Genomic DNA, 57,671 nt, shown 5'->3' with positions numbered 1-57,671 from the left:
AAGTCTCTCAGGAATCTTCGTCCTATAGCGGGTTGGAATCAGTTCGGTTGCAGAGGGCGCAACCATCATGCCACCGGATGCCGATACGTCGCCGAGTACCTTCCCGTGACGTGGTGTTCGAGCTGGCGTTCGATGTCGCCGAGCATGGAGCTTGCGCCGTAGCGGAAGAGGGTGGGTTCGAGCCAGGGGCGGCCGAGTTCGTCCTTCATCAGCGCCATCCAGTCGAGGGCCTGCTTGGCGGTCTTGATGCCTCCTGCGGGCTTGTAGCCGACGCTCATGCCGGTGCGCTCGGCGTACTCGCGGATGGCGCGGACCATGACCAGGGAGACTGGCAGTGTGGCGTTGACGGCTTCCTTGCCAGTCGACGTCTTGATGAAGTCCGAGCCAGCCATCATGGCGACCCAGGAGGCGCGTGCGACGTTGCGCAGCGTCAGCAGATCGCCGGTGCCGAGGATGGCCTTCATGTGCGCGGGGCCGCAGGCCTCCTTGAAGGCAGCGACCTCGTCGTAGAGGGCGTTCCATTCGCCGTTGAAGACATGCGCGCGGGTGATGACGATGTCGATCTCGCTGGCGCCGGCTTCGACGCTGCGGCGAATCTCCTCGACGCGAGTCTCGAGCGGCGAGAGCCCCGCAGGGAAGCCGGTGGAGACTGCGGCGACGCGGATGCCTGAGCCTTCGAGCGCCTTCACGGCGGTCTCGACGAAGGCGTGGTAGACGCAGACGGCGCCCGTGGTCAGGTGCAGGTCCTCGATGCCGAGCGCCTGCACGAGATGATCTTGTAAGGGTCTCCGTGCTTTCGCGCAGAGACGTTTTACGCGCTCGGCGGAGTCGTCGCCGGAGAGCGTGGTGAGGTCCATGCAGGAGATGGCGCGGAGCAGCCATGCGGCCTGGTAGTCCTTCTTCACGCTGCGGCGGGCGGGGATGGAGGCGGCGCGGCGCTCGACCGCGGAGGTGTTCACGCGGATGTCCTCGACCCAGCTGACGTCGAGCGGGATGCGGCGGTTGGGGATGAGCTCGCGGCCGTGCAGCGTGACGGGGATGGAGCCGGAAGGGGTGTGCGCGGGAACCGGCGAGTGTGCCGAATTTTCCTGTTGGAGCGCCATGACTCTGTGTCTCCTGAGACGCAGGACGCGGCCCGAGGTGCTGGGCCGCGCGCGGTCTAAGACACTGAGTTTATACCTGCCGGATAGCGATTGCACGGGGCACGGAGCTAGCGGCCAGTTCTGCGCGCAGGTGTCAGTCCAGCATCGGCACGCGGAGGTTGAGAACTTCGGCAACGGCACTCACGACGAGTCCATGATCGTCACGCTGGGGCAAGCCGCTGACGATGGCGGAGCCGACCGCGCCTGTGCCTTCGAGGACGATCGGGAAGCCCCCTCCATGCGCCGCGAAGTCGGCCAGCTGAAGACCGTGGCGGCCCTCCATCGTCTGGCCGTCACGCTCCAGGATGCGCCCGACGGCGTAGGAGCTGCGCGCGAAGCGGCGAACGGTATTGCGCTTGCGGCGGATCCAGTCGGCCTGTCCGGGCGTTGCGCCGGGAGTGGTGCAGGCAAAGAGAAGCTGGCCCGCGACCTCGATCTCGATCGTGCCGCCTGCCTCGCTGGCGATGAGCCGTGCACGCATCGCGTTGCCGAGGCGCCAGGCGGTCTCGCTGTTGAAGCTGCGGAAGCGCAGTGCAGCTTCCTGTTGGTCGATGATCGTAAGATCTTCTGCTGCACCCATGATCGAGGTTCCCCTTCGCGGCCGGTCGCCGGAACTCTTCTATCATCATGCATGCACCCGGGGCAGCCGCCGGGTTGAATGCCATGGATTGGAACGATTGTATGAACAGCAAGATCCCCACGCCCGCGCAGCGATTTGCGGCAGGAGTCCAGGCGCGAAAGCAGCTCGCTCGCAGCGAGCATGCGAAGCTTGATCGCGCAGTATGCCCCAAACCGCCACTACCACTGCTGTTCGAAGCGGAAGAGGGACGGCTTCCGGAGTTGCTCAAGCTGAAGCACGAGCGCATGTGCGAGTCACCGTTTGGATTCTTCCGTGGCGCCGTGCCCATCATCGCCGCAGATCTTTCCTGCCACCCGCATACGGGGATATTCACCCAGCTCTGTGGCGATGCTCATGTTCTGAACCTTGGTGCGTTTGCGTCCGCCGAGGGAGAGCTGGTCTTCGACATCAATGACTTCGATGAATCGATGCGTGGTCCATTTGAGTGGGACCTGAAGCGGCTCGCCACAAGCCTGATTCTTGCCGGACGTGCAGCAGAGATTGCCAGGCCGGACCGCAATGCCGCGGTACGCGCCTTTGTAGAGAGCTATCGCCGGATGATGAGAGAATTCGCAGCCATGCCGGTACTCGATATGGCACGGTTCCAGATCCATCGGATCGGAAGGATTCAGCCGATGAAGGGCATCTTCGCCGCGGCCAAGGCTGCGACGGCGGAGCGCACGCTGGACAAACTCACGGAGGCCGTACCGGGCGGCAAGGGAGAGCGTCGCTTTCGTGACTCGCCCCCGTTGCTGAGGCGTGTGACCGGGAAAGAGGCGAAGGACGTGCTTGCATCGTTGGAAGAGTATGCGCAATGCTTGCTGCCAGAGCGGCGTCACTTTCTCGAACAATATCGGCCGGTCGACGTAGCCTTCAAGGTGGTAGGTACAGGGTCGATCGGCCTGCGCGATTACTGTGTCTACTGCGAAGCAGCGCATCTCGCCAAGAATGGTGATCGAAAGCTATCAGGGGACTTCAGCGCACCGGGTTTTGACCCGCTGTTTCTGCAGATCAAAGAAGAGCCGAGGAGCGCATACGCTGGGTATCTGCCCGCCGATCCACATGCTCCTCTGAACCAGGGACATCGCGTTGCCAATGGTCAGCGCGCGATGCAGTTCACCTCGGACCCGTTCCTCGGCTACACCACGATCGACGGTCGAGACTACCTGGTGCGGCAACTCAACGATCACAAGGCCGGGCTCGATCTCACGAAGCTGAACGCCTCGGGACTGACGGCCTATGCGGATCTGTGCGGCGAAATCTTCGCCCGAGGCCATGCGCGCTCGGGAGATCCCATCATGATCGCGGCCTACCTGGGCGACAGCGATAAATTCGATCGCGCCATCTATGAGTTCGCTCACGCGTATGCGAACAAGACCGAAGAGGACTGGGCTGCGATGAAGCGGGCGATAGCCGGCTCCGGTGCTGGTGACGGTACCGAGAGGGGCGGAAAGATAGTTGTCGAAGCTGCTGCGAAGCGAGCTGCATCTAAGAAGACGAAGACCTCAACCAAGCGAAAAGGAAACACAAAGCGATGAGTGGATGGGTAGAGTTGACGGCTGCGGACGGGCACAAACTTTCGGCCTACGTAGCGAAACCGGAAGGTGAAGCCAAGGGTGCGGTGATTGTGGTGCAGGAGATCTTCGGCGTGAATCCGTCGATCCAGGGCGTGGCCGACCACTATGCAAGGCACGGCTACGTGGGGATTGCGCCTGCACTGTTCGACCGCTTTGGCAAGAACATTCAACTGGGATATGGTCCCGAGGACATGAAGAAGGCCTTTGAACTTTATCCTCAGCTCGACAAGGATGCCGCGCTCAACGACATCGTTGCGGCATTCGAATATGTGAAGGACACCGGCAAGGGTGCCGCAGTATTAGGCTTTTGCTACGGAGGCCTGATGGCGTGGCTGTCGAATACGGGAGGGCCAGCGTTGGGTATGACACCGGTATGCACCGTGAGCTACTACGGCGGTGGTGTGGGAGGTTTCGCCTCGGAGGCGACCTCGTGCCCGGCGCTGTTGCACTTCGGTGCTGACGATGACCACATCGGTAAGGACCAGAGCGATGCCGTGGCTGCGGCTCATCCCGATGCCGAGATCTTCCGCTATGAGGGGGCTGGGCACGCTTTCGCAAACCCCGATCGCCCGAGCTATGTCGCTTCAGCCGCGAAGCTGGCAGACGAGCGATCTCTGGAATTTCTTGAGCAGAACTTCAGCTAGTTGGGCCTGGGCGGCCATTCGCCACTTGCGGGTGAGCGGAGCCCACGATATGCCCGGGGATCCGGCATATCGTGGGCTCACTGCTTTGCGGGAAGCTTGCTGAGATTGCTCTTTGTCTGCATGCTCGTGGGATCGAGGAGCAATGCGTGTTCGAGATCGCGGCGGGCCTGCTCAAGTAATCCTGATCGGGCTTCCATGACACCCAGGTCGTTCCAGTCCGCGGCGTTCTTCGGCTCCAGCTCCACAACGCGCCGTTGTTCGAGGAGGGCAGCCTGGTCGTCACCCATGGCTCCGAGGACCTGTGCGAGCGCCCGGTGGGGCTCGGCATCTGACGGTGCGAGCTTGACCCACGCACGGATCTGCTCCAGGGCTCCCATCCCATCGCCTTCAGCGACCAGGGTCATCGCCATCGACTTGTGCAGGGGAGCTGTAACACGGGTTGCGAGAGCCTTCGTCAACGCCGCTCTCGCAACACCGCTCTGGTTCAACGAGAGGGATGCCTGGGCGAAACCAGTCACCGCCTCATCGTTCTCCGGAGCGAGATCCATGGCAGCTTTGTAGGACCGCTGGGAACCTGCAGCATCTCCATCTGCAAGCTGTGCTTCACCCAGCGAGACGAGAGCACCGGAGTCGTTTGGATGCGATTCCAGCAAAGCGCGAAGATCGCGAATCGCAGAGGCCGTGTCGCCTTGGTGGAGCTCAAATATAGCGAGATCGTAGCGGGCATCGACTGTATCGGGATCGATTGCAATGGCAGTGCGGAATTCGGCCGATGCACCTTGCGTATCTCCAAGGACTTCGAGCGCCGAACCCAATGCTGTGTGTGCGCGCGCATCGCGAGGAGCCATCGCGACCAGTGTACGGAAGCTGCGCACGGCCTCTGCCGTGTTGCCTCCCGCCATCGCGGCGGATGCGACGTTGTAAAGGGCGATGGTGTCGTGTGGATTCTTCTGCAGGCGCTGTTCCATCCACGCTTGTTCGAGCACAAGTCGCGGATCACCGGGAGTATGTGGCTCGAGCAAACTGTCACGTTCGGGATGCGGCAATACCTGCAGCCACAGGTGGGCCATCTCATCTGCTGCGTTGTTGCCGGCATGAACCCGGACGGGTGGTGAGTTGGGATTTCTGATGTTGGCCGCGGAGTTGTCGTAGACGTAGCGCATGTGGAGCACCGAGCCACGGGGGATCGGCACTGGCCTGGCATAGCGATAGACAGACTGTCGATCAATATCCCAGTCTTCGATAAGAATGAGGTCACGGCGGGTCCCATTGGGGAGCGTGGCCCACGCCTCCATACGCTTGCCAAGATAATGCGCGTGCGGATAGATGGCCAGCACATCGACGGACAACGGGAGCCTCAGTTCATCGCTCACGACGAAGTTGCTGGCACCCGCAGGAATATCGAGTGCGTTGTCGTTCTCAAGCTGCAGCAGCATGGGCAACGACGTCGCCGGCCGGTCAGTGAAGTAGAGCCCGATGCGGGCCTGCACCTGTTCAGGCTTGCCGGTTGGCTTCAGATGCATGTTGAGGACCAGATCGCTGCCGGGGTCCAGCCTCCACGGCATTCCCTGAGGCTCGACAAGTGCTGTGGAGTCCGGCTTCCAGAAGAGGAAGTGAGAGTCGGGATCGAACGTGTCTCCGGCGTCGATGGACAGATCCATTCCGGGGACACCTTGTTCCCAGGTGGATGGATGCTGTCGACGCAGGGAATCTGTTCGGTCAACGATCACGTTCGCGTGGTGAGTCAAGGCCGGTGGCCCGGGCTTGATCTCCATCGCACGCACCCACCTTGTGTTCTTGAGCCCTGTGGGCAGAACGAAGTTGATGAAGATGTCCTGCCCGGACGAAGCGACGTTCACAGCCTGGGGCATGGTGAGCACCAGATCTGGCTGCCCCATCGACCACTCGGATGAGTACGACGGCGGCGACGGCGCGGGACCGTCCCCCTCGGGAGCGCCTTGCCGCACCCATGCGGCGATGAGGGCGATGTCGCTCTGCGCGAGATGGCGATCACCTTCGAAGTCACCGTGGCCTGCGACGGGGAGCCAGGGAGGCATGTAGTGCGAGGTCGTCACGATCGCCATCTGCCGCGACCAGCGCTTGGCCTCAGCGTAGGTGAGGAGCTCGAAGGGAGCTCCGCCGCCAACGTGATGGCATTGCGTGCAGTGGCCGTAGACGATGGGTGCAATGTCGCGATTCCATGTGACTGGGGCGGGCTCGGCGGCGTGCACAAGCACTGAGCCAGGATGCAATGTTGCAACGGCCCATAGCAGGAGTGCCGCCGCGGCGATCATCGATGCAATGCGGGTTGGTTTGCGCGAACTCAGCGGCGGGCTCCGGGTGACATGATTGAGCAGCCTACGATGTTTCCAGTGGCCGGCGCGGGTTTGCGTCCCGCGAGGACCGCGGTGATCGCGTCATCGGCAAAGTGCTCCGTGGCCTTCGGGCGCTCGAGGCCAAACTTTACATAGCGATTGTCGATGCGGCCAGCATAGTCGTTAAGCCAGGGAGAAGATCCGCTCCGATGCAGCACAGCAACCTCCGGTGTGGCAAGAGCATGGCCAAGTCGCACGATCTCGGGTGAGTGAGTCAACAGGGCATGTCCGTTGCGGTCGTAGCTGGCTTGATGTTCGGCGATGGTCGTCATTGTTTCGCCATCGTTGGGGTAGACGTACCAGAACGTGACGCCCTTCAACTCGTACTTCTCGCGCAGGCGCTGCATCTCGGGGAAGGTGCGATTGGAGATGGGGCAATCACTTGCGACGAAGAAGAGTACCAGGACGTGAGTCCCGGACGGCGCAAGTTCGGTCACCTTCGTTCCGTCGAGGCCTTCGCCCCAGATCGGCTGAGTCTGAGCCGGAAGATGAGAAATACATGCCATCATCAGGACAAGAAGAGTTGTGCCAGGTCCAAGCCGGGACGCGCGCCATCCTGTGATGGCCTTGCGTGTCGCGTTGATGAGTTGATCGATCATCATCTCAGTTCTTCCCGCTCGCCTCGTTTGGCAGCGTGCAGTGTTGGCCAGCATAGTTGCCGTGGCCAAGGAACTCTCTTAGCTGTGGATCGTCGGGGTTCAGGTGCTTTAGCGCAAGCAGGACGGCGAGCGCGTCGTGGGTTCGCCCTGTGGTGCAATCGATCCAGGCGAGGTTCATCCCCGGGACTGTTTGGCTCCGGTCGTCCATAACCAGGCGCTCTAGCAGCCGAATGGCCTCCTGGACGTGCCGGTTTGAAGCGTCGAGCACTGCGAGATTCGCAAGCGCCGCAGCCCCATGCGGGTTCTGCTGCAGCGCGGATGCGTAGAGCGAACGCGCGATGTCGTTATGACCGGCGAGCTGATCCAGGTAGGCGAGGCGTACCTCGGTCTCCTCGTCGTTCGCCCCATTGGCTATCGCAGCAGTCAGCCTACGGCGTGCCTCGTCTGCGGCACCAGGAAAGCCGTGCGTTGCCAGTTGGGCATAGGCGAGACCGTAATCGCGGTCGGAGGCTGCGAACCCGGCCACTGGCACCATGTCTTCGCGCCCCGTCGCGGTGGGGCGTTCGACCCGCTTTGCAGGCAGGCGTTCGATGTCGTGGTCGGTGACCTGTTCGTGCGAGATGTCGATTGTCTTGCGACTGGGCATGTGGCACGCGGCGCAGCTTGGTTGTTCAGCATGATGCGTGGCCATGGCGGGCGTGTTGTGGCAGGAGAGGCACCGTGCGCGGAAGTAAGCGACTCTCGCCTCCCTTGGCGGATCGTAGTGGGGATCGTGGCAGGTGGTGCACGTGAGAGCGTCGCCAGCTGCGCGTTTGCAGGCGCTGTGTAGCAGGGCTTCGAACTGGCTTGTAGCGCGGGCTCCGCCGGTCTGCTGACTGGCGCGAACAAAGTACACGGCATAGTCCGAGAGGTTGTCCCCAGGCTTGAACTGTGAGAGCGAACGGTCAGGACGATAGACGACCGCATCGCCCTCAAGATGGCACTGTACGCAGACGCTGTCGAGCCTCGTGGCATCGAGCTTTGCCGGATTCACGATGGCGCCGTGGCCATGCTGCGCGAGATGTGCGGCGGGATCTCCATGGCAAGCGCCGCAACCAACGCCCCCTTGCTGGAAGGGAACGGTGGCATAGCTGTTCCGCGCCGTTGCAAGTGTCGGCTGCGTTAGCGACGTGTGGCAGTGCAGGCAGTTGGGATCGACGGGCAAGGGGGCAGGCATGTGTTGCGCATCGTCGTAAGCCGGGGCCATCGCCCAGGTCTGACGCCCCGTGTAGTAGTTGATGGGAAGCTCGAACCACTGGCGGCCTGATCTGTACAGATACGTGCGTCCGCGATGTCCGGAGCCGATGTAGAAGAGTAGCTGCTCTTCGCCGTGAAGTTCGCCCTTGTCGCTCGAAGCTGGGCGTGAGTAGGACATCCATGCCGCGCCGCCACGTGCGAATACCCTGTAGTCGATCTCCGAAGGAGCATGACGAAAGCCGCCTTCGATGAGGTTTGCGCTGGCGATGCCACTGCCGCGCGCCATTGAGGACTGCTCGTAGCTCTCATAGATGGCGCGATGGCAACTCGCGCAGACCTTGTCGGGTTCTTGCAGTGGAGACGTGGCCTGCTCTGCAGCGAGCAGCTGCTGAGAGTGCATTGTGGAGAACGCCGACAAGGTGATCGCCAGCAAGACCAACGCAAGGCCTACGATCCACACGAAGTGGCGTGGATGCGAGATGCGGGTTTGCGGCTCGTCAGAGTTCATGGATGAGCGAGTGCGCTGGCCCGCTGTCGTTCCAGTGCTGCATCGGCGAGCTTACCCTGGCGAGAGTACGCCTGCGCGAGAAGGTCGTGCGGTTCGGCAGCCTTGGGATCAGCCTGTACCGCCGTGTTGAGTTGGAGGATCGCTTCGGGAAGCTTGTTGTCCTTGAGCAGCGCTCGGCCGCTGCGCAGCGCAAAGCTGGCACGTTGCTGGCTGATCGCCGCGCGGCTTAGCTCGGCTGCGATCCTGCGGTCGTTCGTTGCGGCGGCACGATCTCCTGCCTGCTGCTCAAGTGTGGCGAGCTGGATATGCAGGCTTGGCTGGTCGGGCTGGAGTTCGATGGCCTTTTTCAGTGCATCTACGGCGCCGCTCGGATCATCGGCATCCTTCAGGACGCTGCCCAGGAGCGCCCATGCATCACCGTTCGATGGACTGAGGGTGACAGCGCGCTTTAACTGCGTCGCTGCGTCTGCGAATTGCCCTTGCTGCATGAAGATCACTCCGAGCGTGAACGGTGGGTCCGGCAAGGATGGATCAAGCTCTGCGGCGCGCTGAAACTCAGGCACCGAAGCGGGGAGATCATCCTTCAGCTTCAGCGCGAGACCCAGGTCGTAGTGGAGGTGCGCGCTGTCCGGCTCGAGTGCGAGACCCGCGCGGAACTGCGTCATCGCATCGTTCAAGTCCGCCTGCTGCAGATACGCGGCCCCGAAGTCTTCACGCAGGGTTGCATTGTCGGGTCCCAGTGACAACGCACGTTGGTACAGTGCGATCGCTCCGGGTGCATCGCCGGTCTGCATGTGGGAGAGGGCCGCGTTCGTCAACGACGAACTGTCTGCGACCTGCAGAGACATAACGGCCTCGTCGAAGAGAGGTCTAGCTGCAACTGCGTCCCCGCTGGCCTGGAGCGAGAGCGCCAAGGCGTAGATCGCCTGGGGTGGAGCGTCCTGCGAGCGCAGCGTTATGGCGCGATGCAGATGACTGATGGCGTTGGTGTCGTCATGAGCCATGGAGAGCACGCGGCCGAGTTGCAGCTGCGCTTCGAAATCATTCGGTGACAGAGCGACTGCCTGTTCCAGTACTGGCTGTGCCGCGGCGATGTCGTTCATTGCGAGAAGCGCCGTGCCTAGATGAAAGACCGCGTGGGCATTGCGGGAATCCGCCTGAACGGCCGCGCGAAAGTAGGGGAGAGCATGCTCGAGGTCGCCCGTCCCCGCAAGCAGCGTTCCCTCAGCGTCGTTGAGCTCCGACGAATGTGGTGAGCGCTCCAGAGCCTTGGATACCTGTAGCTGAGCCGAAGCCGCATCCCCGGTGGCGACCAGAGCGGACGCGTAGCTCACCACATCGGCGGCCGGGAGTGACGCAGCATGGGGCAAAGCAACGGCGCGCGCGTATAGATCGCGAGCCTCAGCGAAGTGCTGCAACTGCATCTGATGCCGGGCCTGCTGCAGGAGAGATACGGGTGCTGTACTACTGTGCGTCTGTTGAGCACACGAGGCCTGCGCGAACAGTGCCGCAAGCAACGTGGCCTCGCTGAGCCCGGAAACTCGCATTACTCACCTGCCGCGATCGTCACGAAGGTTCGGCCGAGGTAGAGACGGTACTGATGGGTTGCCGAGTCTTCGACGATCTGAAGAGGGACGGGCCGCTTCATCGCTTCATCGTGAAGCGTGGGCGCGTGCAGCAATGTGGCCCCGCCGATGTCCATCACCACGGCTTGGTCGCCTGTGACGAAGCCAAAACCATACGCACCTGGGCCGAGGTGCTGGCCACCAAACAGCACCGGCTGCTCCACGATGAGGTATGCCTGGTACATCTCCTGGACTGTGCTTGCATAGCCTGAGGTGTCTACAAGGGTGGCCAGGAACAGCTTGCCACCCGGGAACTTGATCCCCGCAGAGTTGCGTGCCTGAATCGGAGCTGTCTGGCCGCGGAAGAATACGGTCGCGGGGAGTGCCGCTCCGGCCTGTTCGCGATGCAAGACACCGATCGGCAGAGAGGCTGACGTTGCTGTCGAAGGAGGCGCCGGCATTTGCGCAGGACCGGGGAAAGCTGCAAGGCAAACAGTCAAAGCGAGCATGGCCAACAAGCGGTTCATATGGGACGAGATCGTACAGAACAGTACGGACAGCTTGCAAGGTAGAATGGGGCCGCTTTGGAGGACTCTTTCGATGAGTCGCGGGACCCTATGGATATTGCTTTGCCTGCCCTGGACATGTGTCGGGCAGGCCCCACCGCTGCACCCGGTGGACGACATCGCGATGGACGTTTCAGGACCGAAGATCGTGCAGGCAGTCCGGACAGGTGAACCTTTCACCGTGGCGGGCCCCCACGGCATCATTGTAGGCGAGCAACAGGGAGGCTTCGAGTCCTGGCTGTTGCCCGTGAAGCTGCTCAGCCACTGGACGATCGAGGCCAACGTGCAGGGCTACCCGGTGCCCATCGAACTGAACACCATGGCTCGAGAGCTTGAGGTGAGGCCCGACCGAACGACGATCACCTATGCGCACATCGCTCTCACCGTGCGGCAGATCATGTTCGCTCCAGAGGAGACCCTCTCTGGGACGGGCGCCGTCGTGCTCTTCGAAGTGGATGCACTGAAACCGGTCGACCTGGTATTCCGGTTTACGCCGGAGATGCGTCGCATGTGGCCGGCGCTCAACAGCGGTCCTCCCGATGCGGAGTGGGTGACACAAGGGGCGAGCGGCTACTATCTGCTGCACACCGCTTACCCGGACTTTACGGGAGCTGTTGCGATTCCAGGTGCGACTCCGGGCATCATGGCGCCCTACCAGGAGCGGCCACAGGAGCACCCTCTGGAGTTCCACCTGCACGTGGAGCCGTCGGCGGGGCACAAGGTGATGTATCCGCTGCTGATGGCCGTCGGCCGCAGCGCGCAGGCGGCGACCGGCGCGGCGCTTGACGCGACGCTTACAACGCTGAATGACTCGTTGTCAAAGATGTACGCGAAACATGCGGAGGTCGTACGCGAGCGCGCAACCTCACTGACGCACCTTGAGACGCCCGATACGAAGCTCGACGAGGCATTTGACTGGGCGGAGGCGTCGATTGAGCAGTTGCGTGCCACAGCACCCGATGGAGAGCAGGCGCTCGTCGCCGGCTACTATGCTTCGGGAGATTCAGCGCGGCCGGGCTTTGGCTGGTTCTTCGGGCGCGATGCCCTTTACACGCTCTATGCCGTGAATGGATTTGGCGACTTTGCCTTGACCCGCGAAGAGCTCGAGTTCCTGATGAAACGTCAGCGCGCAGACGGAAAGATGATGCACGAGTACTCGCAGACGGCTGGCGAACTGGACTGGTCGCAGTTTCCGTATGAGTATGCGGCGGCCGATGCGACCCCGCTCTTCCTGATGGCGATGGCGGACTATCTTCGCGCCAGTGGAGATGTTGCATTCCTGAGTAAGCATCAGGACGCGGTTCGCAAGGCGTGGCAGTTTGAGACGACGCACGATGCGGATGGCGACGGAATCTACGACAATTCGCAGGGAACCGGCTGGGTAGAAAGTTGGCCCCCGGGCATGCCGAAGCAGGAGATCTACATGGCCCTGCTCGACGCCCAGGCTTCGGATGCAATGCGTGAAATAGCTGCCGCGCTTGGAGATCAAGCTGGAGCCGAAGCTGCCCACGTTCGTGCCAGCAAAGTGCGCGCCACGCTGGAGCGTGAGTACTTCGAACCGGAGAGCGGGAACTATGCCTTCAGCTTCAACGCGGGTAGCGCGGACGGAACGCGGACGGTCTATCCGGCGCTCGCGTGGTGGAGCGATGAGGTTGGATTGGCGCATCCCGAGGCAAGCCTGCGGGCCTTTGCGTCGCACGACTTTGACACGGACTGGGGCGCCCGAGACATCGCCGCGAGCGACCCCATGTTCGATGGCATGAGCTACCACCAGGGCTCCGTGTGGCCTTTGTTTACGGGCTGGGGAGCCATGGCGGAGTATCGTGCCGGCCATTCGCTTGCGGGGCGCCAGATGTTGATGCAGAACGTGGACCTGACCTGGGCGCAGGATCCAGGTGCAGTCACCGAGTTGCTGTCCGGCGACTTCTTTGAGCCGTTCGGTCGCAGCACCAGCCATCAGCTCTGGTCTTCAGCGATGGTCGTCACTCCAATTCTGAGAGGGATGTTCGGGATCACGCTGGACGCCTCTTCACATTCGATTATGGTGAAGCCCAGATTACCTGCATCATGGATGGGCGCGGCGGTGCGTTCGCTCCATCTGGGGGACTCGGTCGCAGACATTGTCTATCGTCGGGAAGGGACGACGATGGTGGTCTCGGTGAAGCCGGTCAGCGGACCCGTGGTCAGGATTGCCGGGGCGGATATGCGTGGAGAACTACGCGTTCCGCTGCCTGCAGTGACCTTCGAGTTGCCGCATGGACTGCCCCTGCGAGGTGCACGAACGGCACAGCCGAAGGTACTCTCAGAGCAGTATTCCGACCATCGCTATGACGTCGAGTTCGAGGGGCTTGCCGGGACGGAGATGACGCTCCGTATCGTTCGAAATGATCCCGGCGTGAAGCTTTCGGTCGATGGAGCAGCGTTAGATGGCGACACACTGACCGTACGATTCCCGGCGGGCGGCGGCTATGTCAGTCGAAAGGTCTCACTTCGCTGGTAGCAAGAAAATCCCCCGCGATGTTGCTTGCGGGGGATAGAACGGTACCGGTTCTTTGTACTGGTTCAGGGCTGCCGCGTTACTCGATCTCAGCAACGTAGCTTGCGAACGGGGCAAGCGTGATGCTCTTGAGCGAATGCGTGCCCTCGAGTTTGCTATCGTCGGTGGCCAGCGTCCTGGCACCGGATCCCATTGCTCCAGCCTTGCTGACATCCAACGTGACAGTCTGTGGTTCCGCGGAGAAGTTCATCGCCAAGACCACAGATTTCGATCCCGGCGCGGAACGAACCCACGAGAGGACATGTTCATTGCCGGAGTCGAGCATGGTCTCCGAACCCGCATGAAGAGAGGCGTTCTCGCGACGGAGCATCGAGAGCTTTTCGAACCATGTCAGCTGCGAATTGGGCTCCTTCGACTCGACCTCAACGTTGACCGTCTTGTAGTTGGGCGCGAGAGGCAGCCAGGTGTGCGGATTGGTGCTGAACCCAGCCTGCGGCCCTGGAGTCCACTGCATCGGTGTGCGCTCACCGTCGCGACCCTTCTCCTTGGGCCAGCCGGTAATGCCGATCGGGTCCTTCACATCTTCCTTGCGTGTGGGCGTCTCCGTGGTCATTCCCAGCTCTTCGCCGTAGTACATGAGTGCCGTGGCGCGAGTCGTGAGCAGAGTGGTAGCGATGATCTTCGCAATCGCAGCGTTATGCACACCATCGCCAAAGCGATTCCAGCTCCGTTCGTTGTCGTGATTGTCGAAGACCAAGAGGGGCCAGTTGGGGCCGAGCTGGGTCTCCATCTCGGTCAGGTACTTCCTGAAGTGGTTGATATCGAGCTTGACGTTTGGTGAGCTAGGGCCGCCGCCTTCAGTATGGAAGCCCACCAGCATATCCATCGGGAGCTGAAGCTCATCCTGACTGGCACCGTACCACTTCATCAGCTCCTGCGTATCGGGCAGATAGGTCTCTCCGATGAGTACGCGATTTCCCGGATAGGAGTCCACCAGTTTGCGCATTCTGCGCTGCACGTCGTGAACCTCGGGGAGCATGTTGGTATACATGTCGTTGAGGTTCGGGTCGCCCTGAGCATTGGTGCCGCCAAGCTCGGGTTCGTTACGTAGCTGAGGATCTTCAAAGAGAGTCGGGATGGCATCCAGGCGAAAGCCCGCTACTCCTCTATCCAGCCAGAACTTCATCGCGCCGAAGCAGGCTTTCTCGACAGCAGGGTTGCGCCAATTCAGGTCGGGCTGCTGCTTGTAGAACTTGTGATAGTAGAACTGCTTTCGGGCCGGCACCCACTCCCAGGCCGAACCGCCGAACAGAGAGGTCCAGTTGTTGGGCGGTACCATGCCCTCGTGTTCGTAGCGCTTCTGGTAGGCCGTTACGCCTGGGGAATCAGCCTTGATGCCGTCGCTCCACACATACCAGTCCTGCTTGGGGTTGGTGCGGGATGCCGCGCTTTCGATAAACCACTTGTGCTTGTCAGAAGTGTGGTTGAGCACCATGTCGAGCAGCACATGGATGTGGTGCTTCTGGGCATCGTCGATGAGCCGCTGCATGTCGGCGAGGGACCCGTATTGCGGATCAACATTCTCGTAATCCGAGATGTCATAGCCGAAGTCGACCTGGGGCGAAGGGTACATCGGAGCGATCCAGATAGCGTCCACGCCGAGCTTCTGCAGGTAGTCCAGTCGCTGGGTGATGCCGTTCAGGTCGCCGACGCCGTCGCCGTTTGAGTCCTGGAAGGAACGCGGATAGAGCTCATCGACGAGCGCGTGCTTCCACCATGGATCGGCGCTCGCCTGGGCTGATGCGGGGCTCGGGGCAGCCAGGGCAAGGGTGACAACGGTGAAACCGGCGAACACATAGGGCAATGCAGCCCTGTGAAAACGGCTAAGACGAATCAAAACAAAACCTCCGGACTCCGGCGAACACTATACCAAGATCGGTGCAGTGTGGTCGCCGCCAAAATGACATGACAAAGTTAGCAAGAAGAAGGTGCGATATTCGCTTCACGACAAACTTTGAGCTGCTGAATTGAGGTGTTTGACAGCATTTGCGGGTGGTCTATCCGCGCCGCCGAACAGGCCGTGTCCCAATACGGCTCGGGAATAACCTTTAGGCAAACCGTTGTGTGGGAAACCTGGGAAAGAAATCAAGAATGCACATTGACATCGAAAGTCCCCTGCACTTATCGTTGCGGTCGCTTCGAAATCTGTCTTATAGCTGTCTCTTCCACTGCTATGGCCGACACGTCGGTACACGCAGGGCCCGGTATCCGGGAGCCATTCACAGGAGGCAGGACAGGGCTGATGCATGAAGCGTTTTTCAGGAGGAGTGGCATGGCAAAGAATTGGGTACGGAATCTCTGCGTACCTGCAGCGATGGCGTTTTCGACGATCACCGGGGCTACCGGTTCGTACGCACACGCACAAGCCGTCTATGGTCAGATCCAGGGAACAGTGACCGACGCGACCGGGGCAGCAGTCCCGAACGCGTCGATTACTGTTACGGACGAAGCCAAGGGAACCACCGTGACGATGACGACCAACGCGTCCGGTGAGTTCGTGGTATCTCACCTTATCCCCGACACGTACGACGTCAAAGTCGGAGCAGCTGGCTTCAAAGGCTACGAACAAAAGGGTCTGCAGATCTTTGCTGACGGAACCAACACCGTTTCCGCGATCCTTCCTGTCGGTACGACGAACGAAACCGTAACGGTGGAGGCCGATGCGGTACCCCAGTTGAAGACCGATCGTGCGGATGTAGCGACGAACTTCAACGCACAAGAACTGACTGAGCTGCCAATTCCAGATCACAACTTCGCCAACCTGCAGCTTCTGCTTCCGGGTGCGGTGCAGTTGGGATGGGCTCATGCGGCGTCTGAGAATCCGCAAGGCTCCAAGCAGATCCAGATCGACGGTCAGGCGTTCGGCGGTGTGAACTACACGCTGGACGGCACTGATAACCAGGATGCAATCCTGGGAATCATCGTCATCAACCCAAACTCGGAGTCCATGTCAGAAGCGAAGCTGGCTACCCAGAACTTCGACGCTGAGTTTGGCAAGGCCGTCGCCTCGGTAGAAACGGTGCAGACGAAGTCGGGCACCAATGTGTTTCATGGAACGCTCTTCGATAATCGCGAGTCGAATGCCAACCTGGCGCGCGACCCGTTCACGGGTTACAACACTTCCACGAACCAGAAGATTCCGTACGGGACCGGTCTTAAGAACCAGTTTGGTGGTTCAATCGGTGGTCCGATCCTGCGGGACAAGATCTTCTTCTTCGGTGACTACCAGGGCGTGCGACAGAAGTCTGCCGGTACAGGTATCGGCACCGTTCCGACGTTGCTCGCACTCCAGAGCTGCACAGGCGCATCCAATGCGTCGAACGGCCAACCGGGATGCGACTTCAGCCAGTACCTGAACGCCACCAACGCTGAGGGCAACCACCAGCTGTACAACAATGCCAGTGGCACGCCGGTGGCGTACACGAACAACATCATTCCTCTCAGCCAGCTTTCGCCGCAGGCTGTGAACCTCTTCAAGCTGCTTCTCGCGAACGGGAAGACTCCGAACTCGACGGGCATCAACGGTGCTGGGCTGCGAAACAACTACGTAGGCAGCGGAACCGGCATCTTCAACAGCAACCAGTGGGATGTTCGTGGGGACGCAACGCTGAACCAGAGAGTTCATATCTTTGGTCGCTTCAGCCGCTTCACGGATACTCTCAGCGGCGCTAGCCTCTTCGGCGCGGCCGGTGGTCCTGGCCTGGGTATCGCCGGCTTCGGTGGTGTCTCTAACGGCGCGAACGATTCACTGGCGCTGGGCACGGACGTCGTCATCAACTCCAAGCTGGTTACTGATATCCGACTTGGATATTTCCGCTACAACATCATCACGCACAAGAATGATCCGGGTAACACCAACCTCCCCTTCCTGGGTGAGAACGTCAGCGGAACCGGCTCGAGCCTCGCGATCGGAACGGACTTCGGCACGCCGGATATTCAGATTGCAGACACGAACCAGACGAACCTGAGCAGCGCTGCGTCCACGACCCAGAACCAGGGGCCGCAGTTCGGTTCGGGCCTCAACATGAATCACTGCAACTGCCCTCTGAAGGAGAAAGAGGATCAGTTCCAGATCGTCAATAACTGGACGAAGACGATTGGCAACCACTCGGTGAAGTTTGGTGTCGATCTCCGCTATGCCCGCAACCTGCGCGTACCGAGCGATTCGGATCGTACCGGTGTGAACAACTTCGGCAACGGTCCAACATCCAACGGTTCTGTTGGCGGCCTCGGCTTCGCCAGCTTCATCACTGGCGACGTCACGTCCTTTAACCGCTACACCAGCACCTCGACCAATGCGAAGGAATTCCAGCCACGAGACTTCTTCTACGGGCAGGATACGTGGCGCGTTACACCCAAGCTGACGTTGAATCTCGGAACGCGTTATGAGTACTACGCTGCGGAGCGCGTGAATGGTGCAGGGAATGGCGCGCTGCTCAACCTGCAGACTGGCTTCATCAACGTCGCCGGTGTAGGCGGAGTTCCGCTGAACATGGGCGTAGCTTCGGCCAAGAACACCTGGAACCCGCGTCTCGGTGCGGCGTACCAGCTCGATTCAAAGACGGTGATCCGCGCCGGCTATGGACGAAGCTTCGATCTCGGAGTCTTCGGTTCAGAGTTCGGACACGTTGTGACGCAGAACATCCCGGTGCTGGCCAATCAGTCGCTGAATGCCGTGGGTGGTAACACCAGCTATGCCTTCAACCTGAGCAGCCCTGGCGTTGGTGGAACAGGTACAGCGTATCCCAATGCCAGCAGCCCGCTTTCCAACTTCACTCCGCCCGCAGCAAACTCGAGCGGTCAGATCGCAATTACAGCATCGATTCCTGGAGCGAATCCCGCAACGACCATCGGTCAATCGGTGAGTGTCAAGGCTCGCCCCTTCACGGAACGGCTTCCGACGCTGGATGCGTGGAACTTCGCCGTGCAGCGTTCGCTCACTCCGAGCCTTTCGATCGAGGTGGCGTACGTCGGCAACAAGGGCTCGCATACATTGAGCGACGGGGATGGCAACAATACAAACCCGAACGAAGCTGCCATAGCTCTTCCGGCATCCTTCAACGTGACTACCAACCAGGCGCTTCATTACGATCCTGCGGGCGGAAGCTGCCTGGCGGGTACCTCAGGTTGCCTCACTGCGAACGCAGTAGGCTCGACGGGCGCAACCTCCAACACGACCCTGCTGCAGCGCTACACCAACGGCAACCTGCCCGCCTGCGGTTCCGGCGCCTGCAACTGGACCCAGGGCATCAGCTACTACGGTGATGATCAGGACACCCACTACAACGCACTCCAGCTCAAGGTGACCAAGAATTACACCAAGGGCCTGAGTATCAATGGCAACTATGCGTACCAGGTCGGCACCGATAACGCGAGCGGCTTCGCAACCTGGAACAAGCAAGCCATCATCGGCAACGATCAAGCTATCCGCCGTAACGCCTTCACGGGCTACGGCCTTTGGCACCTGCCGTTTGGCAAGAACCAGATGCTTCTCAACCAGGGCGGTGTGGTGAACTACATCGTTGGCGGTTGGGAGATCAGCCCGGTGTTTGTCTATCAAAGCGGTTTGCCATTCACGTTGAGCTATGACTCGTGTGCTAACCAGGTTCCTGGTGACGCACCTTGCCAGGTCAACGGAAATGCGGGAAGTCTGAAGACCGGACTCACCGGATTTGGCAACGGAGCAAAGTACTTTACTGCTCCGGGGCTGGGTGGTGCGTTCACGGCGCCGGGTCTGGATACCATCGGCAACGTCGGCCGCAATACTGCCTGGGGACCGCACTTCTTCAACTCCGATATGTCGCTGATGAAGAACGTGACCTTCCACGAGCGTTACACGGCGCAATTCCGTATGGATGCTTTCAACGCATTCAACCACATCAACTATGGCACCCCGGCCGGCTCGGTACAGAGCGGAGGAGGCATCGGCAGCGGTTCCTATCCGTCCAGCTTGAGCGGTACAACCAATCCACGTCAGTTGCAGTTCACCCTGCACCTGGCGTTCTAACTCACTAGCATTTACCTCCCTTCGGTGGGCGGGGATGACATCCCCTCCCGCCGCATTTTTCTTCAGGCCAAATTGGCCATTGCATCGCCCTTGCGATTGAGTTGATGATCGGGTTCATGAAGAGGCACTCTTTGATCGGCACCGCGAGCCTATGCGCGGCCGGAATTTTGTTCTTAGGGACGTTGGCAACAAATCTGACCGCGCAGTCCCCATCGACCGCCGAGGCTGCTTCGGCGCCATCGGCAGCAGCGCTCAGGAAGATGATCGACAATGGGCGCGCAGCTGAGGCGCTGGCGCAGATTGACGCGCTTCGTGCTGATGGCAAGCCTCACGATGGGCTCGCGCTGCTTGCGGGGCTCGCTGACTTCGCCAAGGCCGATCTTCCGTCTGCTGACAAAGAGTTCGCGACTGCGCTGAAAGAGCAGCCCGGCAACCAGGAAGCCACCGAGATGCGGGGGCTGGTGCTGGTGAAACTCGGGCGTCCTGCGGATGCGATTCCTTTGCTGGAAGCCGCAGCAAAGAACAATCAAGGTGGGAATCTTCGTAAGGCAGATCCCAACTACGCATTGGCCCTCTGCTATGTGGATACGCGTCGCTATGACGATGCACGCCACGCCTTCGCCACGCAGTTTGGATTTGCGCCTGACGGCCCGCAAGCTTATCTTCTTGCCGCGCGCATGTTGCTTCGCCGCGAGTTTGTTCCGGTGGCCCTGGAGTTCGCACAGAAGGCTGTAAGCCTCGACGCGGCGCTTCCCGGAGCGCATGGGCTGATCGGGGAGATCGCCCTCGCGCAGGGACGCATCGATGACGCCATTCGCGAGTTCGAGCTGGAACGTCAGCGGAGTCCGTTGGAGGGAAGTACCTATGATCGCCTTGGGGACGCTTACAATCGTGCTGGCCGGTATGACGAAGCACAACGCAGCCTGCAGGAGGCTGTACTGCTGGAGCCGAATGCCACCGGGCCGTTCATCCTGCTGGGCAAGACGATGTTGAAGAAGAACGATGCTGCGAGTGCGGCGTCCTATCTCCAGCATGCTGCGCAGATGGATCCTGCGAACTACATGACGCATAACCTGCTGGGACAAGCGTACCGTGCCCTGGGCCGTACGGAGCAGGCGCGCAGCGAGACGGCACTCGGCGAGAAGCTACAGCGGGCTACTGAACCGCAGCTTCAAACTGCGCACTAAGGCACGGGGATGGTTCGAGCACGCACCTGGTCTCTAGTCGTTGCACACATCGTCCTTGGCGGCGCGTCTGCCTTGTCGCAAGACCCAGGGATGAAGATGACGCATGGGGCCGGTGTGATGCCGTCGTCTCCTGCGATCGGCAGCGTCTCGAGCCCGGCTCCGGGAGCGGATAGCGAGCCCATCTACCAGGCGGAGAGCACGAAGCGAATGGCCGAGAGGCTACGCGCAGATTTTGCGGCTACCGACTGGAAGGTCGACCCCAATAAGCCCGATGTTCGTGTTCGCTATTACTCGCAAGTACTCGCGACGCAGAAACTATCTCTTCACGACGACACGACGGTGCGGGAGCAGCTTGCTCGCGAGATGCTCTATGCCGGGGATAGCGAGGGCGCTGTGCGTCAACTGGAAGAGGTGCGGCGGCGTTGGCAACGCGCAGGGGCGTCGATGCCCCCTTCGGACGTTAAGGAACATGGGCGCTGGCTGGCCCTCGCGTATCTCCGGCTCGGAGAGCAGGAGAACTGCGCGATGAGCTCAACCTCTCGAGCTTGCCTCTTTCCCCTGCGCTCGGACGCGGTCCACCAGAACACGCGGGGTGCAGAAGGAGCTGTTCGCGAGCTTTCGCTGCTTCTCGAGCGAGACCCTGCCGACACGGAGTCGCGGTGGTTGTTGAACGTGGCCTACATGCAGCTCGGCCACTATCCCAGTAGCGTTCCGGCGCAGTGGTTGATCCCCGAGAGTCTGTTTGCGCCTGAAGCCAAGCTGCCAGAGTTCCCACAGCTCGCCGCGTCGGAGGGGCTCGATGTGACAGGGCACGCAGGCGGTGTACTGGTGGAGGACTTCGATGGAGACGGCCTGCTGGATGTGATGATCTCGTCGTCCGGGCCCAACGATCAGATGCGGTTGTTTCACAACAATGGCGATGGAACGTTTCGAGACGTCACGCGGCGCTCTGGCCTTATGGGAGAGACCGGCGGCCTGAACCTTGTGCTGACCGACTACAACAACGATGGGCATCCGGACGTTCTCGTGTTGCGGGGTGGTTGGTGGGGTAGGCAGGGCGCGTATCCGATGTCGCTGTTGCGCAACAACGGCAATGGCACCTTCGATGACGTGACCGAGCGGGCTGGCCTTCTGGTCGAGGGCCCCACACAGACGGCAGCTTGGGCCGACTACGACGGCGACGGCTGGCTGGACATCATGGTCGGTTATGAGTCGAGCGAAGGCGACCGCCACCGATCTCTACTATTCCACAATAATCACGACGGCACGTTCACCGAGTGCGCACAACAGAGTGGCCTTGGCGACCTCGGATTTGTCAAAGGCGTGGCGTGGGGCGACTATAACAACGATGGGCGGCCGGATCTGTACGTGTCGGTGATGAATGGGCACAACCACCTTTTCCGCAATGATGGGCCGCGCGATCCCGGGGACCCTGGCAAGGGATGGCGCTTTACCGATGTGGCTCACGAGGCCGGTGTGGACAAACAGTCCAACAGCTTTGCGACGTGGTTCTTCGACTTCGACAATGATGGCTGGCCCGACATCTTTGTGGCGGGATATTCGCTTAACGCCTCGGGAGACGTCGGTGCGTTCGAGATGGGTAAGCCCGTCAAGGCAGAGAAGCCCAGGTTGTATAGCAACATGCATGACGGTACCTTCCAGGACGTTACGGCAGACGTCCATCTCGATCGAGCCATCCTGACGATGGGTGCGAACTTTGGGGACCTGGACAATGATGGCTGGCTGGATATCTACCTCGGCACCGGCGACTCCACATACCAGGCGCTTCTGCCGAACCGCATGTTCCGCAACTCTCTCGGTCGTAGCTTTCAGGATGTAACGACGGCCGGCGACTTTGGGCACCTGCAAAAGGGACACGGCATCGCGTTCGCGGATCTTCACCGGTCCGGCTTTGAGGACGTCTTTGAAGAGATGGGTGGGGCACAGCCGGGAGACACTTTCCAAAGCGCGCTCTACAAGAACCCCGGCAATGGAAACCACTGGATCACGCTGCGGCTCTCCGGCGTGAGGAGCAATCGTGCAGCGTTTGGGGCGAGAATCGACGTCGCCGTAACGGGCTCCGATGGCAAGACGCGGCACATCTTCAGGACAGTAGGCTTTGGTTCCAGCTTCGGTGGAAACCCGCTGGAACAGCACATCGGTGTAGGCAAAGCTACACGCGTTACTTCAGTGCGCGTGACGTGGCCCACCTCGGGTATTGTGGATGCGATACGCAGCGTCGCGGTGGACCGTCGCTACACGCTGCGTGAAGGTGCAGGACGGCTCGTGGAGGATACGCGGAGATGAACGAGAAGATTTGGACGAGGCGTGGCTTCATTACCTCGCTATCCCGCACCGCGCTGGTGTTATCGATGGAAGACGTGCTCAAGCTGGCGGCTCACGCGCAGCAACCCGCAACTCAACCGGTGCCGCAGATTGGAGCACGGCCGGAATATACCGCGAAGGCGCGCGGTGCGAAGATGCTGCCATCACCCGTCACGGGAACTCCGCTTGGGTTCAGCTTCATCGACGTCGCGAAGGAGAGCGGACTGAATGCGAAGACGATCTATGGCGGACAGCACAAGAATCGTTACCTGCTGGAGACCACGGGTTGCGGCGTTGCATTTTATGACTTTGATCACGATGACTGGCTTGACCTGTTCCTCGTAAATGGCACGACCCTGGAAGGCTTCCCCAAGGGGCAGGAGCCGATCAGCCGCCTCTTCAAGAACAATCGTGATGGCACGTTTACGGACATTACGGCGAAGAGCGGGATGACCCGGAGCGGCTGGGGACAGGGCTGCTGTGTCGGGGACTATGACAATGACGGTCTTGATGACCTCTTCGTCAGCTACTACGGGCAGAACATCCTCTACAAGAACCACGGCGATGGTACGTTCACTGACGTGACTGCCAAAGCTGGCCTGACGCAGTCGCGCTTGCGCTGGAACTCAGGATGCGCCTTTCTTGACTACGACAAGGATGGTCATCTTGATCTGTTCGTGGCGAACTACATTGACTTCGACATCAAGACCGCTCCGCTGCCCGAGGCCGCTGGTTGTGCCTACAAGGGCATGCAGGTTGCGTGCGGCCCTCCAGGCCTCGATGGCGGAAAGAACATCCTGTACCACAACAATGGCGACGGAACCTTTACCGACGTCAGCCAGAAGTCGGGAATGTGGGAGACCATCGGCACCTACGGTCTGAGTGTGACGGTGGCCGACCTGGACAACGATGGTTGGCCCGACATTTATGTTGCGAATGACTCGACGGCCGCAACCTACTATCAAAATCAGAAAGACGGCACGTTCAAAGACGTGGCGGTTGAATCCGGCATTGCTTACTCTCCTGATGGAAAGCCGCAGGCCGGTATGGGCGTTTCTGTGGGTGACTTCAATCGCGATGGCCTGCTCGACATTGTGAAGACGAACTTCGCGGGCGATACAGATTCGCTCTATCTGAACCTTGGGGACGGGACGTTTGAGGATCACACGTATCTCTCAGGACTCGGCATCAATACTCGATATCTTGGGTGGGGCGTGGGCTTCCTCGATGTGGACAACGATGGCTGGCTGGACATCTTTATCTCCAATGGCCATGTGTACCCGGAGGTCGATGGCTCCCATCTCGACGCTCCCTATGCCGAGCACAAGTATCTCTATCGCAACCTGCGCAACGGCCAGTTTGAAGAGGTGACGGACCAGGCCGGGTCTGGAATCACTACAGCTGTACCGGCGCGAGGATGCGCGTTTGGCGACTACAACAACGATGGCACGATGGATGCCGTAGTGAACTGCGTAAACGCTCCGCCACAACTGCTGCGCAACGAAGCGACGATCCAACGGAACTGGATCAAGGTGCGGCTTGTCGGAACCAAGTCGAATCGGACTGCAGTGGGAGCTCGCATCACCGTCACCGCGCAGACCACATCCCAGGAGAAGAGCGGCGTCGGAAAGCAGCCATTGAGGCAGATCGAGGAGGTGCGAAGCGGGGGGAGCTACTACTCGCAGAATGATCTGCGGATTCACTTCGGGCTAGATCAAGCAGTGAAGGCTGATCTGGTGGAGATCGTGTGGCCCTCCGGCAGCAGAGACGCTCTTAAAGATCTCGCGGCAAATCATCTCTACGTGATCGAAGAGGGTGGAAAGATCCTCAAGTCGATGCCGATGGGCGCGGCCGTCGCGGTTGAGAAGAAGGTTTGATGGGTCCGCGCTACTTGCTGAAGGCCATCACGACCGCTGCGGTCATGGCGCTCGCAATGGTTCTCGCTGCGCAGCAACCGTACCCGCCGAGTGCCGAGCATCCGACGCCAGCCTGGTTTGTTGATGTAGCGACGAAGGCTGGCATCACAGTCCGCAACGTGAACGGCGATGCGGAGAACAAGAAGTACATCGTCGAGGCAACGGGCTCGGGCGTCGCCATTCTCGACTATGACCGCGATGGTTGGATGGATATCTTCCTGGTGAATGGGCAGGAGTTGCACCCCGAACAGCGCAGAGGCGAAGCCCCTACGAGCCATCTCTTCCACAACAATCACGACGGCACCTTTACGGATGTCACATCGAAAGCTGGATTGGTGTCTACTGCATGGGGGCAGGGAGCCTGTGTGGGGGACTATGACAATGATGGCTTCGACGACATCTATGTGACGGATTACGGAAAGAACCGGCTCTTTCACAACGAAGGCAATGGCACCTTCAAAGAGGTCGCCGAGCAGGCTGGCGCGGCGGGCACCGGTAAGGAATGGGGCACGGGTTGCGCCTTTATCGACTACGACCGTGACGGCAAGCTCGATATCTTCGTTGCGAATTACTTGCACTTCGACCTTGCGAAGACACCAGCGCCGGGGTCGGAGGCGGGTTGTACCTGGAAGGGTGCTCCTGTCATGTGCGGGCCGCGCGGCCTGCCTCATGCACCGAACATCCTGTATCACAACGAAGGTGGCGGGAAGTTCAAGGACGTTAGCGCGGCTGCAGGAATCGAGAAGACCGAAGGTCACTACTGCTTCTCTGTAACCACGCTGGATTACAACGAAGACGGCTGGCCGGATATCTACGTTGCGTGCGACTCCACGCCCGCGATCCTGTATCGCAACAACAAGAACGGTACCTTTACCGACGTTGCTGCAGATGCGGGGGCGGCGTTCAACGAAGATGGCCGCGAGCAGGCTGGCATGGGCTCTACGGCTGCGGACTACAACGGCGATGGGCATCTCGATCTCTTCAAGACGAACTTCTCGGACGATACGGCGACGCTCTACAAGGCCAATGGAGATGCCACGTTCACGGACGAGACGACTGAAGCCGGACTCGGAATCAATCTGGATGCGCTGGGTTGGGGAGCGATGTTTGCCGACGTAGATAACGATGGCTGGCCCGATCTTCTTGTGGCCAACGGTCATGTGTATCCCGAGGTTGATTCGGCACGGCTCGGTGCAACGTTCAAGGAACCGCGCTTTCTCTACTGGAACGCCGGGAACGGCAAGTTCAAGGATCTTTCTAAGAGTTCTGGACCAGGTATGACTGAGCCGTTGAGCGGCAGGGGGCTCGCCGTTGCCGATCTCTGGAACGACGGCCGGCTGTCTGCCGTCGTGAATAACCTTAGCGACCGGCCGATGCTGCTCGTCAATGAAGCCCGGAACTCCAACCACTGGCTGGGCGTCAGGCTCGTGGGGACGGTGTCGAATCGAGATGGCATCGGCGCCCGTGTCGTCGTGCATCTCGCAACTCGAGATCTCGTCGACGAAGTTCGAAGCGGTTCGAGCTATAACAGCTCGAGCGACCTGCGGCTGCACTTCGGACTTGGTCATCAAGAGGCGATAAAGGGCATCGACGTTCGCTGGCCCAACGGTGAGCATGAGGCATTCAAGGCAGCGGGCGTGGACCGCTTCGTCGAGCTGGTCGAGGGTAAGGGCGCGAAGCCCTGACTCGATTCGGCTCTCCGGTCTGTGGCTCGACCGGGACCGGACTATGCCGGGCGTGGCATCCTTGTGACGTATGCCAAAGAAGAGATCCGGACCGGCTGACTATTCGAGCGGTGGCGATGGGATGACGCCATCGGCCCGCAGGCGTGTTCTGCGAGATGGGGCTCGTGCGAACGAGTTGCGAGACCGTGCGTTTCGCCAGATCGTGCTGAGCATCCCTCCCGGCAAGGTGAGCACGTACGGCCGCGTCGCGGCAGCGGCGGGATACCCGCAGTATCACCGGGCCGTCGCGAGATTGCTGCGGACGGATCCTCCGGACTCTCTTCCCTGGCATCGCGTGCTTGGTACTGGAGGAGAGATCAAGCTGCCGGGCGAAGCGGCAGTCGAGCAACGGGCCCGGCTGCGGATGGAAGGAGTCAGCTTTCGTGGTGACCGTGTCGATATGGAGGTTTGCGAGCACCGTCTGAGGAGCTGGGAGGCGCTCGACTGAGGTCCGGCGGGTGTTGAACTCTGATTTTGTTGCAACTTCCCACAAAATTCGTCCGAGAGGAGTCTTAGCTCTCGACAGCGCACCGGATGGCGTGATGATATGGCTGCTGCATTGCGAAGCGCGATGCAGGTAACCCTGAGGAGATGTGCGATGAGTCATGAGGTTTCGCGCAGGAATGTCCTGCGCGGTGGTGCGCTGCTGGCTGGTTCGATGATGCTTCCAGAGATGAGCGCGACCGCCGCTCCAATGAAGATGCTGGGCGTGCCGGGATTTGGTCTGGGACTCGCCAGCTATACCTTCCGCAACTTCAATCGGTCTCAGATGATCGGGTTCATGAAGCAACTGGGCTTGACCGCTCTCAATGCCAAGGACGCGAAGGACCATCTGCCGATGGACCCAGCCCTGGAGGCTGCAGCCCTGGCAGACTACAACGCGGCTGGGATCGTATTGCATGCCGTGGGTACGGTGTCCTTCTCAAAGCCGGACGAGGCGGATATCAAGGCCAAGTTCGAATACGCGAAGCGTGCGGGCGTGAAGGTGATCGTCTCCGGTGATCCCGACACCAGGTCGCTGCCCATCATGGAACGCTTTGCAAAGGAGTTCGATATCCGCATCGCGATCCATAACCATGGACCCGAAGACGCCAAGTATTTTCCGTCCCCGCTGGATGTACTCAAGGCGGTGAAGGGAATGGACCCCCGCATGGGTTGTTGCATCGACGTCGGGCATTGCGAGCGTGCAGGCACGGATCCGGTTGTGGCGATTCATGCTGCAGGGCCGCGACTCTTCAACATGCACGTGAAGGATCTCACGGACTTCAAGTCGAGAGAGAGTCAGGTTGCCGTCGGTCAGGGCAAGATTCCGTTCCGCGCGATCTTCGAAGCCCTGGGTTCCATCGGCTACAAGGGCTTTGTCGATCTCGAGTACGAGATCAATGGCGATAACCCCATGCCTGGCGTGATCGAGAGCTTCGCGTATATGCGTGGCGTCCTTAATGGGATGGGATATCAGAAGGCTTAGCTGGACAAGCTTCGAAGTGTGAGGGCGGGCGGGCGCTGGACATGGCGACTCGCCCGCCTTTTGTTTGCTGCCTTAGCCTCGTGATCGACGCGGACTTTGCGGCTTGTTCACGACTCCCACCGACGCATCGTGGACAATAGCAAGGAAGCCGTTCGTCGCTGCAGTCTTCCGATTGAGAGGTGCCGGTTTCAACAACTCGACTTGGAGGTTGCAGTATGCGCCAGGTCCTTGCAGATGTGATTCCTTTCCATCGTGAGAGACTGAGGGTGCGCCGTTGGTGCTTGGTTGTATTGATCGTTGTGGCTCTACCGGTTTGGCTGTGCAACGCAAACGCGCGTGCGCAAGCTACCGGGGCGGTTACGGGTGTCATTACAGACCCTCAGGGACGTGTGGTTGCGGGAGCTACAGTTGAGCTCACCAATGCAGCCACGAAACAGCTGCGAAGCACCGTGAGTGCTTCAAGCGGCGAATATCAATTTCCCCTTGTTGCTCCAGGAAACTACACATTGCAGGTTACTGCGCCTGGCTTCAGGAGCCTGGTCGCGAGTGGCGTGCAGGTGCTTGTGAATGGCACGTCGCGCGAGGATGCGCGCCTGTTGCTGGGCTCAACAACGGATGCGATCTCCGTCACGGGTTCCGCACCTTTGGTCGAGACGTCGAATGCGACTACGGGAGTTGTCGTTGGGCAACAGGATGTCGCCGATCTCCCGTTGAATGGACGAAACTTCGCCCAACTGGGCACGCTCATTCCGGGCGTCGTGGCAGCGCCTGCGGGTCTCGGCGGGGCGAGCGGTAACGCTACACCGGGCGGCTTTGGCGACACCACTGGCAGCTTCAATGTAAATGGCCAGCGCAATCAGTCGAACAGCTTCCTGCTCGACGGCGCGCAGAACAATGATTCCTTCAACTCCGGCTTCGTGATGCGGCCTCCTCCTGATGCGATTCAGGAGTTCAAGATCATGACCCATTCTTACGAGGCGCAGTATGGGCGCAATGCCGGCTCGGTGGTGAACGTCGTCACGCGGTCTGGTACCGATCAGTACCATGGCTCAGTCTGGGACTTCAATCGTGAAGGTGCTCTTGCAGCCAGGAACTTCTTCACGCCTGCGGCCTCCGCAAAGCCTGAGTATCTGCAGAACCAGTTCGGTGCAGCGGGTGGGGGGAGAATTCTGCGCGACAGATGGTTCTTTTTCGGCTACTACGAAGGCTATCGCGTGAAGGATGCTACGGCCAACACTCTGAGTGTGCCGGAGCTCAGTTCCGCAGAGCGAGCAGGGAACTTCAGCGAATTGCTCACCGGGGCGGCGGCTTCTTCCGGCTGCGCTGCCACTGGTGTTTCCGGGAGCGGGCGCATCATCGATCCGGCCACCGGTGCTCAGTACTGCTACGGTGGGCAGCCGAATGTGATCGACCCTGCTCGTGAGAGCGCCATCAGTTCCTACCTGCTGCAGAATTACATCCACTTGCCGAACGCTGCGAACAACTTCTACGTAGAGTACCCGCCCAACATCGATAACCGGGATATGTATGGCATTCGTTCCGATTACAAGTGGCGGTCGCACCAGTTACTGGGACGATATCTTTACGCGCATCAGAATCTGTTTGGTCCGCTGACGCCATCGAGCTTTCCTGTCACCGGGAACAGACAGATTATGAGTCTCTACGATGCGTTGGGCTCTGATACGTGGATTTTGAATGCGCACATGATCAACGTGGCGCGTTACGCGCGTCAGTGGATCCATGGCGTTCCCAACAGGACCAGCGGTGTCTCTCCATCGACCGCGGGCTATCAGTATCAGCCGACGAATCAACAGGCGCTTGGTCTCCCCAACGTGACGCTCACGGGATACTTCACGCAAGGTGATCTACAGCAACCGTTCGCTTCGAGGAAGAACTACGTCGACTCCATCGATGATGACTTCACGTGGGTGAAAGGCCGGCACCAGTTTCAGTTCGGCGGCGAGGTCCAGCGCGATGCCATCGACCTGTTATTCATCAACAGACCGAACGGTGCTTTCACCTTTAATGGCAATTTCACGGGCAACACGCTTGCGGATTTTTTCCTCGGATATCCGTATATGTTCCAGCAGGGCTCCGGCGACCCGGCGCTCAATGGAGCTTCGTGGACCTATGCCGCGTATGCGCAGGATGAGTTTCGCGTGAACCGGCATTTGACACTGGATGTGGGGCTTCGCTACGAGGTGAACCTTCCCTACACGGAGGCGAACAATCATCTGGCGGCGTTGCATCCCGGGCAGCAGTCCACCGTACAACCCACTGCGCCTCTGGGTCTCGTATATCCGGGAGACAGAGATACGCCAAGGGCTACCTATTATGCCGACACGAACAACGTAGCGCCGCGGCTCGGAATCAACTTCGATCCCACGGGCGATGCGAAGACTACGCTTCGTGCTGCATGGGGAGTCTTTTACGATACGGTGCCGGGGCAGGGAGACTTCTTCCAGAACGGAACGCTGGCGCCCCCGTTTCAACCGTTGCAGGAGATCGACTTTTATCCTCGACCTCTGGCTTCGGCTTCGAGTGCGTACTTCGCGAATCCGTATGCCGGCGTCACCTCCGGGCCAGCTGGATTTCCCTCTGGGCTAACCTTCATCGGCTGGAGCCTTCCGCACTCCTTCCAGACCGCAAGGGTTTATCAGTACAACGTCGGAATCCAACACCAGGTTGCTGACGTTGTGGGCGTCGAGGTTGCGTATGTGGGGTCGCGTGGCGCGCATCTGCCGGTCTTCATCGAAGCGAACCCGACAACAGTGGTTGCGGCGTCGTCCGGCACCTCGGCTTATACGGCGGGATCGCGCGCGGTCTTTCCAGCGCTCGGTCTGGTACGACCCACCTTCTCAGCGGGTGGATCCTGGTACGACTCTCTGCAGACGAGCTTGCAGCTGCGAAGCTGGCACCACGTACGAGCGACTGCGGCCTACACGTGGAGTCACTCGATCGACGATCTCTCGGGTCTGAACATCGGTGGGGATTCGAGGCCTGTGCTCCCGGTGACTATCGGCGATCAGTCCTCGATCGATGCGGCGATGTCGGAAGAGCGAGGTAATTCGCTCTTCGATGCCCGGCAACGTGTGGTCGTGAGCTTCAGCTATGAGCTGCCGCAGATGAGGTCGTCGAACGCAGTCGAGAAGCTGCTGCTCGGCGGCTGGCAGATCAACGGCATCTTCCAGGCGCAGTCAGGGAACCCATTCACCGCGGTGAGTGGCACCACGACCGCACAGTCGCTGACCTTCCGTCCAAATCTAACCTGCAATGCAAACAACGGCCCGCGTCGCGTCGGCAGCGCAAGCATTTTCCTCAACGTCGGTTGTCTTCAACTCCCGATGACATCAGGAGGGCTGATCAACAACAGTCAGTCAGGGAACGAGCCGCGCAACGTTCTGCTGGGCCCACGGTGGAACAGCTCGGACGCTTCGTTGTTCAAGATCGTCCCCGTAGCTTCGGAGCAGAATGTGGAGTTTCGTTTCGAGGTCTTCGACCTATTCAACGAGGCCCACTTTGCGCAGCCGAACGCGACCTTTGGAGCCTCCAACTTCGGAACGATTACTTCGACCGTCGGAAGCGATCAGAGGATCATTCAGATGGCGTTGAAGTACAGCTTCTGACGTAGTTGTCCCCACACGGAGCCCTGGAGCCGCGTGGGGACAACTACGTCAGGCAGGAATTAACGTAAATCGATCTGCGTTTCGATGGCGTAGCGAACGAGCTGGGAACGACTGCGAACCCCGATCTTCTCGAACAGCTTCTGCACTACAGCCTTGACGGCACTTTCGGTGAGATCGAGCCGCGCGCCAATCTCCTTGTTCCCGAGGCCTTCGAGGATGCCGCGCAGCACCTGCGACTCCCGCGGCGTCAACCGGCTTAGGCCAACGTTGGTAGACGTGGCCCGCGGCTCTTCGTCGTTGAGGAGCGTGAGCGCGGCGCCGGATGAGATCCATCGCTCGCCCTTGGCCGTCCGCTGGATGGCGAGGACCAGCTCTGCAGGCGGCTCGGTCTTGAGGAAGATGCCGGCGTTCAGCTGCTTCACCGCCTTGTGGAGATCTCGTATGTCCATGCCGGCGGTGACCATCAGCGCCTTTGCACTGGGTCGAAGCTGGCGCAGACGGCGGAGCAGATCGAGCCCATTGGACGCGAGGGTCGCAGTACTGGCCAATTCGTAATCGATGAGGGCGACATCGAATGCGAGACCACGCTGGATCGCATTCATCGCCGTGTCCGCGGTGGAAAAGTCGCCACTCACGTGAAATCCCGGCTCTTCCTCGAGCATGCGTCGCAGGCTCTCGCGAAAAAGGGTGTGATCGTCGACGAGGATCACCTCGATCGGATTGTTCTCAGTGTTCACTCGTCTACCTCTGCCACGGTTAGTTCCACGATGAATGTAGCGCCAATGGGGCTCTCTTCAAAGCGAAGCTCCCCGTGGAAGCTTCGCATCATCGCCTTGGATAAATAAAGTCCCAATCCGGTCGCGCCTCCTCGCTGTCCGAAGGGTCGAAAGAGCTTGTCTGGATCGGAGATGCCGGGGCCATTGTCAGCAACGGCGATATGAACGAGGTCACCCTGCCGCGTTGCGGTGACTCGAACCCGCGGCTCCTCGCTTTCCAGGAGGGCGGACTGAGCGTTCCTGATCAGGTTTAGAAAGACCTGAATGAGACTCGATGAGTCTGCCCAGACGGCGGGAAGGCCTGGTGTGATCTCCCACGCGAGGTCGATATCTGCCTCTCGAAGCGAGGCCTGCACGACGATATAGAGGTCGCTTAGAAAGTTGTCGAGGTGGACGTAGGTCGCCTGGCGCTTCACAAGCGAGAGTTCGGCGGATGCCATGCGCTCCAATGCGGCAACAAGCTGTCGCAGCGCGTCAAACTCCTTCACCTGTCGCGCATCGGGCTTGTTCAGCAACAGGTTCTGCTGGACGTTTGAAATCGCGGCGCAGATGTTGCGGATCTCGTGGGAGAGAGCCCCCAGGGCGATCCTGGAGCTGACAAGCACCTGCTCAAGGTTTGCCTGCTCACGATCCCTGGTCTCATTGGAAGAGTCGATAATCATCGCCGTCAACCGGCGCCCCTGCGGACTGTTGTAGGTGGAGAACCAGACGTCGGCGAGAAATGGATCTTTGTTCGCCCGAAAGCCCTGGCACTGCATCATCGTGCGGAGGCGCTCAAAGCCCTGACGTCCGACCTGTACACGCGCCAGAGAGGGCACGAAGCGGATCAGAGGCAACCTCTCCAGCGAGGCACTGATATCTCCGGCGGTACCTCCCCAGAGTTGTTGGGCCGCATCATTCGCATCGAGGATCACTCCGGATTCATCTACTGTGACGATGGCAATCGATGAGTTTGCGACGACCAGTCTGAGTTGCTCTTCGACGCCACGCCGCGTCTCAACTTCGGTTCGTAGAGCATCCGAGTGGGCCTGCTCTACGCGGCGGCGCTGGACGGTCTCGTGTACATAGAGCCCCACGGCGACATAGGCAAACCAGTACAGTGCATCGCGCGGAAGTCCTTCCTTCAGGTTCCAGGTGAAGGCATCTGCAAATTCTGCGGTGAAGGTGCATACGAGGCCAAGCAGGGCGATTTGCCAGCGCTCGAGCACTGCACTCATCAGAATGATCGGAACGATATACAAAGGCGCCAGCGGAATCGCCACACCGGTCTTCAGGTCGACGACTGCGATCAGAACGATCGCGGCCAGTCCGCTGGCGATGATGAAAACCCGGCTGCGGGGCGTCAACACCGATCTTTCCAGCCACCGATCCACTTGAAATCTCATCGACATCTGCGTGAAGTACCCTGTTCCTCGATGCGCTGGACGTGCACACTATCTACTGTATGGAAAATCGAAAGATTGAGAACGGCTCGGAAGAGCACGCTTGCCCCTGATCTCCTGAGCCACGACTCATTTAGCCTAGAGGTACTGGGTGCGTCTTCGCGAGACCTGAGGGCGTTCCAGTTCGTCCTGTACTCGGACCATGTTCGGTCTGCGGGCGTTTGTAAGCAGTTCGCGATGTTATCCACAGCCGCCGAAATTATCAAGCGAGGGAAAGTTTGCGGGAGATATCAGTCCTGGTGAAGCTGCGTTCAGGTGTCGGCATCGCCGCCGCGATGGGCCTTGTGATGGCCACTTTGGCCGGCTGCAAAGACAAGCACGAAGATTCGGCGGCACAGGAAGCGCCACCGGCCCAGGTGCAGGTCGAAAGCAGCAGCGTGACCGATGTGGTCCATGTCGCGGCGCCAGAGCGTTTTCGACTGACCTCCACCGGTATTCGGTCGATCGACGGCACCCTCGCTGTGACGGGCACGGTGAATCCGGACGTCTCGCGGGAGATTCCGGTCCTGTCGCTGGCCAATGGCCGCGTGGTCGCCCTGCATGTTGGCCTGGGGGACACTGTGCGCAAGGGGCAGATGGTGATGGAGGTGCAGAGCCCGGACGTGGCCGCAGCCTTCGATACTTACACCAAAGCGGTCAACGATGAGCATTTGACGGACGTGACGTTGACCCGTGACAAGCTCCTCTATGACAAAGGAGCTATTGCAAAGAGCCAGCTCGAGACCGCCCAGGCCGGGGAGGACGATGCAGCGGCCGATCTTAGAGCTGCGGAGCAGCAGCTTCGCGTGCTCGGCGTGGACAAGAGTCATCCGGCAGACACCGTCAAGGTATACGCTCCGGCGTCAGGCGTCATCATCACCCAGAACACGACGGCCTCCGGCGCAGCGGGCGTTACCTACACTGGCGCCAGCGGGTCGTTCACCATCGCGGATCTTTCCCATGTGTGGGTCGTTTGCGATGTGTACGAGAACGATCTCGCCAAGGTGAAGCTTGGCGATTCGGCCAGCATCCAGATCAACGCCTACCCCGGCAAGAGCTTCCAGGGTACCGTGAGCGACATTGGCGCGGTCCTCGACCCCACGATCCGCACGGCCAAGGTGCGCATCCAGGTGCCCAACCCGGGCGGTATGTTGCGGATCGGGATGTTTGCGACAGCTACGTTGAATGTCGCGAAGGCAGCGATGCAGACGACATTGCCGAGCACCGCCGTGTTGCATCTTCATGATCGGGATTACGTCTTCGTTCCTGCTGGCAACGGCGACTTCCGACGCGTAGTCGTGAAGCTAGGCGCCTCTCTCGACGGTGGCTCTGTCGTGGTCCAGTCCGGACTGGCAGCTGGACAGCAGGTCGTCGCGAATGCGCTCGAACTGCAGAACACGGCGGACCAGGGATGATTCGCAGGATTGTCGATTTCTCGCTGAACAATCGCTACATCATCCTGGTCTTCGCGCTGCTGCTGTTCGTCTGGGGTGCGATCAGCTTCCACAACCTTCCGGTGGAAGCCTATCCCGACGTCGCGAACAACTATGTCAACGTGATTACGCAGTGGCCTGGTCGCTCCGCAGAAGAGGTGGAGCAGCAGGTTACCGTTCCTCTGGAAAACGGCATGGCGGGCATCCCGCACATGACGCATCTCCGCTCGACCACCCTCGCCGGGCTGTCGAGCATCATGATGATCTTCGACGACGACAGCGTCAACGACCTGAATCGGTCCAAGGTCAATGAACGCTTATCGCAGATCAACCTGCCATCAGGCCTCCAGCCCCAGATGGGCACTGATTGGAGCCCGGTTGGCCAGATCTACTGGTACACGCTGAAGAGCACCAATCCCCAGTACGACACCATGGCTCTCAAGAGCCTGGAAGACTGGAAGCTTGAGAAGGCTTTTCGTGGCGTCCCCGGTGTGGTGGACGTGTCGAGCTTTGGCGGCACGACTCGCGAGTATCAGGTCATCATCGATCCTGAGAAGCTCATCGACTACGGTCTTTCGATCCAACAGGTGCAGCAGCAGCTCGCGGCGAACAATGTGAACGCCGGCGGGAGCTTCATCGAGCAGGGCCAGCAGCAGATCAACGTGCAGGAGGTCGGCCTCTTCAAGACGACCGACGACATTGCCAACACGGTACTCAAGGCCTCAAACGGTGCGGCGCTCAAGGTGGGTGATGTTGCCACCGTCGTGCAGGGGCCAAAGATCCGGCTCGGACAGATCGGTAAGACCTGCAAGTCCTCCGACGACACCTGCGGCTACGTGGATCCTGGCAAAGAGAAGACGATCCGTCGGGATGACGGAAAGCTTATCGACGATGACGACGTAGTAGAAGGCATCGTTTTGATGCAGAAGGGCGAGAACTCGGACACCACCCTCGCAGGCATCCACGCGAAGGTGGCCGAGCTGAATGATCACGGACTTCCACCCGGCGTGAAGATCATTCCATTTCTCGACCGCAGCGACCTGCTGCACTACACCACGCATACGGTGCTGCATAACCTCACCGAAGGCATTGTGCTGGTGGTGGTCATCCTGTTCCTGTTCCTTGGGAATCTGCGCGGAGCGATCATCGTGTCGCTCACCATCCCGTTCGCGCTGCTCTTCGCTTCCATCTGCCTTGACCTGAACCATATTCCCGCGAATCTGCTATCGCTGGGCGCACTGGATTTCGGCATGGTGGTCGATGGCGCCGTCGTGATGGTCGAGAACATCGTGCGCCACCTCAGCCATCATCGCAGTGGCGACAAGTCTCCGGTCGACCAGATCCGCGAGGCGGCACACGAGGTGCAGCGGCCTGTCTTTTACGCCATCGCGATCATCATTACGGCCTACCTTCCTATCTTCACGCTGCAGTCGGTAGAAGGCCGTCTCTTCAAGCCGATGGCGTGGACGGTGGCCTTCGCATTGCTCGGCGCGCTGATCTTCTCCATGATCATCGCTCCGGTGTTGGCACGCATCCTGTTTCCCAAGGGCACCACGGAGTGGGAGAACCCGGCGATGCGTTGGCTCACACAGCGCTATCGCAAGGATGCAACCTGGGCGATCGACCACAAGTGGGCTCCGCTGAGCGTCGCAGGTGTCCTCCTCGCGCTCACGTTCTATCTCGCCTTCGGTGGCGCCATTGGGTCCGAGTTCTTGCCCCATCTTGATGAAGGCGCGATCTGGGTGCGCGGTTCGCTGGCTCCCAGCACTGGCCCCACAAGCAGTCTGGCTGTAGCCGATAAGGCGCGCATCACGTTGAGCAGTTTTCCCGAGGTAACTCAGGTCGTCAGCCAGATCGGCCGACCGGACGATGGCACCGACACCACCGGCTTCTTCAACACCGAATACTTCGTCGACCTGAAGCCGAAGGAGATGTGGCGTCCGGTCTTCCACGAGAATAAGGATGAGCTCATCGCCGCGATGGACCGTGAGCTGGAGAAGAATCCCGGGGTGGTGTGGAACTTCTCGCAGCCCATCTCCGACAACGTGGAAGAGGCGGTGAGCGGCGTCAAAGGCGAGCTTGCGGTGAAGCTCTACGGTGATGACCTGAAGACTCTGGAGGCAAAGGGCGACGAGATTGTGAACGTGATGAGCAAGGTTCCCGGCGTTGCGGATCTCGGGCTCTTCCGTGTACTGGGCCAGCCCAATCTTGACTTTGTTGTCGATCGCGCCGCAGCTGCACGGTACGGAATCAACGTTGCCGACATCCAGAACGCGATTGAGGGAGCCGTCGGTGGCACGATCGCAGGCGCACCCGTAACGCAGGTGCTGGAGGGCGAAGCCCGTTATGACGTGATGGCTCGCTACAGCGCCAAGTACCGTTCGAGTCCTGAGGCCATCGGCAACATCCGCTTGCTGGCTCCTTCTGGTGAGCGGGTCTCTCTGGCGCAGCTGACCCATGTGCAGATTCATGACGGTGCGGAGGAGATCTATCGCGAGGCCGGGGGGCGCTACGTGGCGATCAAATACAGCGTGCGTGGCCGAGACCTAGGCAGCACGGTGCTGGAAGCCATCGATCACGTGAACCATCAGGTGAAGCTGCCTCGGGGCTACCGCCTCGATTGGGCTGGCGAGTACGAGAGCCAGAAGCGCAGTGCTCGTCGACTCCTGCTGGTACTTCCCATCACGGTCCTGATCATCTTCCTGATCCTCTACGCGATGTTCGGCTCAGCCAAGTGGGCGACGCTTGTCTTGTTCGACGTCTCGATCGCACCCGTCGGGGGCATGATTGCGCTGTTGATAACAGGCACACACTTCAGTGTGTCTTCCGGGGTCGGGTTCCTGGCGCTCTTTGGAGTCTCGGTTCAGACCGGCGTCATTATGCTCGAGTACATCAACCAGATGCGCGTCAATGGTCATCCGGTGAAGGAAGCGGCCGTCGAAGGCGCCGTGCTGCGTCTGCGACCCATCATGATGACGATGCTGGTCGCTACGCTGGGTCTTCTTCCTGCAGCGCTCTCGCATGGCATCGGTTCGGATTCGCAGCGCCCCTTCGCGATCGTGATTGTCGGTGGCCTCATTGGTGCCTTGATGATGGGTATCTTCCTCATGCCGACGCTGTATGTCTGGATCGCGCGGCCGAATGACGTGCTGCCCACACCGGACACGGAGTTTGAGAATTGATGATGAAGAGCACGCAACAACCCGTTCTTCCCCGCATGGATCTTCGAGCTGTTCTGCCCATCGCGCTGGTATGCGTACTGATGAGCGCTACACGAGCCACGGCTCAGCAGCCCCAGTCTCCTTCGGCTCCTGTTGATGCACAGAGTGTTCGTTCCGCGGCAGAAGCCTACGCGGCTTCGGCGCAACGCGGCGCCGATCCACGCCAGGCTCCAAGATCGAAGCCAGGCGCACTCACCTTGCAGCAGGCCATCGATCAAGCCAAGGCGAAGAACCCAACGATCCTGGCGGCGGAAGAAAATCTCCGTGCTGTCCGCGGGCAGGAGATTCAGGCCGCGGTCCGTGCGAATCCATACTTCACGCTCTATGGCACCGACGTGACCGAGAACGAGAGCGCCTCGAACCCCTACAACTACAGTGCGCAGTTCTCGAGGCTCTTTGAGCGAGGCCAGAAGCGGCGTTGGCGCATGGACGACGCCAAGGCCACGAGCGCACAAACCGAAGCGCAGTTGAACGACCAGATTCGCCAGACGGTCCTCGCAGTGAAGCAGGCTTTCACAAAGATGCTTGTCGCGAAGGAAGCTCTGGAGCTGTCAACGGCCACGTTGAAGGACTACAGACACGAGGTGGAGATCGGGCAGGATCGCTACAAAGCCGGTGATCTCGCTAAGCTCGACTACGAGCGCCTTGACCTGCAGCTGTCGAGCTTTGAGAGCGATCAGTCGAACGACATCGTAACCCTGCAGCAGGCCAGCTACCAGCTGCAGACGTTGCTTGGCATCGACAAGCCGTCGGATCAGTTCGACGTTGCAGGAGAGGTGATCCCTCCTGTACTCGCAGAGACGAAGGATTCCCTTGAGCAGAAGGCCATCGCTGCTCGCCCGGACTTTGCCGCAGCCGGTTTTGCCGTAAACGCCGCCGATGCGAACTACAAGCTGGCAGTGGCGAACGGGACCACGGACCCGACCGCCGAGGTGGAGTTCGACCGAGCGGGCACCGAGAACACTGTCGGCTTTTCGGTCAACATTCCGCTGCGGCTGTTCGATCGCAACCAGGGCAACAAGCAGACAGCGAAGTTTCAGGCCAGCTCCGCCCGCTTCACCTTGGCGGCGGCGCGGAACCAGGTGACGTCGGATGTCGACCAGGCATGGGTCAGTTACACCGAGGCTCGCAGGCTCTCTGATCGCTTCTCGGACCGCTACCTCGATGAGTCACACGATGTGCTCAACATCTCGCAATACGCGTTTGAACATGGCGGCCTCACCCTCATCGATTACCTCGACGCGCTGCGTGAGTTCCGCTCCTCCACAACAGATGCCTTGACCGCCTATCAGAACACCTGGCTCGCAATCCATCAGCTGAGTGCCGCCAGTGCCACTGAGTTGCTGCCTTAGAGGCAGATTGATTCGCGAACAATAACGGGGATGACGCTCAGCGTCATCCCCGTTACACATGCGGCACAACGAGAGCTAAGGCGTGTTCTTCACCTTGTCGACTGCCCCGGCGCTCGTGATGGCTGTTGCTGCGGGAAGCTGGCTCGAATCCCAACCGCCGCCAAGTGCCTGCACCAGCTCCACGGCTGCAGTCATTTCGTTGATCTTCAACTGGACCTGCGTGGTCTGGTCGCTGAGCAACGTGGTCTCGGCGCTGAGCACGTTGAGATAAGGATCGACACCGGTCTCGTATCGAGCATTGGCAAGTTCGAGGTAGCGCCTGGCCGCCTTGATCGAAGTGTCCTGCTGGATCGACTGTGCGGACGTCGTGCGCAGGGTCGCAAGGTAGTCCTCTACTTGCTGGAACGCCGTGAGCACGGTCTCGCGATAGGTGGCTACATCCGCGTTGTATTGCGCGGTGTACTGCTGCACTGTGGCCTTGCGGAGGCCGGCGTCGAAGATCGTCTCCGAAGCTGAGGAACCCAACGACCAGAAGAACGCCGGCGCGGAGAACAGGCTGGTGATGTGGGATGCTTCCAGCCCACCACCGCCAGTGAGGCTAATGGTCGGATAGAACGCAGCCTTTTCGACTCCGATCAGGGCATTGGCTTCGGCCATGGTGCGCTCCGCTGCAGCGATGTCCGGTCTACGCTCAAGCACCTGCGATGGCACGCCGATGGGCAGCGCCGGCGGCTCAGCCGCGAGTGCCTTCACAGGCATGGAAAAGCTGCCTGCGGGCTTGCCGATCAGGGTCGCGATCGCGTGCTCATAGATCGCGCGATTCGTGGCGATGCCAGTACGCGCTTCGATTGCGTTGTCGAGGGTTACCTCGGCTTGAGCGACGGACTCTTCGCTATCGATGCCAGTCTCATACAGCGCCTTGGTCAGGTCATACGACTTGCGATCGGCATCGACCGTCTTGTCGTAGACATCCTGAAGGGCATCCTGACCGCGAAGCTCGAAGAAGTAGATCGCGAGCGATGCTTGTTCGGTCAGCCGCTCGTTCTCGAGGTCAGCTGCTGATACCTGAGCGGCAAACTGATACTCCTTCACCTGGTTGCGGACACGGCCCCAGAGATCCGGGGACCAGGAAGCGTCGAAGGGAAGCGAAAGGACGCTCGACGTGGTCCCGCTCGCGGATGCTGTTGCCGCGGTCGTGCCACTTGAGCTCGTCGTGACGTTGCGCAGCGTGGAAGGGGCGCGAGTGCGTGTCCACGATGGCGCTGTAGTCAGCGTGGGGAAGAACGAGGCGCGTGCCTCATTCACTACAGCGCGCGACGCCATGAAGTTCTGGAAGTACTGTTGTACGTTCTGGTTGTTGATATTGAGCTGCTCTTCGAGAGCGTTGAGTTCGGGGTCCTGGAAGACCTCCCACCATTTGCCCTTGAGCATCGCATCCGAGGGCTGTGCGGGTTTCCACGTTCCGTCGGGAAGATTCGCATACGTGGCGGGTGTGGCCTCCTTGTAGGCCGGGGGAGGTGGCGCAGCGGCAGCGCGCGTGTACTTGGGGCCGACGTTACAGCCGGCCAGCGTCATCGCTGCAACTGCTGTGCTCAGGGCAATAGCGCTCCGAAGTGTCCGGCCGCTAGCGCGGAGCGATGTGCGTCCGAGGCGTGTGAGATTCGTGTTGGTCACCGTTTGCGTCATCGTGTCCTGCTTTCCCGCGGGCCTACAGTTGAACCGGCCGGGCAGTAAAGAGTCTTGCGTTCTTATCGCCTTGCACTTTCAGGCGAAGATTGTCCATGAAGAGGTAGATCACCGGCGTGGTGTAAAGCGTCAACACCTGGCTGACGATCAGGCCGCCGATGATAGAGATACCGAGAGGGCGCCGGAGCTCTGCGCCCATACCTGTTCCGACGGCAAGCGGAACCGCGCCAAACAGCGCAGCCGCTGTCGTCATCAGGATCGGCCGGAAGCGCAGGATCGAGGCCTGAAAGATCGAGTCGCGGGTGTTCATGTGCTCGTTGCGTTCAGCGTTCAGCGCGAAGTCGATCATCATGATGGCGTTCTTCTTTACGATTCCGATCAGCAGGATGATGCCGATAATGCTCATCACGTCGAGCTCGCCGCCGGTAAGGATCAACGCAAGCATCGCGCCTACGCTGGCGGGCGGCAGTGTCGTGAGGATCGTGATCGGGTGCACCAGGCTCTCGTACAGCATGCCCAGAACCAGGTATACGGCGAGGATCGCCGTCATGATGAGGTAAGGCTCGGTACCCAGCGATTGCTTGTAGGCCTGCGCCGTACCAGCGAAGTGGCCCTTCACACTCTCCGGCATGTTCAGCTTCTGCTGAATGCCCTGAATCAGCTGAGTCGCCTGGCCGAGAGATACTCCCGCGCCGAGGTTGAAGCTGATCGTTACGCTGGGGAATAGGCCTGTATGGTTCACCGAAAGGGGCGATGTCGAGGGTGCGTATGTGAGCACCGAGTCGAGCGGAATCGCACCGCCACCCTTCGTCGGGATGAGGTAGTCGTGCTTGAGGCCCTCAGGAGTCTGCCAATACTTCGGCGCAACCTCCATCACGACGTAGTACTGGTTCAGCTCCGAATAGATCGTGGAGACTTCGGACTGACCAAAGGCGGCGTACAGGGTCTGATCCAGCAATTGCGGCGTGGCGCCAAGACGCGCTGCCGTCGCACGGTCATAGGTAAGAAGCGCCTGAAGACCATGGTTCTGCTGATCGCTGTTTACGTCCTGAATGCCGGGAACCTTCCGGAGTTCGGCGGCCAACTTCGGCCCCCACTCCTGAAGTTGGGCAGTCGTGTCCGCGGAGATGGTGTACTGGAACTGGGCGTTCGATTGACGGCCGCCCATGCGAATGTCCTGCACGGCATTGAGGAACGTTGCGGCTCCGGAGACTCGTGCAAGCTTGGGGCGCAGACGGTTGATCACGTCTGTCGCGCTGATACCGCGTTCATCGAGCGGCTTGAGGGCAACGAAGACGAAGCCGCCATTCGTTGAACCCTGGCCTCCCGTGAAGGCCATCACGTTCTGTACAGCCGGATCATCCTTGATGATCTTTACGGACTGCTGCACGGCGCTGTTCATCGCATAGAACGACGTACTTTGCGGCCCTTGCATTCCACCATTGATGACTCCCGTATCCTGCTGCGGGAAGAAGCCGCCGGGAATCTTGATCAGCAGGTAGACGTTGAGTCCAAGCGTGCAGAGGAATACCAGCAGGACAAGCGCGGGATGATCCAGCACCCAGTTGAGGCTGCGTTTATAGCCGTTGATGAGTTTCGTGAAGAAGAGCTCGCTCAGCTTCCAGATCCGGCCATGTTCGACGTTGTGCTCGGACCGGAGCACCCGCGAACACATCATCGGAGTGGTCGTCAGCGAAACAACCATCGATACCAGGATGGAAGCCGAGAGCGTGATGGCGAACTCGCGGAACAGGCGACCGATAATTCCGCCCATCATGAGCAGAGGAATGAAAACCGCGATCAGCGAGATGCTGATGGTGAAGACCGTTGGGCCAATCTCTCTCGCTCCGCGCAGCGATGCCTGGAACGGGGTCATTCCATCTTCGATATGACGGGAGATGTTCTCCATCACAACGATCGCGTCATCCACCACGAACCCCGATGCGATGGCGAGCGCCATCAGCGAGAGGTTATCGAGCGAGAAGTCGCAGAGGTACATGATGGCGCAGGTTCCGATCAGCGAGACCGGGACGACCACCGCTGGGATCAGCGTAGCGGGAACGTTACGCAGGAAGACGAAGACGACCAGGATGACCAGTGCTACCGAAACCAGCAGCGTGGATTCGATATTTTCCACCGATGCGCGGATGGTCAACGTGCGATCGAGGATGATTCCGAGATGTTCGCCCTTCGGAATCGTCGCTTGAAGCGATGGCAGGGAAGCCTTCACCGCCTCGACCGTCTGAATGATGTTGGCGCCCGGCTGGCGCAGGATCATCAGGTTCACGGACCGGCGACCATTTACGTAGCCAGCCTGGCGGACGGTCTGCTGTGAATCGATGACCTCCGCAACATCCTGGAGACGGATGGCAGCGCCGTTGTGATATCCGATCACCAGCGGTCGGTACGCTTCCGCCTTGGAGATTTGATCCGTGGCGAGAATGTCGTAACGATTGTCTCCATTGGCCAACTGCCCCTTGGCCAGGTTTGAATTCTGACCGCTGATGACGGCCTGCACCTGCGGGAGGCTGATGCCGAAGCTCGCAAGCTGGTCGGGATTGATTTCAACGCGTACGGCAGGCAACGAAGCGCCCACGACGTTGACCTGGCCCACGCCATTGATCTGCGAGATGCGCTGCATGATCACTGTCGAGGCTTCGTCGTAGAGCGTCGGGATGTCATAGACATCCGACTGAAGCGACAGCATCATGATCGGCGAGTCCGCGGGATTGACTTTGCGGTAGCTCGGGTTCGAGGGCAGGTTGGCTGGGAGGTAAGTGCGCGCGGCGTTGATGCCGGCCTGCACATCTCGCGCCGCACCGTTAATGTCGCGGCTGAGATCGAACTGGAGGGTGACGCTCGTCGTGCCAATGGAGCTCGACGAGGTCATCTCGGTGATTCCCGATATGTGCCCGAACTGACGCTCAAGAGGCGTTGCGACGGCCGACGCCATGATGTCCGGGCTTGCGCCCGGAAGGGATGCGCCTACGGTGATCGTCGGGAAATCCACCTGTGGCAACGGCGAAACGGGGAGCACCACGAACGCGATGATGCCCGCAATGGCGATCGCGATCGTCAGCAGCGTCGTAGCGACGGGGCGCTCGATGAAGAGACGGGACGGGTTCATGCCGTCCTCGCGGCTTCCGGCTCCGGCTCATCGGGGTGAACTGTGGTGCCTTCCTGAGTCTTCCGTCCGAATCGGCTTCCCAGGTTATCGAAGAAGATGTAGATCACCGGCGTGGTGTAGAGGGTTAGTACCTGGCTTAGCAGCAGACCACCCACCATCGAAACGCCCAGCGGACGGCGCAGCTCCGATCCAATACCCGATCCAAAGGCAAGGGGAATGCCGCCCAGCAGCGCGGCCATCGTCGTCATGAGAATCGGGCGGAAGCGAAGCAGCGATGCCGTGTAGATGGCTTCGGTCGAGTTCATCCCATGATCGCGCTCGGCCTCAAGCGCGAAGTCGACCATCATGATGCCGTTCTTCTTCACGATACCGATGAGCAGGATGATGCCAATGATCGCGACAATGTCGAGGTCGAGGTGGAAGATCCGCAGTGCGAGAAGTGCGCCGACGCCTGCCGAAGGCAGCGTAGAGAGAATCGTGATCGGGTGAATGAAGCTCTCGTACAGCACGCCGAGCACGATGTACACCACCACGAGAGCGGCGAGCACGAGCAAACCTTCGTTCGACAGCGAGCCCTCGAAGGCTGCCGCTGTGCCCTGATAGTTGCGCACGACGCTGGGAGGCAGGTCCATCCCGTCGATGGTCTTATTGATGGCTTCCAGCGCCTGCGAGAGGGAGTAGCCGGTGCCTAGGTTGAAGGACACCGTGACCGCAGGGAACTGGCCCTGGTGATTGATCGACAGCGGCTCGCTCACCGTCTCGAAGTGTGCAAACACGCCAAGGGGTACGGGGTTCGACGAGACGGTTGAGCCTGAGCTCGAGCCCCCACCACCACCGCCCCCGCCAGGCGCCGTCGTCGTACCCGAGCCCGAGCGCGTCGTGCCGGAGGCTGCGGTATTCGCCGAGGATGAGGTTCCGGTTGACGAGGAGCTTGCAGAGATGACGTTGCTGACTGCCGTCGTATTCGATGAGGTCGAGAGCGAACCAGTTCGCGCTGCAGAAGTCGAGAGGGCGGTGGTGCCCGTCAGCGCGGTCGACGCTGTCGTCGTCAAGGCCGATGTGGAACTTGCCGTTGCGCTGATGCCGTTCGTCTGGCTGGAAGTGAAGAGCGTAGTGCCTGCCGTCGAGGATCCATTGCCGGCACCGGCAGAGGAGCCCTGCGTGTTGGACGATACCGCTGTAACGCCGCCCGTCGTCGTCGCCTGGACGTAAATATCGTTTAGCTTGTTTGGATTGACCTGAAACTGCGGCAGCGCTTCCAGGATCACGTGATACTGGTTCAGCTGCGTGTACATGGTGTTGATCTGGCGCTGGCCGAACGCATCGTAAAGCGTGTTGTCGATTGCGGAGGGTGTCACGCCAAATCGTGACGCTGTCGCGCGGTCGATGACGAGCTTTTCTGCGACGCCCCCCAACTGTTGATCGGTTACGACATCGGCGAGCTCAGGCAGTTTGCTCAGTTTGCGTACGAGCTCCGACACAACGACGTTCAACTCGTCGACGTTGGGGTCTTCCAGCGTGTACTGATACTGAGTGCGGCTGACTCGGTCATCGACGGTGAGATCCTGCACCGGCTGCATATAGAGCTTGATGCCCTCGACCTGGTTGAGCTTCTGACCAAGTTCGCCAATGATCTGCGTCGCGCTGCCCTTGCGCTGGTCTTCGTCCTTCAGGTTGACCTGGATCCGGCCGGCATTGAGCGTTGTATTTGTGCCGTCAGCGCCGATGAACGACGAGATGCTCGCGACATTCGGATCCTGCAAGAGCACATTGGCAAGCTGTTGCTGCTTCTCCTTCATCGCAGCGAAGGAGATGGCTGCAGGCGCCTGAGAAATGCCTTGAATCAGGCCGGTATCCTGGACGGGGAAGAATCCCTTCGGGATCGTGCTGTAGAGGACGATCGTCAGTACGAGCGTTCCCACTGCGACAAGCAGTGTGATCGTCTGGAAGCGAAGCACGAAGCGCAGTGTGCGGCCATAGAACGCGATGAGGTCTTCAAAGACCTGTTCGGACTTGTGATAGAACCAGCTCTGCTCGCTCTCAGGCGTGTGCTTGAGGATGCGGGCAGCCATCATCGGTGTCAGCGTCAGCGACACGAACGCTGAAAGCACGATGGTCACAGCGAGCGTCACAGCAAACTGGCGGAAGAGACGCCCGGCGACGTCGCCCATGAACAGCAGGGGAATGAGCACCGCGATGAGAGATACAGTCAGCGACACGATCGTGAAGCCGATCTGTTCTGCGCCCTTGAGGGCCGCCGTCATCGCATCTTCGCCCTCTTCGATGTAGCGGGCGATGTTCTCGACCATGACGATCGCGTCGTCGACGACGAAGCCGGTCGAGATGGTGAGTGCCATCATCGTCAGGTTATTGAGACTGTACCCGCATAGATACATCACACCGAAGGTTCCCACCAGTGAAAGGGGAACAGCGACCGACGGGATGATGGTGGCGCTGACGCTGCGGAGGAAGAGGAAGATCACCATCACGACAAGACCGATGGTGAGCATCAACTCGAACTCGACGTCCTTCACAGACGCGCGGATGCTGACGGTACGATCCGTCACGGTCTGGACGTGAACGGACTTTGGCATTGCATCGATCAGTTGAGGCAGCAGCGCCTCAATACTGTTAACGACCTGGATCGTGTTGGCGCCCGGCTGGCGCTGGATATTGATGATGACCGCCGGCGTCTTGTTGACCCACGCGGCCAGCTCGGTGTTCTCGACGCCGTCAACGATCTTGGCGACATCGGTGAGCATGACAGGCGCGCCGTTGCGGTATGCCACCACGACCTGTTTGTAGTCGCTACTGGTCTGTAGCTGGTCGTTGGCGTTGATCGTGTAATCCTGCGACGGACCATCGAAGCTGCCTTTGGCGGAGTTGAGACTGCTGCCAACGAGAGCGTTTCGCAAGTCCTCGAGGTTCAGGCCATAGGATGCCAGCGCCGTCGGGTTGGCCTGGATGCGGACTGCAGGCTTCTGACCGCCCGAGATGGAGACAAGGCCGACGCCGGAGATCTGGGAAATCTTGGGTGCCAGGCGCGTGTCGGCGAGATCCTCCACCTGTGCGAGTGAGGTCTCGTTTGAGGTGAGTGCCAGGGTCAACACCGGCGCATCGGCCGGGTTCGACTTCGAGTAGATGGGTGGCGTGGGCAGGCCCGCGGGCAGGAAGCTCTGCGCCGAGTTGATCGCCGCCTGGACCTCCTGCTCGGCCACATCGATGTTGATAGCGAGCTGGAACTGCAGCACGATGACAGACGATCCACCCGAGCTCGTGGAGGTCATCTGGCTGAGGCCCGCCACCTGTCCGAACTGGCGCTCGAGCGGGGCCGTCACCGCCGAAGCGACGACGTCCGGGCTCGCACCAGGGTAGAACGTCTGAACCTGAATGGTCGGGTAGTCGACCTCGGGCAGCGCCGATATCGGAAGCTGGAGGAAGGCTACGCCGCCGGCCAGAAACATCGCTGCCATAAGCAGCGCCGTAGCGACCGGTCGCAGGATAAATGGCCGCGAAGGACTCATTGTGCTTAGTTGCCGCCTGCCGGGGTTGAGGTGTGGCCACCCGGACTGCCCGTGCTGTTCTGTCCACTGGACTTGCCGTGACCACCCTGACCGTTGGCAGGCTGGTTGGGCTGGATGAGAGCATCGGCGTTGTTCTCCAGGCGGTCGAAACCGCTGGTCGCCAGCTTCACTCCTGGCCCGATACCCGTCACTGCGCTGACGTTCTCATTACTGGTAAGGATTGTGATGTTCTGCACCGAGACGGTGGCAGGAGTGCCGGACGATCCTTGGCCCCCGGAGCGCGTTGTTGTTCCCTTGAAGCTGACCGCCGGGGTCGCCGAGCTAGCGGCAGGGGCCGCAGCGCTCTTCTTGTGCGATGCGCCAGGCTTGACGACATACACGAACGCTTGTGTGCCGTTGTACTGCACAGCCGAGGTGGGCACCAGCGTGGCTCCCTGCAACGTCTTCACGAGGAGCCTTGCGTTCACGAACTGGTTCGGGAAAAGAGACAGGTCCTTGTTGTCGAAGGCCGCCCTGAACTTCAACGTACCGGTTGTCGTGTCGATCTGGTTGTCGAGCGACGTGAGCTTACCTGAAGCCAGCTGGTTGTCATTGCTGCGATCGAAGGCGTCGACAGCCAGTGTCTTGCCACCATGCATCTGCTGTTGAATCTCGGGCAGATTGTCTTCGCTGACGGTAAACACGACGGTGATGGGCTGCAGCTCGGTGATGACAACGAGAGTCGAGCCGGTGCCGGAGAATACCGTGTTGCCTGGATCCACCAGCCGCAGACCAACCCGTCCGCTAATCGGGGAGATGATGTGGCAGTAGGAGAGGTTGGTCTCGGCACTCAGGACGCTGCCTTGGTCCGTGGCGACCGTGCCCTCGTCCTGCAGAACGGTCTTTTCCTGGTCTTCCAACTGCTGACGAGCCACGGCGTTGCGTGCGTAAGCGTCCTGGTAGCGCTTGAGGTCCATACGAGCCTCCGCCAGGACGTTTTCGTCGTGGGTCAACGTGCCCTTCGCCTGGGCGAGTGCGGCCTCGTAGGGGCGCGGATCGATCTCGACCAGCGTCTGGCCTTTGCGGACGAGCTGCCCTTCTTTGTAGTTGACCGCCATCACGCGGCCCGTCACCTGGCTGTAGAGGGTGACCGTATGCAGTGGAGTCACCGTGCCGAGGGCGTTCACGTAAATGTTGCTGTCGCCCGTAGACGACTCGCCCACGGTGATTGCCGCTGGTCCGCTCTGTCCACGCCCGTGATGGGCGCCCGCCGCGGCTGTGTCTCCGCCGTCGGTGGACTTCGGCCGCGTGGTGAAGTAGATCGCCAGCGACGCAACCAGCAGGACTGCCAGCATGACGCTCCAGATTATGGCGCGGCGGCCGCGGTGCTTTTCCTTCTCCCACTCTTCACGGGAGGAGTTGTGCTCTTCAAAGCTCCGCCCAAGCTCGCCTCCATAGGAAGGAGAGCTCTGCGCTGCAAAGTTGTCGCCCAGCGCTCCGTTGGTCAGCGGAGTGCTTCCGCGCTCGTGGTCGAGCATTCCTTGTCCTCGATCAGACGCCCAGGTAGAGCTGTGCGTTGAATTGGTTAAGTGCCCAGTGCAGAAGGGACTTTAACTGTATGGATGGTTCAGGTTGCGAAAAAGTTTCGACACCGGGCTGCAAAGGGGTAGAGAGCTGCATTGCCACCTGGAGCAGGGCTGGTTGCCGATCTTTTTGAATGCGATAGCAGCAGTCTCTCATAGCTTGCGTTCGGTTCCCATGGTGGAACGGTAAACGCACGGAACGTGCGGAAACTCAGTAGCGTCTGATAGACGAACGGCCCGGCGGGAAAGCCCCTTGATGGCACCTCTGAAGATTCGATGCCGTCAAATCCGTCCGCGGAAAGCCAGCGGCGTGAATTGTCCCCTAAGCGGCAGCAGGCAGCAGGCTCCAGAGCAGAACGAGGAATACCACCGCACTCACGGCGACGTAAAGCCAGTTTCGCTGGCGGGCGAAGCCGACGACACAGAGAGCGACGCGCAGCACCGGTGTCGCGATCAAGACCAGCAGCCCGAGTTGCATGATCCCCCGCGACTGCCCGGGGGCATGCCGGAAGGCAGCGGCGAAGACACCGCGAAACGATTGCAGCGCGGGTTCGACGGCATGAAAGTGTGACAGTTCCGGTACCGCCCGGTGAGGCTGGCGGAACATCCACAGGCCACCGGCGAGAACGATCAGGGCGCTCAGCGTGACGCCGATGCGCAACATGGTTGCGACCTCGTTCTCCAGGTCCTGATCGCTAAATCTGGAGCTCTTCTTAGGGGGTGCCGTTTCGTCCCTCATCTAAATCCTCCCCGTGACGCCGTTGAAGATCATCTCGCCCGCAAGGGCGACGATGACCGTTGCGAAGAGCATCTTGAGTGTGGACACCTTCATTCGCATCAGCAGGTGGGTGCCGATCAGGGATCCAGCGAGCACGCCGAGCATCACCGGCATTGCCAGCGTCGGATCGATATAGCCTCGTGAGAGATAAACGCCGGCGCTCGCCGCGGCTGTCACGCCGATCATGAAGTTGCTGGTCGTGGTGGACACCTTGAAGGGCAGCTTCATGACCTGGTCCATGGCGAGAACTTTGACGGCTCCTGAGCCGATGCCGAGGAGGCCACTCAGCGTGCCGGCTCCAAACATCACCGCAAATCCCGCGGGAACGCGCCGCGCGGTATACGCGACAGGGCCGTCGGGAGTCGGGAAGGAGCCCGCGAGCTCGAGCTTCGTAGCGAGAGCGTCCGCCGCTTCCGGCGCTTCGTGATCCTTCGCCTGGCGAAAGGATCCGATCGCGGAGTACAACAGGACGATCCCGAAGACCACCGCGATCGCATGGGTCGTGACGTGGGTGGTGAGCCAGGCGCCAACCAGCGCTCCCACCGTGGTGGCAACCTCCAGGAACATGCCGATGCGGACGTTCGAGAGGCCTTCCTTCACATAGGCGACGGCCGCTCCCGAGCTGGTTGCGATCACTGAGACGAGCGAGGCACCGATAGCGTAATGGATATCCACCTTGAAGATCAGGACCAACACCGGAACCAGCACTACGCCGCCCCCAAGCCCGGTCAGCGAGCCCAGCAGGCCTGCGAGGATGGAGGTCGAGAACAGCAGGGCAGCGAACGATAGCAGGTGCAAGAGAAGCACTCCCGGGTATGACCTCGTGATTCTCTCACTCGTTCCAGGAACGGATGAAGGCCGACCGCTTATCGGGTACGCTACCGCGGAGCGTTGACATCGGACCTCCCGGCGACTACAGTCAGCCCTTCGCCACCGGCGGGCGTTTGTGATGCCTCGGCGGCGACCGATCTGACAACGAATGTACACACCTGCAACCTTCACTGCCGCGCTGATTCTCACCGTCCTGTGCACCTGCTGCTGGGGCTCCTGGGCCAACACCTTCAAGCTCACCCGGGGCTATCGCTTCGAGCTCTTCTACTGGGACTACGCTGTCGGCGTCTTCCTCGTCTCGCTGCTCTTTGCGTTCACCCTGGGCTCTCGTGGCGGCGAAGCTGGATTCCTCGCAAATCTCCGTCTCGCGTCCCCGGGAGCACTGTGGTCGGCTGCCGCTGGTGGCTTCATCTTCAATATCGCGAATGTGTTGCTGGTCGCGGCCATCGACATGGTGGGACTGGCGATCGCCTTTCCGCTCGCCATCGGCATTGCTCTGGTGGAAGGCACGCTGCTCAGCTACGCGATCCATCCGGCCGGAAATCCCGTGCTCCTCTTTGCCGGCGTCGCCTGCGCTCTGCTCGCGGTGGTTCTGATTGGCTTTGCCTATGCCGCCCGGGGAGTGGCCGGCGAAGTGGCAACCCGGAAGGGCATCCTGATCTGCCTCGTCGCTGGTGTGTTGATGGGGTCATGGGCGCCACTGCTTGGACGGTCGCTGGCAGCTCCAACCGGGGCACTGACGCCCTATACCGCCGCCGTGCTGATGACCTTCGGCGCCTTCGTCTGCTGTTTCGTCTTCAACCCGTTCCTCATGCGCCGGCCGTTAGTTGGTACCCCGGTTAAGGCATCCGACTATGTTCGCGGGCCGATACACTATCACTTGCTGGGACTTTTGGGCGGGGCTGTCTGGGGAACGGGGACGGTGCTGAACCTGGTCGCCAGCGCGAAGGTGGGCCTGCCGATCTCCTATGCCATCGGGCAATCGGCGCCGCTGATCGCTACATTGTGGGGTGTACTGGTATGGAAGGAGTTCCGGGGTGCGCCAACGCGCTCCAAGGTGCTGCTCGGTTGCGTCGTCGCGACCTACCTGCTGGCTCTTGCGCTCATCTCGAGTTCCTACCAGGCTGCTTGAAACTGGCGACGCCAACCACCGCGTGGGGACATCTGTAAGCCATGAATCACAATCGCATCACTGTCTTGGGTAGTTTTGTCGCCGATCTGGCTTTTCGCGTCGATCGCCTCCCGGCGCGGGGCGAGACGATACTCGGGCCATCGTTCGTCCTCGGCCCGGGCGGGAAGGGATCGAACCAGGCGGTCGCCGCAGCCCGTTCCGGAGGCCACGTCAGCTTCATCACGAAGCTGGGCCGCGATCCGTTCGGCGATATAGCGCGCAAGCTTTATGCGGACGAAGGCATCGATACCGGCCACGTCTATGAGGCGACCGTGCCGACGGGGGCGGCTGCGATCCTCATCGACGCTGCCAGTGGCGACAACGCGATCATCGTCGTCCCGGGGGCCTGCTTCACGATCACGACGGATGAGGTTGATGCTGCCCGGGAATTGATTGCAGGCTCTTCGGTGCTGATGGCGCAGCTCGAGCTTCCTCTGGAGATCGTCGAGCATGGGCTCGCGCTGGCTCGATCGCTGGGAGTCGCAACGATCCTCAATCCTGCTCCGGCGGCTGCTCTTCCGGAGCACCTGTATCAGCTGGCGGACTACATCACGCCCAACGAGAGCGAGGCCGAAGCGCTCACCGGCGTTGCTGTGGTAACGCTTGCCGACGCAGAGCGAGCAGCCGATGTGTTTCTCGCAAGGGGAGTGAAGAACGCGATCATCACGCTGGGAGCGCAAGGGGCGTTCGTGAAGAACGCCACCATGAGCGCCCACGTTGTGGCTCTCGATGCCGGAGCCGTCGTGGAGACCACCGGTGCCGGCGATGCGTTCAACGGAGGCCTCGCTGTGGCGCTCACCGAAGGTCTTCCGCTGGAGGCGGCCGTCCGCTTCGGCTGCGCCACGGCAGCCATCTCCGTAACGAGGCCTGGCACAGCTCCGTCGATGCCGCATCGCGCGGAAATCGATTGCCTGCTGGCTTCACATGCAGGCACTACGACACAACCAGCAACGGCATAGCGCAGCATCCCCCGGGCAGTCCTGTGGGTGTTGCGGTAGGATGGTGGCGCCGGGAGAGGGAGATTCGTTTCATGGTCAAAACGCAACGCCGCTACCAGGAGGTCGCGGCCAGGATCTCGCGTTACGTCGCAGAGCACGGGCTACAGCCAGGAGCCCGCCTGCCGGGTGAGATCGATCTCGCAAAGGTCTGCGGCGTCAGCCGCCCGACCATCCGCGAGGCCATGGTGGCTTTGGAGATCGCCGGCGAACTGGAGATTCGTTCCGGCTCAGGAGCCTACGTTCGCGAGGCCGTGAATCCCATGTCTCTGGTGCTGGACTCCGGGCCAGGGCCATTTGAGCTGCTGCGCGCTCGCACGCTCATCGAGGGCGAAATCGCCGCAGACGCTGCGGTGTACGCTTCCGCGAGCGATCTCAACAAGATCGAAAAGACGCTTGAGAACATGCGCAAGATGGTCGCGTCGAAGACAAATGCACAGGTCAGCGACCGGCAGTTTCACGTCGCGATTGGTGAAGCTGCGAAGAACAGTGTCCTAGCCTCGATCGTCGACGGACTCTGGGCAGGCATGTTCGCCCCGATGTATCACCGCCTCAGCCAGCGCGCTGGACTCGACCGCCACCAGGAGGCAGCGCTGGTGGATCACGAGGCAATCTTCAAGGCGATCGCCGAGCGCAACCCCAACGAAGCCCGCCGCGCCATGCGGCTCCATCTCTACCACGTAGAAGAACATCTCACCAGCGACGAAGCTGGCGGCAAGGAAGAAGCCCAGGCTTCCACTCCGCGCACACGCCGAGGGAAGACTGATTCCAGCGATCGCGATGTGATCACGGCTTAGTGGACCAACCTCAGAGAACAGCAAGCGGGGCCGGAATATCCGGCCCCGCTTGCTGTTCTCGCTGAATGAATCTGCGCCAGATTTCGCCTGACGGCGGCGTTACTTGGCGAAGAGCTGACTCAGATCAGCGAATGACTTGAACTCGAGGGCGTTGCCCGAGGGATCGAGGAAGAACATCGTCGACTGTTCACCGACCTCTCCCTTGAAGCGCGTGTAGGGTTCGATCACGAACTTGGTCCCTGCCGCTTTCATGCGCTCGGCTAGAGCTTCCCAGTCTTTCTGCTCAAGGATCACGCCAAAGTGCGGGACCGGCACATCGTGACCGTCGACCGGGTTGCGGTGCGCCTCGTCACGGCTTCCGGGCTTCATATGCGCGACGATCTGATGACCGAAGAAGTCGAAGTCGATCCACGTATCGGAGCTTCGTCCCTCTGGGCAGCCCAGCACCGTTCCGTAAAAGTGACGAGCTGCGACGAGGTCGTTGACAGGGAATGCGATGTGAAACGGACGGAGCGTGCTCATTTGGATGATGATCTTTCGTGCGCTGGATTTGATTCGTTGCGTTGCCGAACCGCCGGGGCCGGGAACACGGTTCGATGATAGCGAACGATTGTTCCTCGGATAGCAAGAACCGAGCAGCTTCCCGGCACGTATCTATGTGTGTCGAGCCGCTCGGTCAGGCCAACCAGCTCCTGGTTACCAAAGGCGGCAGTCGACAGGGATACTCAGGACCTTCGTGGGATGGCGCTTTCGTCCAATTGCGTCTTTGATAGCGATAGATCATGCAGGAACGTTTTTCCTTCGTGGCCGAGCTCTTGGTGAAGGAGTGGCATGGGAATTCCGGTAATTCTGGCAGACAATCAGGTGATCTTCCGGACCGGGACTGCTCGCGTGATTGCCCAGGAGCCTGGCCTGGAGATTGCCGCACAATGCCCCGATCTCGAACGCCTTCAGGAGGCTGTCGGAAGCATCAGCCGCTCCGTCGTCATCTTCCCGTCGAGCATGACCAGGGATCTGGACAACCTGCTCGATTGGGTGAAGCAGGCCAGCAGCCGGGCGATCATGATCCAGGAGCACGGAACTGAGACTGCCGAGCCCGTGCGCAGTCGTCTGGATGGGCTTGTGCTGCGCTCTGTGGCTGGTCCGCAGCTTACAGATGCGATTCGCCGCGTGTGGCGGGGCGAGCGCTTCGAGCAGCGCGCTACCGTCAAGGAGATGCCATCCCCGGATCGCGTTGGCGTCCGAGTGCTGGAACGGCTCACGCCTAAGGAACTTCAGATCGTTGCGCTGATTGCCGAAGGCTACAAGAACAAGGGCATCGCCGACCTGCTGGGAACCAAGGAACAGGTGGTCAAGAACTATCTGCGGTCGATCTATGACAAGACCGGGGTAAGTGATCGTCTCGAGCTTGCGCTGTTCACGGTGCACCATCGCGCCCTGGCAGACGCCGCCGCCCGCGTTCGCGCCGAGCTGGTGAAGAGCGCATAGAAACAGATTCGAGAGACGAGATACGGCCTGAAGGTCGCGTCCGTCTCCCGAATCCAGTCTCGCCGATTTTCTAAATCCCCATCCGCTGTTCCTGCTCCTCATCGTGTTGTGAGACGACGCCAATCTTCTCAGCAACCGACTTGGCCTGCGTAAAGAGCAGCAGATAGTCCGGGCCGCCGGCCTTGGAGTCAGTTCCGGAGAGGTTGAAGCCACCAAAGGGGTGAGCTCCCACCATCGCCCCGGTGCACTTGCGATTGAAGTACAGGTTGCCGACGTGGAACTCGTCGCGGGCGCGCGCCAGCTTCTCGCGGGAGTTCGTGTAGAGCGCTCCGGTGAGGCCGTACTCGGTGTCGTTGGCGATGGCCAGCGCGTCATCGAAGCCCTTCGAGCGGATGACCGCGAGCAGGGGACCGAAGACCTCTTCCTGGGCGATGCGCGACGTAGGCGCGATGTCCGCGAAGATCGTCGGCTCGAGGTAGTAGCCGCCTTCCTTGTCGATGGCATTGCCACCGGCGATCAGTCTGCCTTCGGTCTTGCCGATCTCGATGTAATCGAGCACCCGCTTCTTGGCGACTTCATTGATCACCGGGCCGAGATACACGTTCTCGGCGGGATCGCCGACTTCAAACTTCGAAACTCGCGCCGCAAGGCGATCGCAGAAGACGTCATAGATCGAGTCCTCGACGATGACGCGCGAGCAGGCCGAGCACTTCTGGCCGTTGAATCCGAAGGCCGAGGTTGCAACGCCCTCAACGGCTGCATCGATGTCGCAGTCCGCCTCGACGATGATGGCGTCCTTGCCACCCAGCTCGAGGATGGTGCGGCGGATAAAGCGCTGGCCTGGCAGAGTCTTCGCTGCATTGGCGTGGATCTCGAGCCCAACCTTCTTCGAGCCCGTAAAGGCGATGAACCGGATCGCGGCGTTCTCGGTGATAGCGCGCCCTACGTCGGGACCACCCTGCACGAGGTTGATGACGCCATCGGGAAGCCCCGCTTCAATCATCAGTTCGACGAAACGGGCAGCGATCGTCGGTGCGTCGGGCGAAGGCTTGAGCACGACTGTGTTGCCGGTCACGATCGCCGCGCAGGTCATACCCGCCATGATGGCGAAGGGGAAGTTCCACGGCGGAATGACAGCCCCAACGCCCAGAGGAACGTAGCGTAGCAGATTCCGCTCACCCGGAAACTGGATGGGAGTGGTGGCGGCGTCCAGCTTCAGTGCCTCGCGCGCATAAAACTCGAGGAAGTCGATGCATTCGCCTACGTCAGCGTCGGCCTCAGCGAAGTTCTTGCCAACCTCGAGCGTCAGCCACGCGCAGAAGTCGAGATGCCGCTCGCGAATCATCGAAGCCGCTTTGAGGAGGAGCCCCGCACGATCAGAGACGGTTGTGTGCTTCCAGGTGGCGAAGGCCAGCTGCGCGGCGTCGATGGCGGCCTGAGCCTCTTCAGGTCCGGCCTCGAAATGGGTGCCGACGATCTCAGCGGGCCGCGCCGGATTCACCGAGTGGAACTTCTTCGCAGTCCGCTCCGGGCGGCCACCGATGTACAGGTCGTAGCTCTGGCCAAGGGCGGAGCGAGCTACCCCAAGCGCCTCCTGCATCGCGTTCTTGTTCTCTGCGGTGGTGAAGTCAGTAAAAGGCTCATTGCGGAATGGCGTGAAGTCTTCAAGTTTCATGGCATCTTTCATTGTACGAAGGGCGCAGGATTGGCGCTTGGAGCGCTCGCGGCCTGGCGGACGGTTAGGGGGAATGCAGCGCCAGCCTCAATCTGCGGCGGCATCGAGCGACTGCGGCGCAGCGGCGATCTGGCAAGCATCGAGCGCCAGCAGCAAGACCCGCCGCAGAGCAAGCTCACGACCTGTGGGGTCG

Annotated in this window: 38 protein-coding genes (2 of these 38 only partly in view); 18 read left to right on the top strand and 20 right to left on the bottom strand. The window is 60.5% G+C overall.

Translation table 11 applies throughout. The features are described 5' to 3' along the window. The 3 genes from C4S68_RS22870 to C4S68_RS04470 all read right to left on the bottom strand — a co-directional run. Window positions 1-69, bottom strand: the beginning of a protein-coding gene (locus C4S68_RS22870; RefSeq protein WP_146072007.1) for a hypothetical protein. 417 nt of this gene lie to the left of the window's left edge; 69 of the gene's 486 nt are visible here — the first part of the coding sequence; it begins with the start codon at window positions 67-69; its stop codon lies beyond the left edge, outside the window. After that, window positions 66-1,103 carry a deoxyribose-phosphate aldolase gene (gene deoC, locus C4S68_RS04475; RefSeq protein ID WP_200821465.1) on the bottom strand — a complete coding sequence of 346 codons (1,038 nt, stop codon included), beginning with the start codon at window positions 1,101-1,103 and terminating at the stop codon, window positions 66-68. The genes C4S68_RS22870 and deoC overlap by 4 nt, the downstream gene beginning before the upstream one ends. A 133-nt stretch (window positions 1,104-1,236) precedes the next feature. Next, window positions 1,237-1,722 carry a heme-degrading domain-containing protein gene (locus tag C4S68_RS04470; protein WP_103931763.1) on the bottom strand — a complete coding sequence of 162 codons (486 nt, stop codon included), beginning with the start codon at window positions 1,720-1,722 and terminating at the stop codon, window positions 1,237-1,239. 101 nt (window positions 1,723-1,823) lie between these two features. Here C4S68_RS04470 and C4S68_RS04465 point away from each other — a divergent pair, with 101 nt between their 5' ends. Further along, window positions 1,824-3,299 (top strand): DUF2252 domain-containing protein, encoded by a 1,476-nt coding sequence (locus C4S68_RS04465; RefSeq protein WP_103931762.1) that lies wholly within the window; start codon window positions 1,824-1,826, stop codon window positions 3,297-3,299. Continuing rightward, window positions 3,296-3,982, top strand: coding sequence for a dienelactone hydrolase family protein (locus C4S68_RS04460; protein ID WP_103931761.1), 687 nt, complete (start codon window positions 3,296-3,298; stop codon window positions 3,980-3,982). Before C4S68_RS04465 ends, C4S68_RS04460 begins: the two co-directional genes overlap by 4 nt. 77 nt (window positions 3,983-4,059) lie before the next feature. Here the strand turns inward: C4S68_RS04460 and C4S68_RS04455 are convergent, their stop codons facing one another. The 5 genes from C4S68_RS04455 to C4S68_RS04435 are packed head-to-tail and all read right to left on the bottom strand — an operon-like array spanning window position 4,060 to window position 10,675. Then, window positions 4,060-6,276, bottom strand: a complete 2,217-nt coding sequence (locus tag C4S68_RS04455; RefSeq protein WP_103931760.1) for a tetratricopeptide repeat protein — start codon at window positions 6,274-6,276, stop codon at window positions 4,060-4,062. Window positions 6,277-6,305: 29 nt separating this feature from the next. Then, window positions 6,306-6,959 carry a thioredoxin domain-containing protein gene (locus tag C4S68_RS04450; RefSeq protein WP_103931759.1) on the bottom strand — a complete coding sequence of 218 codons (654 nt, stop codon included), beginning with the start codon at window positions 6,957-6,959 and terminating at the stop codon, window positions 6,306-6,308. 1 nt (window position 6,960) lies between these two features. Beyond that, the gene (locus tag C4S68_RS04445) at window positions 6,961-8,700 is read right to left on the bottom strand and encodes a tetratricopeptide repeat protein (protein WP_103931758.1); all 1,740 of its coding nucleotides are present in this window, start codon (window positions 8,698-8,700) and stop codon (window positions 6,961-6,963) included. Then, the gene (locus tag C4S68_RS04440) at window positions 8,697-10,247 is read right to left on the bottom strand and encodes a tetratricopeptide repeat protein (RefSeq protein ID WP_103931757.1); all 1,551 of its coding nucleotides are present in this window, start codon (window positions 10,245-10,247) and stop codon (window positions 8,697-8,699) included. The genes C4S68_RS04445 and C4S68_RS04440 overlap by 4 nt, the downstream gene beginning before the upstream one ends. Further along, the gene (locus C4S68_RS04435; protein ID WP_146072005.1) at window positions 10,247-10,675 is read right to left on the bottom strand and encodes a hypothetical protein; all 429 of its coding nucleotides are present in this window, start codon (window positions 10,673-10,675) and stop codon (window positions 10,247-10,249) included. The genes C4S68_RS04440 and C4S68_RS04435 overlap by 1 nt, the downstream gene beginning before the upstream one ends. Before the next feature lie 190 nt (window positions 10,676-10,865). Here C4S68_RS04435 and C4S68_RS04430 point away from each other — a divergent pair, with 190 nt between their 5' ends. Further along, window positions 10,866-13,331: an amylo-alpha-1,6-glucosidase gene (locus C4S68_RS04430; protein ID WP_146072004.1), complete on the top strand. Its 2,466-nt coding sequence runs from the start codon at window positions 10,866-10,868 to the stop codon at window positions 13,329-13,331. A gap of 76 nt (window positions 13,332-13,407) precedes the next feature. Here the strand turns inward: C4S68_RS04430 and C4S68_RS04425 are convergent, their stop codons facing one another. Further along, complete coding sequence (locus C4S68_RS04425) at window positions 13,408-15,225, bottom strand: alpha-glucosidase (RefSeq protein WP_235011348.1); 1,818 nt, start codon at window positions 15,223-15,225, stop codon at window positions 13,408-13,410. A gap of 435 nt (window positions 15,226-15,660) precedes the next feature. On the opposite strand from C4S68_RS04425, the gene C4S68_RS04420 reads away from it, so the two are divergent. The 8 genes from C4S68_RS04420 to C4S68_RS04385 all read left to right on the top strand — a co-directional run bounded on the left by C4S68_RS04420 (window position 15,661) and on the right by C4S68_RS04385 (window position 31,641). Continuing rightward, on the top strand, window positions 15,661-19,395 hold the full coding sequence (locus tag C4S68_RS04420) for a TonB-dependent receptor (protein WP_235011347.1): 3,735 nt from the start codon (window positions 15,661-15,663) through the stop codon (window positions 19,393-19,395). A 182-nt stretch (window positions 19,396-19,577) separates the two neighbouring features. Further along, window positions 19,578-20,582, top strand: coding sequence for a tetratricopeptide repeat protein (locus C4S68_RS04415; RefSeq protein WP_235011346.1), 1,005 nt, complete (start codon window positions 19,578-19,580; stop codon window positions 20,580-20,582). A 90-nt stretch (window positions 20,583-20,672) separates the two neighbouring features. Continuing rightward, the gene (locus C4S68_RS04410) at window positions 20,673-22,889 is read left to right on the top strand and encodes a CRTAC1 family protein (protein ID WP_160114986.1); all 2,217 of its coding nucleotides are present in this window, start codon (window positions 20,673-20,675) and stop codon (window positions 22,887-22,889) included. Continuing rightward, the gene (locus C4S68_RS04405) at window positions 22,886-24,784 is read left to right on the top strand and encodes a CRTAC1 family protein (RefSeq protein ID WP_235011345.1); all 1,899 of its coding nucleotides are present in this window, start codon (window positions 22,886-22,888) and stop codon (window positions 24,782-24,784) included. The genes C4S68_RS04410 and C4S68_RS04405 overlap by 4 nt, the downstream gene beginning before the upstream one ends. Continuing rightward, window positions 24,784-26,508, top strand: a complete 1,725-nt coding sequence (locus C4S68_RS04400; protein WP_235011344.1) for a CRTAC1 family protein — start codon at window positions 24,784-24,786, stop codon at window positions 26,506-26,508. Before C4S68_RS04405 ends, C4S68_RS04400 begins: the two co-directional genes overlap by 1 nt. Window positions 26,509-26,578: 70 nt before the next feature. Continuing rightward, window positions 26,579-26,995 carry an MGMT family protein gene (locus tag C4S68_RS04395; RefSeq protein ID WP_235011343.1) on the top strand — a complete coding sequence of 139 codons (417 nt, stop codon included), beginning with the start codon at window positions 26,579-26,581 and terminating at the stop codon, window positions 26,993-26,995. Window positions 26,996-27,145: 150 nt separating this feature from the next. Next, entirely contained in the window at window positions 27,146-28,015 is an 870-nt protein-coding gene (locus C4S68_RS04390; RefSeq protein WP_103931750.1) for a sugar phosphate isomerase/epimerase family protein, read from the top strand. A 215-nt stretch (window positions 28,016-28,230) separates the two neighbouring features. Beyond that, a complete protein-coding gene (locus C4S68_RS04385) occupies window positions 28,231-31,641 on the top strand; it encodes an outer membrane beta-barrel protein (protein WP_103931749.1) in 3,411 nt (1,136 codons plus the stop codon). A gap of 59 nt (window positions 31,642-31,700) precedes the next feature. Here C4S68_RS04385 and C4S68_RS04380 read toward each other — a convergent pair whose 3' ends face one another. Continuing rightward, complete coding sequence (locus tag C4S68_RS04380) at window positions 31,701-32,378, bottom strand: response regulator transcription factor (RefSeq protein WP_103931748.1); 678 nt, start codon at window positions 32,376-32,378, stop codon at window positions 31,701-31,703. Next, entirely contained in the window at window positions 32,375-33,766 is a 1,392-nt protein-coding gene (locus C4S68_RS04375) for an ATP-binding protein (RefSeq protein ID WP_160114984.1), read from the bottom strand. Before C4S68_RS04375 ends, C4S68_RS04380 begins: the two co-directional genes overlap by 4 nt. A gap of 332 nt (window positions 33,767-34,098) precedes the next feature. Here C4S68_RS04375 and C4S68_RS04365 point away from each other — a divergent pair, with 332 nt between their 5' ends. From C4S68_RS04365 to C4S68_RS04355, 3 genes are read left to right on the top strand one after another with little or no spacing between them, the layout of a single operon-like run. Beyond that, a complete protein-coding gene (locus C4S68_RS04365; RefSeq protein WP_235011342.1) occupies window positions 34,099-35,253 on the top strand; it encodes an efflux RND transporter periplasmic adaptor subunit in 1,155 nt (384 codons plus the stop codon). After that, on the top strand, window positions 35,250-38,453 hold the full coding sequence (locus C4S68_RS04360) for an efflux RND transporter permease subunit (RefSeq protein WP_103931745.1): 3,204 nt from the start codon (window positions 35,250-35,252) through the stop codon (window positions 38,451-38,453). Before C4S68_RS04365 ends, C4S68_RS04360 begins: the two co-directional genes overlap by 4 nt. Then, a complete protein-coding gene (locus C4S68_RS04355) occupies window positions 38,453-39,844 on the top strand; it encodes a TolC family protein (RefSeq protein WP_235011341.1) in 1,392 nt (463 codons plus the stop codon). The genes C4S68_RS04360 and C4S68_RS04355 overlap by 1 nt, the downstream gene beginning before the upstream one ends. Window positions 39,845-39,919: 75 nt before the next feature. Here C4S68_RS04355 and C4S68_RS04350 read toward each other — a convergent pair whose 3' ends face one another. The 6 genes from C4S68_RS04350 to C4S68_RS04325 all read right to left on the bottom strand — a co-directional run bounded on the left by C4S68_RS04350 (window position 39,920) and on the right by C4S68_RS04325 (window position 51,328). Further along, window positions 39,920-41,530, bottom strand: a complete 1,611-nt coding sequence (locus C4S68_RS04350) for an efflux transporter outer membrane subunit (RefSeq protein WP_103931744.1) — start codon at window positions 41,528-41,530, stop codon at window positions 39,920-39,922. A gap of 22 nt (window positions 41,531-41,552) precedes the next feature. Continuing rightward, window positions 41,553-44,657: an efflux RND transporter permease subunit gene (locus C4S68_RS04345; protein ID WP_103931743.1), complete on the bottom strand. Its 3,105-nt coding sequence runs from the start codon at window positions 44,655-44,657 to the stop codon at window positions 41,553-41,555. After that, window positions 44,654-48,181: an efflux RND transporter permease subunit gene (locus C4S68_RS04340; RefSeq protein WP_103931742.1), complete on the bottom strand. Its 3,528-nt coding sequence runs from the start codon at window positions 48,179-48,181 to the stop codon at window positions 44,654-44,656. Before C4S68_RS04340 ends, C4S68_RS04345 begins: the two co-directional genes overlap by 4 nt. Window positions 48,182-48,186: 5 nt before the next feature. Beyond that, complete coding sequence (locus C4S68_RS04335; protein ID WP_235011340.1) at window positions 48,187-49,698, bottom strand: efflux RND transporter periplasmic adaptor subunit; 1,512 nt, start codon at window positions 49,696-49,698, stop codon at window positions 48,187-48,189. A 367-nt stretch (window positions 49,699-50,065) separates the two neighbouring features. Then, entirely contained in the window at window positions 50,066-50,482 is a 417-nt protein-coding gene (locus C4S68_RS04330; protein WP_103931741.1) for a DUF1634 domain-containing protein, read from the bottom strand. After that, complete coding sequence (locus C4S68_RS04325; protein WP_327333316.1) at window positions 50,483-51,328, bottom strand: sulfite exporter TauE/SafE family protein; 846 nt, start codon at window positions 51,326-51,328, stop codon at window positions 50,483-50,485. A 172-nt stretch (window positions 51,329-51,500) separates the two neighbouring features. On the opposite strand from C4S68_RS04325, the gene C4S68_RS04320 reads away from it, so the two are divergent. From C4S68_RS04320 to C4S68_RS04310, 3 genes are all read left to right on the top strand, one after another. After that, window positions 51,501-52,484, top strand: a complete 984-nt coding sequence (locus C4S68_RS04320) for a GRP family sugar transporter (RefSeq protein WP_103931740.1) — start codon at window positions 51,501-51,503, stop codon at window positions 52,482-52,484. Window positions 52,485-52,525: 41 nt separating this feature from the next. Beyond that, a complete protein-coding gene (gene rbsK, locus C4S68_RS04315) occupies window positions 52,526-53,482 on the top strand; it encodes a ribokinase (protein ID WP_103931739.1) in 957 nt (318 codons plus the stop codon). Window positions 53,483-53,553: 71 nt separating this feature from the next. Beyond that, the gene (locus C4S68_RS04310) at window positions 53,554-54,315 is read left to right on the top strand and encodes a FadR/GntR family transcriptional regulator (protein WP_103931738.1); all 762 of its coding nucleotides are present in this window, start codon (window positions 53,554-53,556) and stop codon (window positions 54,313-54,315) included. Between the two features lie 99 nt (window positions 54,316-54,414). Here C4S68_RS04310 and C4S68_RS04305 read toward each other — a convergent pair whose 3' ends face one another. After that, the gene (locus C4S68_RS04305) at window positions 54,415-54,837 is read right to left on the bottom strand and encodes a VOC family protein (RefSeq protein ID WP_103931737.1); all 423 of its coding nucleotides are present in this window, start codon (window positions 54,835-54,837) and stop codon (window positions 54,415-54,417) included. A 309-nt stretch (window positions 54,838-55,146) separates the two neighbouring features. On the opposite strand from C4S68_RS04305, the gene C4S68_RS04300 reads away from it, so the two are divergent. Continuing rightward, window positions 55,147-55,803, top strand: a complete 657-nt coding sequence (locus C4S68_RS04300) for a response regulator transcription factor (RefSeq protein ID WP_103931736.1) — start codon at window positions 55,147-55,149, stop codon at window positions 55,801-55,803. Window positions 55,804-55,873: 70 nt separating this feature from the next. On the opposite strand, the gene pruA is transcribed toward C4S68_RS04300, so the two are convergent. Both pruA and C4S68_RS04290 read right to left on the bottom strand, forming a co-directional pair. Further along, complete coding sequence (pruA, locus tag C4S68_RS04295; protein WP_103931735.1) at window positions 55,874-57,478, bottom strand: L-glutamate gamma-semialdehyde dehydrogenase; 1,605 nt, start codon at window positions 57,476-57,478, stop codon at window positions 55,874-55,876. A gap of 87 nt (window positions 57,479-57,565) precedes the next feature. Next, window positions 57,566-57,671: the 3' portion of a M20/M25/M40 family metallo-hydrolase gene (locus C4S68_RS04290; RefSeq protein WP_103931734.1), read on the bottom strand. The gene runs 1,193 nt beyond the window's last position; the window shows 106 of its 1,299 coding nt (coding positions 1,194-1,299); its start codon lies off the right edge, out of view — the gene reads right to left on this strand; it ends in the stop codon at window positions 57,566-57,568.

Source organism: Bryocella elongata (genome assembly GCF_900108185.1).
GTDB lineage: Bacteria > Acidobacteriota > Terriglobia > Terriglobales > Acidobacteriaceae > Granulicella > Granulicella elongata.
Note: the sequence above shows the minus strand (reverse complement) of the source record. Positions and strands in the feature narration are given on the sequence as shown.

Coding starts and splice junctions, on each gene's coding strand:
- C4S68_RS04355 (WP_235011341.1), top strand. CDS start 38,453: ATGATGAAGAGCACGCAACAACCCGTTCTTCCCCGCATGGATCTTCGA.
- C4S68_RS04300 (WP_103931736.1), top strand. CDS start 55,147: ATGGGAATTCCGGTAATTCTGGCAGACAATCAGGTGATCTTCCGGACC.
- C4S68_RS04390 (WP_103931750.1), top strand. CDS start 27,146: ATGAGTCATGAGGTTTCGCGCAGGAATGTCCTGCGCGGTGGTGCGCTG.
- C4S68_RS04450 (WP_103931759.1), bottom strand. CDS start 6,959: ATGATGATCGATCAACTCATCAACGCGACACGCAAGGCCATCACAGGA.
- C4S68_RS04320 (WP_103931740.1), top strand. CDS start 51,501: ATGTACACACCTGCAACCTTCACTGCCGCGCTGATTCTCACCGTCCTG.
- C4S68_RS04345 (WP_103931743.1), bottom strand. CDS start 44,657: ATGAACCCGTCCCGTCTCTTCATCGAGCGCCCCGTCGCTACGACGCTG.
- C4S68_RS04455 (WP_103931760.1), bottom strand. CDS start 6,276: ATGATCGCCGCGGCGGCACTCCTGCTATGGGCCGTTGCAACATTGCAT.
- C4S68_RS04440 (WP_103931757.1), bottom strand. CDS start 10,247: ATGCGAGTTTCCGGGCTCAGCGAGGCCACGTTGCTTGCGGCACTGTTC.
- C4S68_RS04470 (WP_103931763.1), bottom strand. CDS start 1,722: ATGGGTGCAGCAGAAGATCTTACGATCATCGACCAACAGGAAGCTGCA.
- rbsK (WP_103931739.1), top strand. CDS start 52,526: ATGAATCACAATCGCATCACTGTCTTGGGTAGTTTTGTCGCCGATCTG.
- C4S68_RS04310 (WP_103931738.1), top strand. CDS start 53,554: ATGGTCAAAACGCAACGCCGCTACCAGGAGGTCGCGGCCAGGATCTCG.
- C4S68_RS04305 (WP_103931737.1), bottom strand. CDS start 54,837: ATGAGCACGCTCCGTCCGTTTCACATCGCATTCCCTGTCAACGACCTC.
- C4S68_RS04330 (WP_103931741.1), bottom strand. CDS start 50,482: ATGAGGGACGAAACGGCACCCCCTAAGAAGAGCTCCAGATTTAGCGAT.
- C4S68_RS04360 (WP_103931745.1), top strand. CDS start 35,250: ATGATTCGCAGGATTGTCGATTTCTCGCTGAACAATCGCTACATCATC.
- C4S68_RS04335 (WP_235011340.1), bottom strand. CDS start 49,698: ATGCTCGACCACGAGCGCGGAAGCACTCCGCTGACCAACGGAGCGCTG.
- C4S68_RS04420 (WP_235011347.1), top strand. CDS start 15,661: ATGGCAAAGAATTGGGTACGGAATCTCTGCGTACCTGCAGCGATGGCG.
- C4S68_RS04400 (WP_235011344.1), top strand. CDS start 24,784: ATGGGTCCGCGCTACTTGCTGAAGGCCATCACGACCGCTGCGGTCATG.
- C4S68_RS04340 (WP_103931742.1), bottom strand. CDS start 48,181: ATGAGTCCTTCGCGGCCATTTATCCTGCGACCGGTCGCTACGGCGCTG.
- C4S68_RS04385 (WP_103931749.1), top strand. CDS start 28,231: ATGCGCCAGGTCCTTGCAGATGTGATTCCTTTCCATCGTGAGAGACTG.
- pruA (WP_103931735.1), bottom strand. CDS start 57,478: ATGAAACTTGAAGACTTCACGCCATTCCGCAATGAGCCTTTTACTGAC.
- C4S68_RS04395 (WP_235011343.1), top strand. CDS start 26,579: ATGCCAAAGAAGAGATCCGGACCGGCTGACTATTCGAGCGGTGGCGAT.
- C4S68_RS04405 (WP_235011345.1), top strand. CDS start 22,886: ATGAACGAGAAGATTTGGACGAGGCGTGGCTTCATTACCTCGCTATCC.
- C4S68_RS04465 (WP_103931762.1), top strand. CDS start 1,824: ATGAACAGCAAGATCCCCACGCCCGCGCAGCGATTTGCGGCAGGAGTC.
- deoC (WP_200821465.1), bottom strand. CDS start 1,103: ATGGCGCTCCAACAGGAAAATTCGGCACACTCGCCGGTTCCCGCGCAC.
- C4S68_RS04430 (WP_146072004.1), top strand. CDS start 10,866: ATGAGTCGCGGGACCCTATGGATATTGCTTTGCCTGCCCTGGACATGT.
- C4S68_RS04350 (WP_103931744.1), bottom strand. CDS start 41,530: ATGACGCAAACGGTGACCAACACGAATCTCACACGCCTCGGACGCACA.
- C4S68_RS04445 (WP_103931758.1), bottom strand. CDS start 8,700: ATGAACTCTGACGAGCCGCAAACCCGCATCTCGCATCCACGCCACTTC.
- C4S68_RS04410 (WP_160114986.1), top strand. CDS start 20,673: ATGAAGATGACGCATGGGGCCGGTGTGATGCCGTCGTCTCCTGCGATC.
- C4S68_RS04460 (WP_103931761.1), top strand. CDS start 3,296: ATGAGTGGATGGGTAGAGTTGACGGCTGCGGACGGGCACAAACTTTCG.